The organism is Paraburkholderia sp. EG287B (assembly GCF_040965595.1).
In the GTDB taxonomy this organism is placed as follows: Bacteria; Pseudomonadota; Gammaproteobacteria; order Burkholderiales; family Burkholderiaceae; genus Paraburkholderia.
This window is the reverse complement of record NZ_JBFRCG010000031.1, coordinates 1-55727: the sequence shown is the minus strand read 5'-3', so window position 1 is coordinate 55727 and position 55727 is coordinate 1. Positions and strand designations below refer to the sequence as shown.

Annotated in this window: 52 protein-coding genes and 1 rRNA gene (1 of these 53 running past the window's edge); 29 read left to right on the top strand and 24 right to left on the bottom strand. The window is 65.6% G+C overall.

Annotated features, from left to right (window positions below):
- The 7 genes from metF to AB4Y40_RS38480 all read left to right on the top strand — a co-directional run.
- Nucleotides 1–642, top strand: partial view of a methylenetetrahydrofolate reductase [NAD(P)H] gene (metF, locus tag AB4Y40_RS38510; protein WP_368692312.1) — the 3' portion only. 189 nt of this gene lie to the left of the window's left edge; 642 of the gene's 831 nt are visible here — the last part of the coding sequence; the start codon falls outside the window, past its left edge; the stop codon is at nucleotides 640–642.
- 342 nt (nucleotides 643–984) lie between these two features.
- Entirely contained in the window at nucleotides 985–2619 is a 1635-nt protein-coding gene (locus tag AB4Y40_RS38505) for an ABC transporter substrate-binding protein (protein ID WP_368692311.1), read from the top strand.
- 129 nt (nucleotides 2620–2748) lie between these two features.
- Nucleotides 2749–3762, top strand: a complete 1014-nt coding sequence (locus AB4Y40_RS38500; RefSeq protein WP_368692310.1) for an ABC transporter permease subunit — start codon at nucleotides 2749–2751, stop codon at nucleotides 3760–3762.
- Nucleotides 3763–3816: 54 nt separating this feature from the next.
- Nucleotides 3817–4734 carry an ABC transporter permease subunit gene (locus AB4Y40_RS38495; protein WP_342920443.1) on the top strand — a complete coding sequence of 306 codons (918 nt, stop codon included), beginning with the start codon at nucleotides 3817–3819 and terminating at the stop codon, nucleotides 4732–4734.
- 167 nt (nucleotides 4735–4901) lie between these two features.
- Nucleotides 4902–5900, top strand: a complete 999-nt coding sequence (locus AB4Y40_RS38490; RefSeq protein WP_368692309.1) for an ABC transporter ATP-binding protein — start codon at nucleotides 4902–4904, stop codon at nucleotides 5898–5900.
- A complete protein-coding gene (locus AB4Y40_RS38485) occupies nucleotides 5897–6931 on the top strand; it encodes a peptide ABC transporter ATP-binding protein (RefSeq protein ID WP_368692308.1) in 1035 nt (344 codons plus the stop codon). Before AB4Y40_RS38490 ends, AB4Y40_RS38485 begins: the two co-directional genes overlap by 4 nt.
- A 184-nt stretch (nucleotides 6932–7115) precedes the next feature.
- The gene (locus AB4Y40_RS38480; RefSeq protein ID WP_368692330.1) at nucleotides 7116–8222 is read left to right on the top strand and encodes a TraB/GumN family protein; all 1107 of its coding nucleotides are present in this window, start codon (nucleotides 7116–7118) and stop codon (nucleotides 8220–8222) included.
- Between the two features lie 99 nt (nucleotides 8223–8321).
- Here AB4Y40_RS38480 and AB4Y40_RS38475 read toward each other — a convergent pair whose 3' ends face one another.
- The 5 genes from AB4Y40_RS38475 to pxpB all read right to left on the bottom strand — a co-directional run bounded on the left by AB4Y40_RS38475 (nucleotide 8322) and on the right by pxpB (nucleotide 12786).
- On the bottom strand, nucleotides 8322–9275 hold the full coding sequence (locus tag AB4Y40_RS38475; RefSeq protein WP_368692307.1) for a DUF979 domain-containing protein: 954 nt from the start codon (nucleotides 9273–9275) through the stop codon (nucleotides 8322–8324).
- Nucleotides 9272–10015, bottom strand: a complete 744-nt coding sequence (locus tag AB4Y40_RS38470; RefSeq protein WP_368692306.1) for a DUF969 domain-containing protein — start codon at nucleotides 10013–10015, stop codon at nucleotides 9272–9274. The genes AB4Y40_RS38475 and AB4Y40_RS38470 overlap by 4 nt, the downstream gene beginning before the upstream one ends.
- 240 nt (nucleotides 10016–10255) lie before the next feature.
- Complete coding sequence (gene pxpA, locus AB4Y40_RS38465; RefSeq protein ID WP_368692305.1) at nucleotides 10256–11011, bottom strand: 5-oxoprolinase subunit PxpA; 756 nt, start codon at nucleotides 11009–11011, stop codon at nucleotides 10256–10258.
- 45 nt (nucleotides 11012–11056) lie between these two features.
- On the bottom strand, nucleotides 11057–12130 hold the full coding sequence (locus AB4Y40_RS38460) for a biotin-dependent carboxyltransferase family protein (RefSeq protein WP_368692304.1): 1074 nt from the start codon (nucleotides 12128–12130) through the stop codon (nucleotides 11057–11059).
- On the bottom strand, nucleotides 12127–12786 hold the full coding sequence (gene pxpB, locus AB4Y40_RS38455) for a 5-oxoprolinase subunit PxpB (protein ID WP_069264268.1): 660 nt from the start codon (nucleotides 12784–12786) through the stop codon (nucleotides 12127–12129). Before pxpB ends, AB4Y40_RS38460 begins: the two co-directional genes overlap by 4 nt.
- A 214-nt stretch (nucleotides 12787–13000) precedes the next feature.
- Between pxpB and AB4Y40_RS38450 the strand changes: the two genes are divergently transcribed.
- Nucleotides 13001–13513, top strand: coding sequence for a winged helix DNA-binding protein (locus tag AB4Y40_RS38450; RefSeq protein WP_028212076.1), 513 nt, complete (start codon nucleotides 13001–13003; stop codon nucleotides 13511–13513).
- Nucleotides 13514–13528: 15 nt separating this feature from the next.
- Here AB4Y40_RS38450 and AB4Y40_RS38445 read toward each other — a convergent pair whose 3' ends face one another.
- Entirely contained in the window at nucleotides 13529–14155 is a 627-nt protein-coding gene (locus tag AB4Y40_RS38445) for a 5-formyltetrahydrofolate cyclo-ligase (protein ID WP_368692329.1), read from the bottom strand.
- Between the two features lie 8 nt (nucleotides 14156–14163).
- On the opposite strand from AB4Y40_RS38445, the gene AB4Y40_RS38440 reads away from it, so the two are divergent.
- The 4 genes from AB4Y40_RS38440 (at nucleotide 14164) to AB4Y40_RS38425 (ending at nucleotide 19185) form a co-directional block, all read left to right on the top strand.
- The gene (locus AB4Y40_RS38440) at nucleotides 14164–16137 is read left to right on the top strand and encodes a transglycosylase SLT domain-containing protein (RefSeq protein ID WP_368692303.1); all 1974 of its coding nucleotides are present in this window, start codon (nucleotides 14164–14166) and stop codon (nucleotides 16135–16137) included.
- 148 nt (nucleotides 16138–16285) lie between these two features.
- Entirely contained in the window at nucleotides 16286–17242 is a 957-nt protein-coding gene (locus AB4Y40_RS38435) for a complex I NDUFA9 subunit family protein (protein WP_368692302.1), read from the top strand.
- A gap of 54 nt (nucleotides 17243–17296) precedes the next feature.
- On the top strand, nucleotides 17297–17947 hold the full coding sequence (locus tag AB4Y40_RS38430) for a glutathione S-transferase family protein (RefSeq protein WP_368692301.1): 651 nt from the start codon (nucleotides 17297–17299) through the stop codon (nucleotides 17945–17947).
- A complete protein-coding gene (locus AB4Y40_RS38425) occupies nucleotides 17944–19185 on the top strand; it encodes a multifunctional CCA addition/repair protein (RefSeq protein ID WP_368692300.1) in 1242 nt (413 codons plus the stop codon). Before AB4Y40_RS38430 ends, AB4Y40_RS38425 begins: the two co-directional genes overlap by 4 nt.
- A gap of 18 nt (nucleotides 19186–19203) precedes the next feature.
- On the opposite strand, the gene AB4Y40_RS38420 is transcribed toward AB4Y40_RS38425, so the two are convergent.
- Both AB4Y40_RS38420 and AB4Y40_RS38415 read right to left on the bottom strand, forming a co-directional pair.
- Complete coding sequence (locus AB4Y40_RS38420) at nucleotides 19204–19398, bottom strand: DUF2905 domain-containing protein (protein ID WP_158758829.1); 195 nt, start codon at nucleotides 19396–19398, stop codon at nucleotides 19204–19206.
- A gap of 18 nt (nucleotides 19399–19416) precedes the next feature.
- Nucleotides 19417–20619: a class I SAM-dependent methyltransferase gene (locus tag AB4Y40_RS38415; RefSeq protein ID WP_368682608.1), complete on the bottom strand. Its 1203-nt coding sequence runs from the start codon at nucleotides 20617–20619 to the stop codon at nucleotides 19417–19419.
- A 52-nt stretch (nucleotides 20620–20671) separates the two neighbouring features.
- On the opposite strand from AB4Y40_RS38415, the gene AB4Y40_RS38410 reads away from it, so the two are divergent.
- From AB4Y40_RS38410 to AB4Y40_RS38380, 7 genes are all read left to right on the top strand, one after another.
- Complete coding sequence (locus tag AB4Y40_RS38410; RefSeq protein WP_069264255.1) at nucleotides 20672–21490, top strand: SDR family oxidoreductase; 819 nt, start codon at nucleotides 20672–20674, stop codon at nucleotides 21488–21490.
- 203 nt (nucleotides 21491–21693) lie between these two features.
- Complete coding sequence (locus AB4Y40_RS38405; RefSeq protein WP_028203420.1) at nucleotides 21694–22089, top strand: dihydroneopterin aldolase; 396 nt, start codon at nucleotides 21694–21696, stop codon at nucleotides 22087–22089.
- A gap of 3 nt (nucleotides 22090–22092) precedes the next feature.
- A complete protein-coding gene (gene ttcA / locus AB4Y40_RS38400) occupies nucleotides 22093–23064 on the top strand; it encodes a tRNA 2-thiocytidine(32) synthetase TtcA (protein WP_368692299.1) in 972 nt (323 codons plus the stop codon).
- A 201-nt stretch (nucleotides 23065–23265) separates the two neighbouring features.
- Nucleotides 23266–24627 (top strand): bifunctional UDP-N-acetylglucosamine diphosphorylase/glucosamine-1-phosphate N-acetyltransferase GlmU, encoded by a 1362-nt coding sequence (gene glmU / locus AB4Y40_RS38395; protein ID WP_368692298.1) that lies wholly within the window; start codon nucleotides 23266–23268, stop codon nucleotides 24625–24627.
- A 77-nt stretch (nucleotides 24628–24704) separates the two neighbouring features.
- A complete protein-coding gene (gene glmS / locus AB4Y40_RS38390) occupies nucleotides 24705–26531 on the top strand; it encodes a glutamine--fructose-6-phosphate transaminase (isomerizing) (protein WP_368692297.1) in 1827 nt (608 codons plus the stop codon).
- Between the two features lie 280 nt (nucleotides 26532–26811).
- On the top strand, nucleotides 26812–27579 hold the full coding sequence (locus tag AB4Y40_RS38385) for an NAD-dependent deacetylase (RefSeq protein WP_368692296.1): 768 nt from the start codon (nucleotides 26812–26814) through the stop codon (nucleotides 27577–27579).
- A 118-nt stretch (nucleotides 27580–27697) separates the two neighbouring features.
- Nucleotides 27698–28198 carry a CinA family protein gene (locus AB4Y40_RS38380; RefSeq protein WP_368692295.1) on the top strand — a complete coding sequence of 167 codons (501 nt, stop codon included), beginning with the start codon at nucleotides 27698–27700 and terminating at the stop codon, nucleotides 28196–28198.
- A 443-nt stretch (nucleotides 28199–28641) separates the two neighbouring features.
- Here the strand turns inward: AB4Y40_RS38380 and AB4Y40_RS38375 are convergent, their stop codons facing one another.
- Nucleotides 28642–29607 carry a DMT family transporter gene (locus tag AB4Y40_RS38375; protein WP_368692294.1) on the bottom strand — a complete coding sequence of 322 codons (966 nt, stop codon included), beginning with the start codon at nucleotides 29605–29607 and terminating at the stop codon, nucleotides 28642–28644.
- A 425-nt stretch (nucleotides 29608–30032) separates the two neighbouring features.
- Between AB4Y40_RS38375 and AB4Y40_RS38370 the strand changes: the two genes are divergently transcribed.
- Complete coding sequence (locus AB4Y40_RS38370; RefSeq protein ID WP_028203426.1) at nucleotides 30033–30254, top strand: hypothetical protein; 222 nt, start codon at nucleotides 30033–30035, stop codon at nucleotides 30252–30254.
- 72 nt (nucleotides 30255–30326) lie between these two features.
- Here the strand turns inward: AB4Y40_RS38370 and AB4Y40_RS38365 are convergent, their stop codons facing one another.
- Both AB4Y40_RS38365 and AB4Y40_RS38360 read right to left on the bottom strand, forming a co-directional pair.
- Complete coding sequence (locus AB4Y40_RS38365; RefSeq protein ID WP_368692293.1) at nucleotides 30327–30611, bottom strand: hypothetical protein; 285 nt, start codon at nucleotides 30609–30611, stop codon at nucleotides 30327–30329.
- A 117-nt stretch (nucleotides 30612–30728) separates the two neighbouring features.
- Nucleotides 30729–31547: a Mut7-C RNAse domain-containing protein gene (locus AB4Y40_RS38360; protein WP_368692292.1), complete on the bottom strand. Its 819-nt coding sequence runs from the start codon at nucleotides 31545–31547 to the stop codon at nucleotides 30729–30731.
- A gap of 137 nt (nucleotides 31548–31684) precedes the next feature.
- Here AB4Y40_RS38360 and AB4Y40_RS38355 point away from each other — a divergent pair, with 137 nt between their 5' ends.
- Together AB4Y40_RS38355 and AB4Y40_RS38350 are read left to right on the top strand one after the other, a co-directional pair.
- Nucleotides 31685–32557 (top strand): NAD(P)-dependent oxidoreductase, encoded by an 873-nt coding sequence (locus AB4Y40_RS38355; protein WP_368692291.1) that lies wholly within the window; start codon nucleotides 31685–31687, stop codon nucleotides 32555–32557.
- A gap of 266 nt (nucleotides 32558–32823) precedes the next feature.
- Complete coding sequence (locus tag AB4Y40_RS38350; RefSeq protein WP_368692290.1) at nucleotides 32824–33186, top strand: response regulator; 363 nt, start codon at nucleotides 32824–32826, stop codon at nucleotides 33184–33186.
- A 246-nt stretch (nucleotides 33187–33432) separates the two neighbouring features.
- On the opposite strand, the gene argC is transcribed toward AB4Y40_RS38350, so the two are convergent.
- On the bottom strand, nucleotides 33433–34380 hold the full coding sequence (argC, locus tag AB4Y40_RS38345; RefSeq protein WP_368692289.1) for an N-acetyl-gamma-glutamyl-phosphate reductase: 948 nt from the start codon (nucleotides 34378–34380) through the stop codon (nucleotides 33433–33435).
- Between the two features lie 162 nt (nucleotides 34381–34542).
- Complete coding sequence (locus AB4Y40_RS38340) at nucleotides 34543–35067, bottom strand: YbhB/YbcL family Raf kinase inhibitor-like protein (RefSeq protein WP_368692288.1); 525 nt, start codon at nucleotides 35065–35067, stop codon at nucleotides 34543–34545.
- A 346-nt stretch (nucleotides 35068–35413) separates the two neighbouring features.
- On the opposite strand from AB4Y40_RS38340, the gene AB4Y40_RS38335 reads away from it, so the two are divergent.
- Entirely contained in the window at nucleotides 35414–36121 is a 708-nt protein-coding gene (locus tag AB4Y40_RS38335; protein ID WP_368692328.1) for a response regulator, read from the top strand.
- 123 nt (nucleotides 36122–36244) lie between these two features.
- Here the strand turns inward: AB4Y40_RS38335 and AB4Y40_RS38330 are convergent, their stop codons facing one another.
- Nucleotides 36245–36931, bottom strand: coding sequence for an orotate phosphoribosyltransferase (locus tag AB4Y40_RS38330; protein WP_028203433.1), 687 nt, complete (start codon nucleotides 36929–36931; stop codon nucleotides 36245–36247).
- 378 nt (nucleotides 36932–37309) lie between these two features.
- On the opposite strand from AB4Y40_RS38330, the gene AB4Y40_RS38325 reads away from it, so the two are divergent.
- Together AB4Y40_RS38325 and AB4Y40_RS38320 are read left to right on the top strand one after the other, a co-directional pair.
- Nucleotides 37310–38551, top strand: a complete 1242-nt coding sequence (locus AB4Y40_RS38325; RefSeq protein ID WP_368692287.1) for an MFS transporter — start codon at nucleotides 37310–37312, stop codon at nucleotides 38549–38551.
- 214 nt (nucleotides 38552–38765) lie between these two features.
- Complete coding sequence (locus AB4Y40_RS38320) at nucleotides 38766–41051, top strand: NADP-dependent malic enzyme (RefSeq protein ID WP_368692286.1); 2286 nt, start codon at nucleotides 38766–38768, stop codon at nucleotides 41049–41051.
- Nucleotides 41052–41141: 90 nt separating this feature from the next.
- On the opposite strand, the gene AB4Y40_RS38315 is transcribed toward AB4Y40_RS38320, so the two are convergent.
- Complete coding sequence (locus AB4Y40_RS38315) at nucleotides 41142–44744, bottom strand: indolepyruvate ferredoxin oxidoreductase family protein (protein ID WP_368692285.1); 3603 nt, start codon at nucleotides 44742–44744, stop codon at nucleotides 41142–41144.
- A 405-nt stretch (nucleotides 44745–45149) separates the two neighbouring features.
- Between AB4Y40_RS38315 and AB4Y40_RS38310 the strand changes: the two genes are divergently transcribed.
- On the top strand, nucleotides 45150–45338 hold the full coding sequence (locus AB4Y40_RS38310; protein WP_201699758.1) for a hypothetical protein: 189 nt from the start codon (nucleotides 45150–45152) through the stop codon (nucleotides 45336–45338).
- 144 nt (nucleotides 45339–45482) lie between these two features.
- Here the strand turns inward: AB4Y40_RS38310 and hppD are convergent, their stop codons facing one another.
- Entirely contained in the window at nucleotides 45483–46580 is a 1098-nt protein-coding gene (gene hppD / locus AB4Y40_RS38305; RefSeq protein WP_069264228.1) for a 4-hydroxyphenylpyruvate dioxygenase, read from the bottom strand.
- A gap of 140 nt (nucleotides 46581–46720) precedes the next feature.
- Here hppD and AB4Y40_RS38300 point away from each other — a divergent pair, with 140 nt between their 5' ends.
- Nucleotides 46721–47215, top strand: coding sequence for an Lrp/AsnC family transcriptional regulator (locus AB4Y40_RS38300; RefSeq protein WP_368692284.1), 495 nt, complete (start codon nucleotides 46721–46723; stop codon nucleotides 47213–47215).
- Nucleotides 47216–47297: 82 nt separating this feature from the next.
- On the opposite strand, the gene AB4Y40_RS38295 is transcribed toward AB4Y40_RS38300, so the two are convergent.
- The 8 genes from AB4Y40_RS38295 to paaA form a co-directional block, all read right to left on the bottom strand.
- The gene (locus AB4Y40_RS38295) at nucleotides 47298–47963 is read right to left on the bottom strand and encodes a GNAT family N-acetyltransferase (RefSeq protein ID WP_368692283.1); all 666 of its coding nucleotides are present in this window, start codon (nucleotides 47961–47963) and stop codon (nucleotides 47298–47300) included.
- 264 nt (nucleotides 47964–48227) lie between these two features.
- Complete coding sequence (locus tag AB4Y40_RS38290) at nucleotides 48228–48830, bottom strand: TetR/AcrR family transcriptional regulator (protein WP_342920421.1); 603 nt, start codon at nucleotides 48828–48830, stop codon at nucleotides 48228–48230.
- A gap of 6 nt (nucleotides 48831–48836) precedes the next feature.
- Nucleotides 48837–49661 (bottom strand): DUF1835 domain-containing protein, encoded by an 825-nt coding sequence (locus tag AB4Y40_RS38285; RefSeq protein ID WP_368692282.1) that lies wholly within the window; start codon nucleotides 49659–49661, stop codon nucleotides 48837–48839.
- A 165-nt stretch (nucleotides 49662–49826) separates the two neighbouring features.
- Nucleotides 49827–50915, bottom strand: coding sequence for a 1,2-phenylacetyl-CoA epoxidase subunit PaaE (paaE, locus tag AB4Y40_RS38280; protein ID WP_368692281.1), 1089 nt, complete (start codon nucleotides 50913–50915; stop codon nucleotides 49827–49829).
- Nucleotide 50916: 1 nt separating this feature from the next.
- The gene (paaD, locus tag AB4Y40_RS38275; protein WP_368692280.1) at nucleotides 50917–51450 is read right to left on the bottom strand and encodes a 1,2-phenylacetyl-CoA epoxidase subunit PaaD; all 534 of its coding nucleotides are present in this window, start codon (nucleotides 51448–51450) and stop codon (nucleotides 50917–50919) included.
- Between the two features lie 29 nt (nucleotides 51451–51479).
- On the bottom strand, nucleotides 51480–52286 hold the full coding sequence (gene paaC / locus AB4Y40_RS38270) for a 1,2-phenylacetyl-CoA epoxidase subunit PaaC (RefSeq protein WP_368692279.1): 807 nt from the start codon (nucleotides 52284–52286) through the stop codon (nucleotides 51480–51482).
- A gap of 9 nt (nucleotides 52287–52295) precedes the next feature.
- Nucleotides 52296–52580: a 1,2-phenylacetyl-CoA epoxidase subunit PaaB gene (gene paaB / locus AB4Y40_RS38265; protein ID WP_028203445.1), complete on the bottom strand. Its 285-nt coding sequence runs from the start codon at nucleotides 52578–52580 to the stop codon at nucleotides 52296–52298.
- Nucleotides 52581–52620: 40 nt separating this feature from the next.
- A complete protein-coding gene (gene paaA / locus AB4Y40_RS38260) occupies nucleotides 52621–53619 on the bottom strand; it encodes a 1,2-phenylacetyl-CoA epoxidase subunit PaaA (RefSeq protein WP_368692278.1) in 999 nt (332 codons plus the stop codon).
- 304 nt (nucleotides 53620–53923) lie between these two features.
- On the opposite strand from paaA, the gene AB4Y40_RS38255 reads away from it, so the two are divergent.
- Nucleotides 53924–55144, top strand: a complete 1221-nt coding sequence (locus tag AB4Y40_RS38255) for an SGNH/GDSL hydrolase family protein (RefSeq protein WP_368692277.1) — start codon at nucleotides 53924–53926, stop codon at nucleotides 55142–55144.
- 478 nt (nucleotides 55145–55622) lie between these two features.
- Nucleotides 55623–55727: ribosomal RNA gene (locus AB4Y40_RS38250) — 16S ribosomal RNA — on the top strand; the annotation flags it as partial.

The window sequence follows — 55727 nt, the reverse complement described above, 5'->3', positions numbered from 1 at the left end:
GAGGCGGCGCCGCACCTCTCGTGCATCGGCTCCTCGAAAGAGAGCCTGCGCGCGATTCTCGGCGAGTACCGCTCGCACGGCATCCGCCACATCGTGGCGCTGCGCGGCGACCTGCCCTCGGGCATGGGCGCGGTGGGCGAACTGCGCTACGCGTCGGAACTCGTCGCCTTCATCCGCGAGGAAACCGGCGACGCGTTCCACATCGAAGTGGCCGCGTATCCCGAGTACCACCCGCAGGCGCGTTCGCCGCGCCACGACCTCGAAGCGTTCGCGCAAAAGGTGAAAGCGGGCGCCAATTCGGCGATCACGCAGTACTTCTTCAACGCGGATGCGTATTTCCGCTTCGTCGACGACGCGAAGAAGCTGGGCGTGGATATTCCCATCGTGCCCGGCATCATGCCGATCACGAACTACTCGCAGCTCATGCGCTTTTCGGAGATGTGCGGCGCCGAAGTGCCGCGCTGGGTCGCGAAGCGGCTGGAAAGCTTCGGCGACGACCGCGAGTCGATCCGCGCGTTCGGCCTCGACGTGGTGACCGATCTGTGCCGCCGTCTCGTCGAGGCGGGCGTGCCGGGTATCCACTTCTACACGCTCAACGCGGCGCCGGCCACCAAGGCCATTTGCGAGCGGCTCGGCTTCTAGGGCGCTCACTCTAGCCCCGCCAGGCGGCGACAAACCGCGCGGTTCCCGGACTCCCCGGCCGCGCGGTTTTCTTTTGGATAGTGCGATCCGGATCACGCTGGGTGACCCTGGTCAGGCGCACACGCCCGCCCGCGAGCGCGCGTCAATTCGGCGCGCTATTGTCAGTTTCCGGCGCAACAAAAAGGGGCAAAGCTACGTTGCAGCGCACCATGCGGCAACCAGCGATCCTGTCAACCCGGCGTTTTCCACAGGCGACGGGACTTTTGGCTTGCTTGTGACTGCGGCACCTGCTGTGTAAGATCGCGCTACGCTGGCGCAAGCCGGCACTGAACTGGAGGAAACATGAAAGAAAACAAACTGTTGCGTGCTGCACGATTGACGTCTCTCGTGGCGCTCGCAGCGGCATCGATTGCTGGAGCCCCGCTCGCGCACGCCGCGCAAAGCATTCCGAACAAGACGCTCGTCTACTGCTCGGAAGGCAGCCCCGCTGGCTTCGATCCGGCCCAATACACGACCGGCACCGACTTCACCGCGAACACGTTCACCGTCTACAACCGCCTCGTCGAATTCGAGCGCGGCGGCACCAAGGTCGAACCGGGTCTCGCAGAATCGTGGGACGTTTCGGCGGACGGCAAGACCTACACGTTCCATCTGCGTCATGGCGTGAAGTTCCAGACCACCTCGTTCTTCAAGCCCACGCGCGAATTCAATGCGGACGACGTCGTGTTCTCGTTCGATCGCATGCTCAACCCGAACAATGCGTTCCGCAAGGCGTACCCGGTGTCGTTCCCGTACTTCACCGACATGGGCCTCGACAAGCTGATCGCCAAGGTCGAGAAGGTCGACCCGTACACGGTCAAGTTCACGCTGAACGAGCCGAACGCGCCGTTCATCCAGAACATGGCGATGGAATTCGCCTCGATCCTCTCGGCTGAATACGCGGATCAACTGATGAAGGCCGGCAAGGCCGCCGACATCAACCAGTTCCCGGTCGGCACGGGTCCGTTCATCTTCAAGAGCTACACGAAGGACGCGACGATCCGTTACGACGGCAATCCCGACTACTGGAAGCCGGGCGCCGTGAAGCTCTCCAAGCTGATCTTCTCGATCACGCCGGACGCCAGCGTGCGCGTGCAGAAGATCAAGCGCGACGAATGCCAGGTGATGAGCTACCCGCGTCCCGCCGACATCGCGCCGCTGAAGGCCGAGCCGAACATCGCGATGCCGTCGCAGCCGGGCTTCAACCTGGGCTACCTGTCGTACAACGTCACGCACAAGCCGCTCGACAACGTCGATGTGCGCCACGCGCTCGACATGGCGATCAACAAGAAGGCGATCATCGACTCGGTGTACCAGGGTGCGGGCCAGCTCGCAACCAACCCGATGCCGCCGACGCAGTGGTCCTACGTCAAGAACCTGCCGGCCAATGCGTACGATCCGGAAAAGGCCAAGGCGCTGCTCGCCAAGGCTGGCATGTCGAACGGCTTCGAGATCACGCTGTGGGCCATGCCCGTGCAGCGCGCCTACAACCCGAACGCACGCCTGATGGCCGAAATGATCCAGGCCGACTGGGCCAAGATCGGCGTGAAGGCGAAGATCGTCACGTATGAGTGGGGCGAGTACATCAAGCGCGCGCACGCGGGCGAGGACGACTCGATGCTGATCGGCTGGACGGGCGACAATGGCGATCCGGACAACTGGCTCGGCACGCTGCTCGGCTGCGAAGCGGTGAACGGCAACAACTTCGGCAAGTGGTGCTACAAGCCGTTCGACGACCTGGTCCAGAAGGGCCGCCAGACCTCGGATGTGGCGCAGCGCACGAAGCACTACCAGGAAGCGCAGCAGATCTTCGCGAAGCAACTGCCGTTCTCGCCGATCGCTCACTCGACGGTCTATCAGCCGGTCAGCAAGAAGGTGACCGACATGCGCATCGAACCGCTTGGCTACGCGCGCTTCGACGGCGTGGGCATGCAGTAAGGATAATCGGGTAAGACTTTCCGCTCGGTCCGCCTATCAGCCAGGACCGGCGGAAAATGGTCCGGCGACCGGGGTCACGAGCCCCTGTCGCCGGTTGCGTTTCATTTCAAGCTTTTGGGGGAACACCACATGTTCCGCTTCGTATTGCGCCGCATCGGCATGGTCATACCCACGTTCATCGGGATCACCATCCTTGCGTTCGCACTCATCCACCTGATTCCGGGCGACCCCATCGAAGTGATGATGGGCGAGCGCGGCGTCGATCCGCAAATGCACGCCGAGGCGATGCACCGCCTGGGGCTCGACGAGCCTCTGCCGATGCAGTATGTGCACTACGTCTGGCACGCCGTGCACGGCAATCTCGGCACCTCGATCATCACCAACACGAGCGTGATGGGCGAGTTTCTCGCGCGCTTTCCCGCCACCGTCGAGCTGTCGATCTGCGCGCTCATTTTCGCGCTCGTGATCGGCTTGCCCGCCGGCGTCTTCGCGGCACTGCGGCGCGGCACCGTCGTCGATCACGGCGTCATGGGCACCGCGCTCACCGGCTACTCCATGCCGATCTTCTGGTGGGGGCTCATCCTCATCATGGTGTTCTCGTCGAAGCTCGGCTGGACGCCCGTGTCGGGCCGCATCGCGGTGGAATTCGACATTCCGCACGTGACCGGCTTCATGCTGATCGACTCGCTCCTGCCCGGCACCGACGAAGGCGCGTTCAGGTCGGTGCTGAGCCACCTGATCCTGCCGGCCATCGTGCTCGGCACGATTCCGCTCGCCGTGGTCGCGCGCATGACGCGCTCGTCCATGCTCGAAGTGCTGCGCGAGGACTACATCCGCACCGCGCGCGCCAAGGGGCTTTCGCCCGTGCGCGTGATCGTCGTGCATGCGCTGCGCAACGCGCTCATTCCCGTGGTGACCGTGATCGGCCTGCAGGTCGGCACGCTGCTCGCGGGCGCGGTGCTCACCGAAACGCTGTTCTCCTGGCCCGGCATCGGCAAATGGCTGATCGACGCGATCAGCCGGCGCGACTACCCGGTGGTGCAAGGCGGCATTCTCATGATCGCGACACTCGTGATCGTCGTGAACCTGTTCGTCGATCTGCTGTACGGCGTGCTCAACCCGCGCATTCGACATACGAGGTAAGCGAGCCATGAAAATGCGAACGCCACAACACCACATTCAACACCAGGAGGCATGATGGCTGACATTCAGAACACCGTGCCTCGCGCCGTCACGCCGCCTTCGGGCCGCGCGCTCGTGCTGCGCGAATTCTGGGCGAACTTCTCGCGCAACAAGGGCGCCGTGGGCGCCGGCGTGATCGTGCTCGCGCTGATCGTCATCGCGATCTTCGCGCCGCTGATCGCGCCGCACAGCCCCATCGAGCAATACCGCGACTACGTGAAGATTCCGCCCGCGTGGCTCGACGGCGGCAACTGGAAGTTCATTCTCGGCACCGACGAAGCGGGCCGCGACATCCTCTCGCGTCTGATGTACGGCGCGCGGCTCTCGCTGTGGATCGGCTGCGTCTCGGTGGTGCTCGCGCTGATTCCGGGCATCGTGCTCGGGCTCGTGGCCGCGTTCTTCGAGAAGTGGGCCGATACGCCGATCATGCGTCTCATGGACGTGCTGCTCGCGCTGCCTTCGCTGCTGCTCGCGGTGGCCGTGGTCGCGATCATCGGTCCGGGTCTCACGAACACCATGCTCGCCATCGCGATCGTGGCGCTGCCCGGCTACGTGCGTCTCACGCGCGGTTCGGCTCTGGGCGAACTGCACAAGGAGTACGTGACCGCTTCGCGTGTGGCCGGCGCCGGCACGCTGCGCCTGATGTTCTCGCAGGTGCTGCCCAACTGTACGGCGCCGCTCATCGTGCAGGCGACGCTCGGCTTTAGCTCGGCGATTCTCGACGCCGCCGCGCTCGGCTTCCTCGGCCTCGGCGTGCAGCCGCCGCGTGCGGAGTGGGGCGCGATGCTCGCCTCGGCGCGCGACTACATCGACAGCGCATGGTGGATCGTCACGATGCCGGGTCTGTCCATCCTCATTTCGGTGCTCGCGATCAACCTGCTCGGCGACGGGCTGCGCGACGCGCTCGATCCCAAGCTCAAGCGGATGGCCTGACATGAAGACGACCCCCACACTCCCTTCGGTCGTTGCCCCCCGCGGGGGCGTCAGTCCTCTTGGGGCGGCCCGGCGAGGACTGACATGAAGACGACCCCCACACTCCCTTCGGTCGTTGCCCCCCGAGGGGGCGTCAGTCCTCTTGGGGCGGCCCGGCGAGGACTGACATGAACAACGAACTTTTGACCATCCGTAATCTGGCCGTGAACTTCAACGGCCTGCCCGCCGTTGACCGCGTGAACCTGTCGGTCGCGCCTGGCGAAGTGCTCGGCATCGTCGGCGAATCGGGCTCGGGCAAGAGCGTGACGATGATGGCGCTGATGGGCCTCATCGACGCCCCCGGCAAGGTGACGGCGGATTCGATCACCTTCGATGGCCGCGATCTGCTGGGCGCCACGGGCAAGGAGCGCCGCCGCATCGTCGGCAAGGACATCGCCATGGTGTTCCAGGACGCGCTCACGAGCCTGAACCCGAGCTACACCGTCGGTTATCAGATAAAGGAAGTGCTCAAGCTGCACGAGGGCCTGCGCGGCTCGGCGCTGCACGCGCGCGCCATCGAACTGCTCGACCAGGTCGGCATTCCCGACGCGAAGAACCGCATCGACAACTTCCCGCACCAGATGTCGGGCGGCATGAACCAGCGCGTGATGATCGCGATGGCCGTGGCCTGCAACCCGAAGCTGCTGATCGCCGACGAGCCCACCACGGCGCTCGACGTGACGATCCAGGCGCAGATCATGGAGCTGCTCGTGCGTCTGCAGAAGGAACGCGGCATGGCGCTCGTGCTGATCTCGCACGATCTCGCCGTGGTGTCCGAAGTCGCGCAACGCGTGGCGGTGATGTACGCGGGCGAGATCATCGAAACGAACCGCGTGCCGGACATCTTTTCGCGTCCGCATCATCCGTACACGGAAGCGCTGCTCGCCGCGATTCCCGAGCACAACAAGGGGGCGATGCGGCTTGCCGCGCTGCCCGGCATGGTGCCCGGCCGCGACGACCGGCCGAGCGGCTGTCTGTTCGCGCCGCGCTGCAAGTATGTGGTGGATGACTGCATGAAGGCGCGGCCCGCGCTCGACGCGGTAACCGATGAAAGCGGCTACGCGCAAGTGCGCTGCATCAAGCCGCTGAATGCGGCGGTGACTCAATCCAGTGGAGGCGCGCGATGAACGCAGTCCAGCAACACGCGGCTCATCAGGACCATCAGGACGACAAGGTTCTCATCGCCGACGATCTCAAGAAGCACTACACCGTCAAGCGCGGCATGTTCGGCACGGGCACCGTGAAGGCGCTCAACGGCGTGTCGTTCTCGCTCACGCGCGGGCGCACGCTCGCCGTGGTGGGCGAGTCCGGCTGCGGCAAATCGACGCTCGCGCGCCAGCTCACGATGATCGAGCCGCCCACCGCGGGCAAGCTGACCATCGACGGCGAGGACGTTGCGCACGCCAACGCCGCGAAGATCGCCGCGCTGCGCCGCCGCGTGCAGATGGTGTTCCAGAACCCGTTCGCCTCGCTCAACCCGCGCAAGACCGTGGAGCAGACGCTCGGCGAGCCGCTCGCCATCAACACGCGGCTCACGGCGAGCGAGCGCGCGGACCGCATCGCGCACATGATGCGCATCGTCGGCCTGCGCCCCGAGCACGCCAAGCGTTATCCGCACATGTTCTCGGGCGGCCAGCGCCAGCGCGTGGCGATCGCGCGGGCCATGATTCTCGACCCGCAGATCGTCGTGGCCGACGAGCCGGTTTCCGCGCTCGACGTCTCGATCCAGGCGCAGATTCTCAATCTGTTCATGGACTTGCAGGAGCAGTTCCGCACGAGCTACGTGTTCATCTCGCACAACCTGGCCGTGGTCGAGCACATTGCCGACGACGTGATGGTGATGTATCTGGGCGGCGTGGCGGAACTGGGCGACAAGGACACGGTGATCTCGCGGCCGCGCCATCCGTACACGCGCTCGCTGCTCTCGGCCACGCCCGCGATCTTCGAGGCGGACCGCCGCGTGAAGATCAAGCTCGAGGGCGAATTGCCTTCGCCGCTGAACCCGCCGTCTGGTTGCACGTTCCATCAACGTTGTCCATACGCGGTCGAGCGGTGTCGTAAGGAAGTGCCTGTTCTTCGCGAAGTGGACGGCCGTCAGGTATCCTGCCATCGTGCAGAGGAGGTGGGGGAAGAGGATGGGCGGCCCATGCCGGCCTGAAGCGACGGCGGCGCGTCGTTTTATCGCTACGCGCCGCCAGTTGATGGGCGGCCGTCGTGCCGCCTTCTTCACTGTTTTTTCCACCGTTTTCTCCGCCGTCCTTTCAATCATTCCGGCTGCCGCGCTTGCCGTGGCCGCCGGGCGGGGTACGGCTGTTCGTGTGACATTCGGTGTGGCTTTTGGTGTGGCATTCGCGGTGGCGTTGCGTGCGGCGTTGAAGAAAGCGTCGCGCGCTGCGGCGCGCGTGGCGCTCACGCTGGCGCTCGCGGTCGGCGTGCTCGCCGGCGCCGCGGGCCCGGCGGTCGCTGGCGGCGCCGTCGCCAACACGCCCGGAGTGCACCCGGCCGTGCCCATGCCGCGCGGCGCGAACGGCGGCATTCCCGGCTTTCACGCCGCGCCCGCCGTGCCGAGCTACGCATCGGGCACGACGGCTGGCGGCCCGGTGCGCACCCAGCCTGCGCGCATGCCGTTCTACGTCGCCACGCGCGGCAATCTCACGATCTATCTGCTCGGCACGCTCCATGTGGGTGACCCGGCCGACTATCCGCCCGGCCAGCCGTTTCGCCCGCAGATTCTCGCGGCGCTCGCCGCGTCGCCCATTCTTGCGCTCGAGCTGTCTCCCGACGATCTGCTGGTGTCCCAGGACGACGTCTCGAAATACGGGGTGTGCAGACGGCCCTGTCTGCCGGGCCTGTTGCCCGATCCGCTCTGGCAGAAACTCGAGGCGCGCATGCGCGGCAATCCCGAGGCGCTCGCCGAGATCCGCAAGATGCGGCCGTGGCTCGCCTCGCTGCTGGTGGAAACCTACGACTCGCTGAGCGCCGGCCTGCAGACCGAGTACGGCACCGAGGCGCAGCTGCAGAACGTGTTCCTGCGCTGGAAGGGCCGCCGCATCGTCGGCCTGGAGACGCTCGGCGAGCAGATGCGCGCCTTCACGAACCTGAGCCTCGCGCAGCAGCGCGAGATGCTCGCCCAGGACCTGGCGCAGACGCCGGCGCAAAACGTCTCCGACGTGCAGACGCTGCTGCACCTGTGGCGCGTGGGCGACGCCGATGCGATCGCCGCCTGGGAATCGGCGCGCACCGAAAAGCTCTCGCACGACGCGCGGGTGGCGGCGTCGGTCGACAACCGCATCGTCTACGAGCGCAACCGGCGCTTCGTTTCGCGCATGCAGCAGTATGTGGCGCCCAACAAGCCGCTCTTCGTCGCCGTCGGCGCGCTGCACCTGGGCGGCCCCAAAGGCGTGCTCCAGCTGCTGCGCCAGCGTGGCTTCAATGTCGACCCGGGTTAAGCCGGGTTAAGCCGGGGCCCTTCGCGCTCGGACGCGCGGCCTGAATGCAAAAAAACCGGCTTTCGCCGGCTTTTTTTGCGTCCGCATGCGTAAGTGTCGTCAAAACCCGAACACGTTCAGCAGCACGATATTCGCCGCGAGGATGCCCAGCGCCGTGGGCACCTGCACGCGTATCACCGCGTTCTTGTCGGGCAGCTCGAGCAGGGCCGCGGGCACCATGTTGAAGTTCGCGGCCATCGGCGTCATCAGCGTGCCGCAGTAGCCCGAGAACATGCCGATGGCGGCCATCATCGCCGGATTGACGTGGAACACGCCCACCAGCACCGGAACGCCCACGCCGCCCGTCATCACCGGAAACGCGGCGAAGCCGTTGCCCATGATGATCGTGAAGAGCGCCATGCCCACGCAATACACGACGACGGCGACGAAGCGCACGTCCATGTTGATGTACGACGTCGTGACGTGCGCCACGGCCTTGCCCACGCCCGCGTCCGAGAACACGAGGCCGAGCATGCCGAGCATTTGCGGCAGGACGGCGGCCCACGAGAGTGCGTCGACGAGGCGGCGCGTTTCCTTCATCGACTGGCCGACGCTGTCGCGCGTGATGATGCAGGCAATCACGAGCGCGATCACGCAGCCGATTCCGAAGCCGATCAGCGTGACGTTCTTCGGGTCGATGAGCGCCTTGCCGCCGAAGACGAGATGGCTGGCCGCGAGCGTGAGCACGACCGTGATGACCGGAATGGTGAGCGCGGGCACGAAGAGCTTGTTGCCGAGGCGCTTCGCGCTGGCGAGACGCGTTTCGAGCGCGAGCACCCTGGGCTTCGCGGCCGTCACGCCGCCGAGCCCCGCGATCAGCGCCATGGCGAGCACGAGCACGCCCACGACTTCGGCGGGCAGCAGGTCGCCGACGAGAAAGATCAGCGCGTAGAGCAGCCAGAAGCCGCCTGCCGTGAAGCGGCGCGGATGCTCGCGGTCCATCACGATCATGCCGCCGACGATGAGCAGCACGATGCCGAGCAGCCAGAAGAGCCAGTTGAGGGTGAGCGTCATGCTTCGTCTCCTTGAGCACGGCTTGCAGCCTTGGCGTCGCTCGCGTTGCGCATGGCGCCCAGTTCGCGTTCGAGCTTGCGGTCGAGCAGCCAGAGCCGGAAGCCGTGAATCAGGAACGCGCAGATCGCCGTGGGAATGCCCCAGAACGCCACGTGGATCGGCTCGACCGAAACGCCCGCTTCCTTGAGCAGCGTGACCATCAGCACGATCGCGCCGAACGCGACGAAGATGTCCTCGCCGAAGAAGAGACCCACGTTGTCGGTCGCGGCCGAGTAGGCGCGCAGCTTGTAGCGCACGGCATCGGAGAGCTTGCCGAAGCGGTTTTCGGTGGCGCCTTCGGCCATCGGCGCGATCAGCGGACGCACCATCTGCGGATGGCCGCCGAGGCCCGTCAAGCCGACGGCGGCGGTCAACTCGCGCACGAGCAGATAGACGATCAGCAGACGGCCGGCGGTGGCCGCCTTGATGCTGCCGATCCAGATCTGTGCGCGCTCACGCAGGCCGTGGCGCTCGAGCAGCCCGATCACGGCGAGCGGCAACAGGATGATGAGGGGAATGTTGCGGGTCTTGATGAAGCCGGTGCCGATGGCGGCGAGAATCTTCGCGACCGGGAAGCCCCCGGCGAAACCGGTGACGACGGCCGCTGCGGCGACAATCAGCATCGGATTGAAGCGTAGCAAGAAGCCGGCGATGATGACGGCCACGCCGATCAGCGGCCATAAGTTGACGGTGCTCTGCATATAGATCTCCAAACGTATTGGCTTGTCATTGATTGCCGCGGATAGCGGCGTTGACTTCGTGGCTCTGATGGCCATTCGCACAACTACGAACCTGCTGGATACGACTACGAACCTGCTGGGTACAACTAGGCCTGGCAAGCTTGCGCTGCCGAGGGATTGCCTGGTGATTACCTTCGGTGATACGGCTCGAGCGGCGCGCGGCGCATGCCGCGCGCCTTGCTGCATTCAAATTCGCGTGTGTCAGGCTTGGCCGGCCCCCGCCGCGCGCACGCCAATGCCGGCGTCGTCGAGCGCCGTACGGATGCGCCGCGCGAACGCGAGCGCGTGCGGGCCGTCGCCGTGCAGGCAAATGGTCTGCGCGTTGAGCGCCACCCAGGCGCCGTTCACGGCCTGCACGCGCTGCTCACGGATCATCGCGAGCGTGCGCGCGAGCACGGTGTCTTCGTCGTCGAGCAACGCGCCCGGCTCGCTGCGCGGCACGAGCGAGCCGTCCGCGCGATAGCCGCGGTCGGCGAACACTTCCTCGATCGCGACGAGCCCCGCCTCGCGCGCCGCCGTCACGAGGCCGCTGCCCGCGAGCGCGAACACCGTCACGGACGGATCGAAGTCGTGCACCGCGGAGACGATGGCCTCGGCGATCTGCGGGTCACGCGCGGCCTGGTTGTAGAGCGCGCCGTGCGGCTTCACGTGGGCGATGCGGCCGCCTTCGGCCTGGGCGATCGCAGAAAGCGCGCCGAGCTGATACAGCACGCCCGCGTAGATTTCCTCGGGCGGCAGGTTCATCTCCTTGCGGCCGAAGTTCTCGGGGTCGTTGAAGCTCGGATGCGCGCCGATCGACACGCCTTTCTCCACGGCCCAGCGCACGCATTCGCGCATGGCGTTGGCGCCGCCTGCGTGCCAGCCGCACGCGATGTTGGCGGAGCTCACGAGGTCGAGCAGCGCCTCGTCGGAGCCGCAGCCTTCGCCGAGATCGGCGTTCAGATCGATGGTGGTCATGATGTGTTCCTCTTGCTGCTCGTCTTACCTGGTGGTGCCTGAAAATCACGCGCTCGCGGCCGCGTTCGCGTTCGCGCGGCGGCTCGCAAGGCGTTCGTCGTGCATGGCGATCGCGGTGTCGATCTGCCGCAAATACGCCCGTTCCTCTTCCAGCGCCGCGCGCGCGGCGGCCGGCGTCGCTTCCACGAAACGCACGCCCCCGGTGAGTCGCACCTGGGCGAGCTTCCACCAGTCGGCGCGAATCACGGAGCCGATCTTCGGGTAGCCGCCCGTGGTCTGCCCGTCGGCCATCAGCACGATGGGCTGGCCGCTCGGCGGCACCTGGATCGTGCCGGGCAGCACCGCGTGCGAGAGCAGATCCGCGCCGTTCGCGCGCGCGAGCGGCGTGCCCGTGAGCCGAAAGCCCATGCGGTTGCTGTTGGGCGTGATCTGCCATTCATCGGACCAGAGCGCGCGCTGCGCCTCGGGTGTGAAGCTGTCGTACTCGGGGCCGCGCAGCACGCGCACGGGCACGGCCCAGGCCATGCCGTCCGGATGGCGTCCGCGGCGGTGATGCTGCTCGTCCGCGAGCGCGAAGTTGCACCACACGGGCGCCTTCACGCCGAACGCCGGCGCGCCCGGGTCGAGCGCGGCGCGCTCGCGGCCCGGCGCGAACGAGGCGCCCGTGGCGAGCCGGTCGCCGTCCTTGAGCGCGCGGCCCGCGAGGCCGCCGAAGCCCGCCGTGAGGTCGGTGCTGCGCGAGCCGAGCATGGGCAGCACGTCGACGCCGCCGGCCACGCACACATAGGCGCGCATGCCGCGCTTCGCGCCGTTCAGCACGAGTTCCTCGCCGGCGGCCACGGGCAGGCTCCACCACGACCAGACCGGGCGGCCGCCGAGTGTCGCGCCGAAGTCGGTGCCGGTAATGGCGACGCGCGTGGCGCGCGCGAAGCGCAGCGCGACGGGGCCGAAGGTGATTTCCACGCCGGCGGCGTCGGGCCGGTTGCCGACGAGGCGGTTGCCCACTTCGAGCGCGAGCGTATCGAGCGCGCCGCCGGTGGCGACGCCCAGATGCCGGTAGCCGGGGCGGCCGAGATCCTGGACCGTGGTGAGCAGGCCCGCGCGTAATACTTCGATCATGCGTGGAGCTCCGCGATGGTGAAACGCACGCGGTCGCCCGGCATGAGCAGCGAAGGCGGATTGCGCGAAGGGTCGAACAGCTTCGCGGCGGTGCGGCCGATCAGCTGCCAGCCGCCTGGCGAGGCGGCCGGATAGATGCCCGTCTGCTCCCCGCCGATGCCCACCGACCCGGCCGGGACGGCAAGGCGCGGCTCGCGGCGGCGCGGCGTGTGCAGCGCGGGTTCGAGACCGCCGAGATAGGCGAAGCCGGGCTGAAAGCCGAGGAAGAACACCGTATAGACGCCCGCGGCATGGCGCGCGGCGACGTCGGCGGCGGCGAGCGCGCAGTGCTGCGCGACCGCTTCGAGATCGGGGCCGTCTTCACCGCCGTAGACCACGGGTATCTCGACTTCGCGGCCTGCCGCGCTCGCGTCTTCGGCCTCGCGCCATGCGTCGCGCAGCGCGAGCGCGAGCGCCGCGGCGTCGGCCGAGAGCGGGTCGAAAGTGATCGTCAGGTTGTTCATGCCGGGCACCACTTCGCGCACCGGCGCCCAGCCGCGCGCAAGCGCCGCGACGGCCCAGACGCGGCGCTGGACCTCGAGCGTGGCGGGCGGCGGCGCTTCGCAGACGAGCGCTTCGTCACCGAGAGGAAAAATGCGAGGGTCAGAATTCGGCATGTTGGATCGATCAGGGGACGGTTCGACCGGTCGAAAATTAACGCACGGGGATGCACAGGCGGGGCCGGTGCCGTTCCTTCCTAGCGTACATTGTCGATAAATTATCTACAAATTATCAATAAGCGTTTTCGCCAGGCGCACGGCAGTCGCGCTGCAATTACACTCACGCCACGCCGCTTTGCCTTTTCGAACACCGACTACCGGGTTATCTGCCATGTCGCGCCAGCCGACCAAGATCGTTTCGTCCGAACATCTCGTCTCCGAGTCGAGCGCCGAGCTATCCGAGTTCGAGTACGCGCTCATCATGGCGAGCAATGCGTTCAACCGCTGGATGGTGCGCTGCATGTCGGCGGCGGGCGTGAAGGACATGACGCCGATCGAGGTGTCGCTGCTCCATCACGTCGGCCATCGCGAGCGGCGCAAGAAGCTCGCGGATATCTGCTTCGTGCTCAACATCGAGGACACGCACGTGGCCACGTATGCGTTGAAGAAGCTTGTCTCCAGAGGGTATGTAAAAAGCGAAAAGACCGGCAAGGAAGTCTTCTTTTCGGTCACGCCGGAAGGCCAGGCGCTGTGCCTGCGCTATCGCGACGTGCGCGAGAGTTGCCTCATCGCGACGCTCAAGGAGAGCGGCCTCACGAACCAGCAGATCGGCGACGCCGCGCAACTCATGCGCAATGCGTCGGGGCTCTATGACACGGCCGCGCGCGCGGCGGCCTCGCTCTGAGCGATCAAGGCGCGTTCAGCGCTCACGCGAACGTTGGCAAAGATGCGTGGCGGCTTCGGTCACCACGGCGTCGAGCGGCAGGTCGTGCGCCTCACGCGCGAGCACGCCGTCGTCGATGCGACAGGCTTCATACGCAATGCCAACCGTGACGGGCAACGCAACGCCCGGCCAGGCGGCCAGCGTGCGGTCGTAGTAGCCGCCGCCGTAACCGAGGCGATAGCCGTCGCGATCGAAACCCACGCAGGGTACGAGGAGAAGATCGGGCACGATCACCTCCTGGGATTGCGGCTCGAGGATCCCGTGATGGCCTTCGCGCATCGGTGCGTCGGGCGTCCAGGCGTGAAAGACGAGCGGGGTGTGGCGCTCGGGAATGGCGGGCAGGGCGGCGCGGCGTGACGCATCGGCGGCGAGCCAGGCGGTGATCCAGGCGCGCGCATCGAACTCGCCGCGCAAGGGCCAGTAGAACCCGATCGAACGCGGCGAAAATTGCGCGACGAGCGCATCGAGACGGGCCGCGAGTGCCGCACCGGTTGCCACGTCGGAAGCCGCCTCAATTCGCCGAGGAAGCAGCCTTGCACGCCAGTCCTTTTTGGATTCCGTGTGAGGGTTGCGTGCTATGCTTGGGTTCACCTCGCGCTCCAGAAATAACGATGTCCAAACGCCTTGTCCGAGTATATCGCGTGGTCGGTCTCGCACTGACTGCCGCGGCACTCGTAGCATGCAGCACGGCGGACGCCGTGCGCCCCGTCGCACTGCCCCCAGGCGCAGTCCTTACGAACGACGATCAGACTTTCATCCAGCTTCGCGAAGCCGCGCGCAACAACGATCCGGCGCGCGCCGCACAACTCGCTGCGATGATTCCCGATTACCCGGCGCCGTCGTACCTCGAATACTTCCAGCTCAAGCCGCAGCTGTTCGATTCGCAAGGCCACGCGCGCATCGACGCGCCCGATGCGCCGGTGCTGTCGTTCCTGCAGCGCTACGACGGCCAGGCGATCGCCGACCGCATGCGCAACGACTATCTGACCGTGCTCGGCGCGCGCCACGACTGGGCGAACTTCGACCAGCAATATTCGCGCTTCGTGCTCAACGACGACACGCAGGTGAAGTGCTACGCGCTGGAGTCGCGCGCGGCGCGCGGCGAGAACGTCGCGAACGACGCGCGTGCGCTGCTCACCGAGCCGCGCTATTACGGCGACGGCTGCGTCGACCTCATCACCGCGCTTGCCATCAAAGGCCAGTTCTCGAGCGACGACGTCTGGCAGCAGATCCGCCTTGCCTACGAGCAGAACCAGACCTCGACCGGCGCGAAGCTGCTCGACGGCCTTTCGCAGCGCCCCGACCCGACCGCGTTCAGCCAGGCCGTGAGCACGCCGCCGCTTACGCTCGCGCAAGGCGTCACCGCCGACCCGCAATCGCACCAGCTCGCGCTGCTCGCCGTCACCGTGATGGCGGCCAACGATCCGGCCATGGCAGCAGCCACCTTCGCCACCGTCGCACCGCAGCTCACGTCGCCGGAGCGCGCGACAGGCTGGGGCACGATCGGCTATCAAGGGGCGTTGAAGCGCCTGCCCGCTTCGCTCGGCTGGTACCGGCTCTCGGCCAACGCGCCGCTTTCGAGCCCGGCTTACGAATGGCGTACGCGCGCCGCGCTGCTGGGCGGCGACTGGACCATGGTGCGCTGGTCGATCGAACAGATGCCGGCCGCGCTGCGCGCGCAGCCGTCGTGGGTCTACTGGCACGCACGCGCGCTCAAGCAGGCCGGCGAAACGGGGCAGGCGAACCAGGAGTTCGCGACGATCTCGCAGGGCTATAACTTCTACGGCCAGCTCGCCACCGAAGAACTCGGCCAGAAGATCACCATCCCGCCGAAGACCACGGTCAGCGACGCCGACATCGCCCAAGTTGCGCAAACGCCGGGCTTCGCGCTCGCGCAGCGCTTCTACGCGCTGAACCTGCGGCTCGAAGGCAATCGCGAATGGAACTGGCCGCTGCGCGGCATGAGCGACCGGCAGCTGCTCGCCGTCGCCGAATACGCGAAGCGCATCCAGCTGCTCGACCGCACCGTCAACACGGCCGACCGCACGCAAACGGAGCACGACTTCTCGCTGCGCTATCTCGCGCCGTTCCGCGACGTCGTGGAGCGCGACGCGCAAACCAACGGCCTCGACGTCGAATGGGCCTACGGCCTGATTCGCCAGGAATCGCGTTTCATTCTCAATGCCAAGTCGGGCGTGGGCGCGAGCGGCCTCATGCAGATCATGCCGGCCACGGCGCAGATGGTGGCGAAGAAGATCGGCCTCGGGCCCCTCTCGCGCGACCAGCTCAACGATCTCGACACCAACATCCTGCTCGGGACGAACTATTTGTCGATGATCTACAATCAGTTCGACGGCTCCGCCGTGCTCGCGACCGCGGGCTACAACGCCGGGCCGGGCCGCCCGCGCGCATGGCGCCAGACGTTGCAGGGCGGCGTCGAGGGCGCCATCTTCGCGGAAACCATTCCGTTCCAGGAAACCCGCGATTACGTGAAAAACGTGTTGTCGAACACGGTCTACTATGCGGCGCTGTTCGAGGGCCGTCCGCAATCGCTGAAGGCGCGTCTCGGCTATATCTCGCCGTAAGCGCCGGGCCGTTTGGCCGCGCCGCTTCCCTTCATACGGAATCGCGCGCGGCATGACGGCACGCCGCGTGCTCCGTCTTCTGACTGGCGCGCTGCGGGACGAACCGGACCTCGTACGCGGCGGCGCCGTCTGCCCGAGGAGGTCGAAGATGCGACATCAAGCCATTGCGGTCATCGGCGGTTCGGGATTCATCGGCAGCCATCTCATCAACGCGCTCGTCGAGGCGGGCAAGGACGTGCGCGTCGCCACCCGCCGCCGCTACAACGCCCGCCATCTCACCCTGCTGCCCGTCGACGTGGTCGAGACCGATGTGTCCGATCCGGTCGCGCTCGCGGCGTTCGTCGAAAATGCGGACGCGGTCATCAATCTCGTCGGCACGCTCAACGGCGGGCGCGGCGATCCCTACGGCCCGGGCTTCGCGAAGCTGCACGTCGACTTGCCCACGAAGATCGTCGCTGCCTGCGAGGGCAAGGGCGTGCATCGCCTGATCCACATCAGCGCCCTCGGCGCCGACCCGCGCGGGCCGAGCATGTACCTGCGCTCGAAGGGCGACGGCGAGAAAGCCGTGCACGCGGCCACGGCGCTCGCCACGACCATCTTCCGGCCTTCCGTCGTGTTCGGTCCCGAGGACACCTTCCTCAACCGTTTCGCGCTCCTGCAGCGGCTCTTTCCGATGATCCCGCTCGCCATGCCCGACGCGAAGTTCCAGCCGGTGTTCGTGGGCGACGTGTCGAAGGCGATCGTCAACGTGCTCGATCTCGACGCCGCGAGCGGGCACACTTACGAACTCGGCGGCCCGACGGTCTACACGCTCGAACAACTGCTGCAGTATTGCGGCGAAGTGGTGGGCCGGCACGCGCGCATCGTGCGGCTGCCCGACGCGTTCGGGCGCCTGCAGGCGCTCTCGTTCGAGATGGCGCCGGGCGTGCCGGTGCTCACGCGCGATAATCTCGATTCGATGAAGGTGGACAGCGTGCTGACCGGGCCGCTCGCTCCCGAGCTCAATATCGAGCCTGCGAGCATCGAGACGATCGCGCCGCTCTATCTCTCCGACGCCTCGCTGCGTTCGCGGCTGAACATCTTTCGCGCCAGTGCCGGCCGATAGTCCACAGCGGACGATCAACCGGCGCTCTTTCAACTCACAACGGTCATTGGAACAATGAAGCTCGTAATCGGAGACAAGAACTATTCGTCGTGGTCGATGCGTCCGTGGGTGCTGCTCAAGCACTTCGGCATCGCGTTCGAGGAGGTGCTGATCGAGCTCGACGAGCCGGCCACCAAGTCGTCGATCCTGGCGTTCTCGGCATCGGGCAAGGTGCCGTGCCTCGTTGGCGACGACGGCTTTGCCGTGTGGGATTCGCTCGCGATTGCCGAGACGCTCGCCGAGCGCTTCCCGCAGCACGCGCTGTGGCCGCGCGACGCGAACGCGCGCGCCCGCGCGCGCAGCGTGAGCGCGGAGATGCATGCGGGCTTCGGCGAAGTGCGCAACCACATGCCGATGAACATCCGCAAGGTGAAGCCGGGCGCCGGCGCGACGCCTGGCGCGCTCGCCGACGTCGCGCGCATCGACGCGCTCTGGCGCGAGTGTCTCGCCGCGAGCGGCGGGCCGTTCCTGTTCGGCGAATTCAGCATCGCCGACGCGATGTACGCGCCGGTCGTCATGCGCTTCAACAGCTACCAGCCGAAGCTCTCGCCCGAAGCGGCGGCGTACGCGCAGCGCGTGAGCGCACTGCCCGCGGTGGCCGAGTGGGTCGAGGCGGCGCGCCGCGAAACGCACATCGTCCAGGACGACGAACGCGACGACGAATGAAGATCTATGTCGTAGGCGGCGCGATCCGCGACGAGATGCTCGGGCTGCCCGTGCGCGACCGCGACTATGTCGTGGTGGGCGCGACGCCCGAGCAGATGGCCGCGCAGGGTTATCGTCCGGTGGGCAAGGACTTCCCGGTCTTTCTGCATCCCGAAACGCATGCGGAGTACGCGCTCGCGCGCACCGAGCGCAAGACGGCGGCGGGCTATCACGGCTTCCAGTTCTTCTACGCACCCGACGTGACGCTCGAGGAAGATCTCGCTCGGCGCGATCTCACCATCAACGCGATGGCGCAGGAGATGCAGCCGGGCGGCGTGCTCACGGGGGAAGTCGTCGATCCGTTCGGCGGCGCGCGCGATCTCGAAGCGCGCGTGTTTCGCCACGTGAGCGACGCGTTTCTCGAAGACCCCGTACGCATTCTGCGTATCGCGCGCTTTGCCGCGCGTTTCGCCGATTTCACCGTCGCGCCCGAAACGCTCGAACTCATGCGCGAGATGGTTGCTTCGGGCGAAGTCGATTCACTCGTGCCCGAGCGCGTGTGGCAGGAAATCTCCCGCGGTCTCATGGAAGCGAAGCCGTCGCGCATGTTCGAGGTGCTGCGCGATTGCGGCGCGCTCGCGCGCGTGCTGCCCGAGGTCGACGTGCTGTGGGGCGTACCGCAGCGCGCGGACTATCACCCGGAAGTCGATACGGGCGTGCACGTGATGATGGTGATCGACCATGCGGCCGCGCAGGGCTACACGCTGCCGGTGCGCTTCGCGGCGCTCATGCACGATCTCGGCAAGGGCACGACGCCGGAGGACGTGCTGCCGCGTCACATCGGCCACGAAGGGCGCAGCGTCGATCTGCTCAAGCCGCTGTGCGACCGTCTGCGCGTGCCCAACGACTGCCGCGAGCTGGCGGTGCTGGTCGCGCGCGAGCACGGCAACGTCCATCGCGTGATGGAGATGGGCGCGGCGGCGCTCGTGCGCATGCTCGAACGCTGCGACGCGCTGCGCAAACCCGCGCGTTTCGCCGAGGCGTTGCAGGCCTGCGAGGCCGATTTGCGCGGGCGGCTGAACTGGGAGAACGCGCCGTATCCGCAGGCGGAGCGCCTGCGTGTGGCGCTCGTGGCCGCGCGCGGCGTGGATGCGGGGGCGATTGCGCGCTCGATCGAACGCGGCGGCGCCGAGAAGATCAAGGAAGCGGTGCACGAGGCGCGCGTGGCGGCGGTGGAAGCCGCGCTCGCTACGGCTTGACCGGTCGAGCGCGCTCGCTCAGAGCACGCGCACGAGAAACGAAAGCGCCATCGAAAGCACGAGCGTCGACATGAACGGCAGCGGATATTCGCGGCCGAAAATGCGCAGCGTGATGTCGCCCGGCAGCCGCCCGATGCCGAGCTTTCTGAGCCAGGGCTGGGCGCTCGAGAGAATCGCCACGGCGATGAAGGTGGTGAGAAACCAGCGGATCATGGTCGCGTGGCGTGAGCCTCAGAGTGTATGGCTGCGGTCGCCGCGCGCAAACGCCGCGATGGTCTCGTCGATGCCGCGCGAAAACGCGATCACCTTGAACAGCTCGCCCATCTCGCTTTCCGATACGAGTTTCTGCACCGCGTTCGCGGCCGGCAGAAAGCGCTGCGCGTCGTGCGGATCGATCTCGCTCAGCACGTCGGTAATGCCCGCGTTCATCAGAAAGCGCGCCTGTGTCGTATAGCCGAGCAGGTCCGCGCCCGCTTCGACGCCCGCTTCGGCAATGCCCGTGAATTCCACGTGCGCGGTGATGTCCTGCAAACCGGGATAGAGGAACGGGTCGCCATGCGCGCGGTGCCGGTAGTGGCACATCAGTGTGCCTTGCGCGCGCTGCGCATGGTAGTACTCGTGGCGCGGAAAGCCATAGTCGATGAAGAAAGCCGCGCCGCGCTGGAGCATCGCGCAAACCGTGCGCGTGAAGGCGAGTGCGGCTTCGTGCGTTTCGGTCACGTAGTCTTCGCTGCCTTCCACGCCTGCGAGCGCGCTCTCGGGCCAGTTGGCATCGCGCCCGGAGTTCGCCGGCTGATCGGAAAAGACGAAGGCGCCTTCTGCGTTTGCGCTCACGCCGCGCTCGTGCCAGACGGCGTCCTTGCGCGAGAAGAGGCGCACCGGCATGGCGTCGAGCACCTCGTTGCCGATCACCACGCCTTCGAACTGCGCGGGCAGCGCATCGAGCCACGTTACGCGACTCAGCAGTGCCGGCGCGAGCTGCACGATGGTCTTGCGCTGGCGCTCGCGCAACTCGCCCGACAGATCGACGATGGCGTAGGAGTCGAACGCCACGCCTGCTGCGTCGAGTGCGAGCATCAGACCCGCCGCGAGGCGGCCCGTGCCCGCACCGAATTCCATCAGGCGGTGCGTGCCGCTGGCGGCGAGCGCTTCGCCCACGGCGCGCGCGAGCGTCGCGGCAAAGAGCGGCGAAAGCTCGGGCGCGGTCACGAAGTCGCTGCCGTCGTCGGCAAAGAGGCCGAATTTGCGTGCGCCGCCGCCGTAGTAGCCGAGTCCCGGCGCATAGAGTGCGCGCTCCATGTAGCGGTCGAACGGGAGCCACCCGCCCGCCGCGGCGATCTCGGCGCGCAACGTGGCCGCGAGCGCCTCGGACTGCGCGAGCGCGATCGGCTCGGGAACAGGTAAACTATCGGGTTCGTGAGCTTTCGGATTCATCCCGGCATTGTAAATGAGCGCAACTCCCGGCATCCGCCCGGCTGACGCCGACATGAGTGCATCCGACAACGGATCGCGCCCCGATTTTGGCGTAGCGGCGCCCGTCGTGCTGGTCACGGGCGGAGCACGCCGTATTGGCCGCGAGTTCTCGCTCGGCTTTGCGCAGCGCGGCTGGGACGTCGCGGTTCATTACGGCGAGTCGCGCGAGGCCGCCGACGAAGTCGTCGCGCAGATCGCGGCGCTGGGCCGCCGGGCTGTGGCGCTGCACGCCGACCTCGGCGACGAAGCCCAGGTGGCGCGGCTCGTGCCGGATTGTGTCGCGGCGCTCGGTCGTCCGGCGTGCGTGCTCAACAATGCCTCGCGCTTCGACGAGGACACCGCGCAGGATGTGGGCTACGCGAAGCTGCTGCAGCTGATGGCGATCAACGTGGGCGCGCCGCTCGTGCTCTCGCGCATGCTGTACGAGGCAACGCCCGAAGCGGCGGCGGACGACGAGACGCTGCGCCCGTGTGTGATCAACGTGCTCGACCAGAAGCTGTACAACATGAATCCCGACTATCTGTCGTACACGCTGACGAAGGCCGCGCTGCAGAACGCCACCGTCGCGCTTGCCCAGGCGCTCGCGCCGAAGGTGAGGGTGGTCGGGCTCGCGCCCGGCCTGACGCTGCAGTCGGGCGACCAGACGCCGGCGAGCTTCGCCGCCGCGCACCAGGTTACGCCGCTCAAGCGCGCGTCGCGGCCCGCCGATCTCGTGGAAGCCGCGCTGTATCTGGCGCGGGCAACCGGCGTGACCGGCACGACGCTCGTCGTGGACGGCGGCCAGCATCTCCTGCCGCTGCCCCGCGACGTGATGTTTTTGACGGGCGGCTGACGCCCGAACGTGGATTGCATCTAGTTTTGCAACTAAATGCATAGCCCGCTGCGCGCAGAACGGCGAGCCAGCGGTGCTGACGAAGACAAAGGAATGCAAGCCGCCGCGCACGAGCGGTTTTGCAGACCGGCTGAACGACCCGCCGGGCGCGCCGCGCCGGCATACGTGCGAGAGAACGCACGCTTTTATCGACTGGAACCCGTATGTCCACCGTTTTGCTTCACCCCCGGCTCGCCGATTGCCGCCGGCTCTTCCTGCGCGACTACGAAGTGCACATCAACATCGGCGTGCATGACTTCGAGAAGCGCGGCGAGCAGCGCGTCGTCATCAATGTCGACCTGTTCGTGCCGCTTGCTTCGACCACGCCGCAAGAGGACAAGCTGCGCGAAGTCGTGGACTACGACTTCATGCGCTCGACCGTTGCCGAACGCGTGGGCAAGGGCCATATCCATCTGCAGGAGACGCTCTGCGACGATCTCGCCGCGGCGCTGCTTTCGCACGAACTCGTGCGGGCGGTGCGCGTCTCGACCGAAAAGCCCGACGTTTATCCGGACTGCGACGCGGTGGGCGTCGAGGTCTTTCGCATCAAAGAGGACTGATTCATGAACGCCCCCGAAACGCTACCCGTTGGCGAGGACGCCGCGACCGAAGAAACGGGCCGCCAGGCGCTCACGCGCCGCGAGCAGAAGGAAGCCTACGAGAACAACAAGCTGTTCAAGCGCATCGTGCGTCAGGTCGGCCAGGCGATCGGCGACTACAACATGATCGAGAACGGCGACAAGGTCATGGTCTGCCTGTCGGGCGGCAAGGACAGCTACGCGATGCTCGACGTGCTGTTGCGCCTGCGCGAGCGCGCGCCGATCGACTTCGAGATCGTGGCCGTGAACCTCGACCAGAAGCAGCCAGGCTTTCCGGAGCACGTGCTGCCGGAATATCTCGACAAGGTAGGCGTGCCGTACCACATCGAGAACCAGGACACGTACAGCATCGTCAAGCGTCTCGTGCCTGAAGGCAAGACGACCTGCTCGCTGTGTTCGCGCCTGCGCCGCGGCATTCTGTACCGCGTGGCGGGCGAACTGGGGGCGACCAAGATCGCGCTCGGCCATCATCGCGACGACATTCTGCAGACGCTGCTGCTGAACCTGTTCTACGGCGGCAAGCTCAAGGGCATGCCGCCCAAGCTGCAGTCCGACGACGGCAAGAATGTCGTGATCCGGCCGCTTGCCTACGTGAAAGAAACCGATCTCGAGAAGTACGCGGTGCTGCGCGAATTCCCGATCATTCCGTGCAACCTGTGCGGCAGCCAGCCGAACCTGAAGCGCGCGGAGATGAAGGCGCTGATCCGCGAGTGGGACAAGCGCTTCCCGGGCCGCGTGGAGAACATGTTCAACGCGCTCGGCAACGTTGTGCCGTCGCACCTCATGGACGCGAACCTGTTCAACTTCGCGGACCTGCGCGCGACGGGCGTGGCCGATCCGGCGGGCGACATCGCGTTCGACGAAGAGCCGTGTTCGACCGACCCGGCGCCTGCGGAAGGCGCGGCCATCAAGTTCACGCCGTTCGACGATCTTTGAACCGTCCTTTAAGTCGTCCCCGCGGTTCGACTCAAACGCTCCGACCCCGCATCGGAGCGTTTTTTACTTCTGCCTGTCGATCCGAAGAAAAGCAGTTGTAAAACAATGTTTTTCGGGGCACGAGAGCCCGGCCGGCCGGCGTGTCGGGGATATCCCGCATGCTAAAATCGGCCGCTTCATCCTCATTCAGTCACCGATGCAATGAACATCGTGATCCTCGCGGCAGGCATGGGCAAACGCATGCACTCCGCGCTGCCGAAAGTGCTCCATCCGCTCGCCGGCAAGCCGCTCCTCTCGCACGTCATCGATACTGCCCGCACGCTCTCGCCCACGCGCCTCGTCGTCGTGGTCGGCCATGGCGGCGAAGCCGTGCGCGAAGCCGTCGGCGCGCCCGACGTCCAGTTCGCGCTGCAGGCGCAGCAGCTCGGCACGGGCCACGCGCTCGCGCAGGCGCTGCCGCTGCTCGATGCCAACGTGCCCACGCTCGTGCTCTACGGCGACGTGCCGCTCACGCGCGCGTCGACGCTCAAGCGTCTCGTCGACACCGCTGGCGAGAACGGCTACGGCATCCTCACCGTCACGCTCGACGACCCGACCGGTTACGGCCGCATCGTGCGCGACGCGGCGGGCAAGGTCGAGCGCATCGTCGAGCAGAAGGACGCGAACGAAGCGCAGCGCAAGATCGCCGAGATCAACACGGGCATCGTCGTGACGCCGACCGCGCCGCTCGCGGGCTGGCTCGCCGCGCTGAAGAACGACAACGCGCAGGGCGAGTACTACCTCACCGACGTGGTGGAAGCTGCGATCGCCGCCGGTCATCCGGCCGTGACCGCGCAGCCCGACGACGAATGGGAAACGCTCGGCGTGAACAGCAAGCAGCAGCTCGCCGAACTCGAGCGCGTGCATCAGCGCGCGGTGGCCGAAGCGCTGCTCGTGGCGGGCGTGACGCTCGCGGACCCGGCGCGCATCGACGTGCGCGGCTCGCTTAAGTGCGGGCGCGACGTGTTCATCGACGTGAACTGCGTGTTCGAAGGCGAGGTGACGCTGGCGGACAACGTGGGCGTGGGCCCGAACTGCGTGATTCGCAGCGCGTCGATCGGCGCGGGCACGCGTGTGGACGCCTACACGCATATCGAAAACGCGGCGGTCGGCGCGAACGCGGTGCTCGGGCCTTACGCGCGTCTGCGTCCCGGCGCGAAGCTCGCCGATGAAGTTCACGTGGGCAACTTCGTCGAGGTTAAGAACGCGAACATCGGCGTGGGCTCGAAGGCGAATCACCTGAGCTACGTGGGCGACGCAGACATCGGCGCGGGCGTGAACATCGGTGCGGGCACCATCACCTGCAATTACGATGGCGCGAACAAGCACCGCACGATCATCGAGGACAACGTGTTCGTGGGTTCGGATACGCAGCTCGTCGCGCCCGTGCGCGTGGGCCGCGGCGTAACGATCGCGGCGGGCACGACGGTGTGGAAGGACGTGCCGGAAGCCACGCTCGTGCTCAACGAAAAAACGCAGATCGCGAAAACCGGCTACGTTCGCCCGGTGAAGAAAAAGAACTGAACGGTTGAATTGCGGGCGCCGCCTATTGCGCGACAAGCGCGCGGCGCCCACGCCTCTCATTGCAAAGGATCGAATCCATGTGCGGCATCGTCGGCGCGGTTGCGCAACGTAACATCGTTCCCGTCCTGATCGAAGGACTGCGGCGGCTCGAATATCGCGGCTACGACTCGTGCGGCGTGGCCGTCGTGACGGCCGACGGCCCGCAGCGCGTGCGCAGCGTCGCGCGCGTGGCCGAGCTCGACGAGCAGGTGCGCGAGGCGCACTTCGAAGGCGTGACCGGGATCGCGCATACGCGCTGGGCCACGCACGGCGCGCCCACGGTGAACAATGCGCACCCGATCTTCTCGCGCGACACGCTCGCGATCGTGCACAACGGCATCATCGAGAACTACGAGTCGCTGCGTGAAATGCTGCGCGCGAAGGGCTACGAATTCGTTTCGCAGACCGACACCGAAGTCATCGCGCATCTGATCCACAGCCTGTATCAAGGCGACCTGTTCGCCGCCGTGCGCGCGGCCGTGCAGCAGCTCGCGGGCGCGTATGCGATCGGCGTGGTGCACAAGAGCCAGCCGCATACGGTGGTCGGCGCGCGCGCCGGTTCGCCGCTCGTGGTGGGCTACGGCAAGGGTGAGAATTTCATCGCGTCGGACGGGCTCGCCATTGCGGGCAGCGCCGAGCACATCAGCTATCTGGAAGAAGGCGATGTGTGCGAGATCACGCTGGAAGGCGTGCGCATCGCCGATCGCGCGGGCAACATCGTGACGCGCGAAGTGCGCGACGTGCAGGCCTATGGCGCCTATGGCGGCGCGGTCGATCTCGGCCCGTATCGCCACTACATGCAGAAGGAAATCTTCGAGCAGCCGCGCGCGATCTCCGACACGATTCCGGCCACCGACGCCTTCACGCCCGAACTCTTCGGCGAGAACGCGGGCGAGGTGTTCAAGGGCATCGACAGCATCCTGATTCTCGCGTGCGGCACGAGCTACTACGCGGGCCTCACGGCGAAGTACTGGCTCGAGTCGGTGGCGAAGATCCGCACCGATGTCGAGATCGCGAGCGAATACCGCTATCGCGAGTCGGTGCCGAATCCGCGCGCGCTCGTCGTGACGATCTCGCAGTCTGGCGAAACCGCCGACACGCTCGCCGCGCTCAAGCACGCGCAGTCGCTCGGCATGGCGCACACGCTCGCGGTGTGCAACGTGGCGACGAGCGCGATGGTGCGCCTCACCGCACTCAAGTTCCTCACGCATGCAGGGCGCGAGATCGGCGTGGCGTCGACGAAGGCGTTCACGACGCAGCTCGTCGGCCTCTTCATTCTCGCCGTCACCCTCGGCAAGCTGCGCGGCCATGTGAACGCCGAACAGGAAACCGCGTACCTGAAACTGCTGCGCCACCTGCCGGCCGCGCTCAACGGCGTGCTCGCACTGGAGCCGCAGATCATCGCGTGGTCCGAAGAGTTCGCGCGCAAGGAAAATGCGTTGTTCCTCGGGCGCGGGCTGCATTATCCGATCGCGCTCGAAGGCGCGCTCAAGCTCAAGGAAATCTCGTACATCCACGCCGAGGCGTATCCGGCCGGCGAGCTCAAGCACGGACCGCTCGCGCTCGTGACCGAGGCGATGCCCGTGGTGACGGTGGCGCCCAACGACGCGCTGCTCGAGAAGCTCAAGTCGAACATGCAGGAAGTGCGCGCGCGCGGCGGCCAGCTGTACGTGTTCGCCGATGCCGATACGCACATCACGAGCGAAGACGGCATCCACGTGATCCGCATGCCGGAACACTACGGGCTGCTGTCGCCGATCCTGCACGTCGTGCCGCTGCAACTGCTCGCGTATCACACGGCGTGCGTGCGCGGCACCGATGTGGACAAGCCGCGTAACCTCGCGAAATCGGTGACGGTGGAGTGAGGGTGTTCGCGCGCTGAACGCGCCGGTCGAAAAAGGGGATGCCATCGCGGCATCCCTTTTTTATTGGGCCAATCTATTGGGTCGATCGCAGCAGGAGGTGCTCAGAGGCCGCTCAGGCGGCTGCCGCGGCTCAGTGCGTGGGCTGGGGTGACCAGACGCGCTGCGGCGCCTCTGGGGGCGCGTAACGCGCTCGTCTGGACTGCGCCTGTCCGCCATGGCGAACCTCTGCCGAAACGCCGCTGGACGGTCATAATGTCGCCGTTCGATCAAGGAGACGAAAGTGGCAAACGTGGCGCAATCCCGGCAACCGGGGCAGTCCGGCAGACTCCCCCGCCTGTTCGTGTTTTCCGGTGCGGGGCTGTCTGCGGAAAGCGGCATTTCGACGTTCCGCACCGGCGACGGCATCTGGTCCCACGCGAGCATTGACGAGGTCTGCAATTACCTCACGTGGCGCCGCAACCGGCCCGCGGTGTTCCGTTTCTACAATCAGCGCATCGCCGAATGCGGCGACGCGCGCCCGAACGCCGCCCACGAACGGCTCGCGAAATGGCAGGACGCATGGGGCACGGAGCGCGTGCATCTCGTCACGCAGAACATCGACGACATGCTGGAGCAGGCCGGCGCGCGCCAGGTGACGCATCTGCACGGCGACATGATTTCGCTGCTGTGCACCGACTGCGACTATCGGTTTCCCGTGTCCGGCCGCGCGCTCGATCCGCAGGCGGCCTGTCCGTCGTGTGGGCAGGTGGAGGGCGTGAAGCCCGGCGTGGTGTTCTTCAACGAGGCCGCGCCCGAGTACGAGACGCTCTGGCGCATTCAGGGCGACATGACGCCCGACGATCTCTTCATCGCTGTGGGCACCGCGTTCGAGGTGATCCCGCCCGAGCGGCTTCTGCCGCCTGCGCGTTGCGGGCACTACGCGCGCAATTTCCTCGTCGATCCGGCACCACGGCGCACGGAATGCTTCGGCGTCGTCGAGGCCAAGCCCGCGACCATCGGTTTGCTCGATCTCGAGCCGACGATCGAGCGGATGATGACGGGCGACTAGCCCCCACGCTGTTCCTCACGCGATGCATTGAGCAAGGGCGTGCCTCCTCGGGAGGCACGCCCTTTTTTATTGCGCCTGCGTGCGACACTGGCTTTTTCCTGATCCATTCGTTGCCGTCATGAATATTGCGAAGCAGATCGTCGGTTATCTGAAGCCGCGCTCGCTCGTGCTCGTGAGCGTCGAAACCGGCACGGCCGGTGCGATCGGCGCGATGCTGGCCGACCAGCGCGGAGCGTCGGGTTGTCTCGATCTCGGTTGCGTGGCGCATTCGCAAGCGGCGCTTGCGGCGCTGCCTGGCGTGAGTGCGCAGACGATCGAGCACAACGGACTCGTTAGCGAAGCCTTGGCGCGTGAAGTCGCCGAAGGCGCGCTTGCGCGCAGCGCGGGACGCGCGAGCGTGGCGCTGGCGAGCATCGGCTGGTTCGCCGACGAAGACGACGAGCCAGGTGCAATCGTGACGCATTGCCTGGCGTGGGCATGCATCGAACGCGGCCGCGTGCATAGCGGGGGCGAGACGGTGTGCTTCTCCGGCAGGAGAAGCGAGATCCGCAGATCGATCGCGCGACGCGCGTTGCTCGGCTTGCCGCGATTCGTCGATGGTGTTCTTACGCGCGATTAAAACCGGAGTGGAATGACTTTGCCCGAATGCGCAGCACGCGAGCGCAGCGAGCGTCGCGTATATCCCCATAGTCTTTTCAGTATTTATATTTATAAGTAGTAGCAGTTAACAAGTCCTGGCATTAACTGTGGACAACACGAAAATTGCCTGTCGGCTCATACCGATGCAAAACGGATAGCCATGCGGACAAAGCTTGTACGCGTGGCGAGCGGCTGGGATAACTTTTCAGGCCGCAACACCAGGTGCGTGGTTATCAAGAAGTGGTCCACAGGTCGTTCGCCAGGTCGTCCCCAGGTTGTCCAGAGGTGGGTGTGGATAACCTGGTTCGGCGCGGCGCAATCCAGCGTTATCCACACGAAAAAAAATGGCGTCGCTCGAAAGCGACGCCATTTGTCGAAACGGTGCGGAGCGCGATATCAACGCCGGGAAATCATGGCGCGTTTTTACGCCGTTTCGGCAGGTTGCGCAGCGGCGCGCTGCTTCGCGAGCATGCGCGCTTGCCAGGCCGGCAGCAGTTGGCAGGCGAGCAGGCCGGCGAGCATGAGCGCGCAGCCCACGAGTGCGCGCGGCGTGAGCGTTTCGCCGAGTGCGGCCCAGCCCGCGAGCGCGGCGAACACGCCTTCCATGCTGAAGATCACGGCGGCGTGCGCGGGCGCGGCGTCGCGCTGCGCGACGACCTGCAGCGTATAACCGATGCCCACCGAGAGCGCGCCGCCATACAGGATGGTGGGCGCGGCGCGCACGATGTCGGCCGCGCGCAGCGGTTCGCACGCGAGCCCGATCGCGAGGCACACCACGCCGCAGGCGACGAACTGCGCGATCGAAAGCGCGAGCGGATCGTGGCGTGGCGCGTAGTGGCCCACGAGCATGACCTGGATCGAGATCACGAGCGCGCAGCCGAGCTGATACCAGTCGCCGTACATCACCGAGAAGTGCTCGTTGATGCTGAGGAAGTAGAGCCCAACCGCAGCGAGCGCGGCGCCGAGCCATGTGCCGATGCCCGTGCGATGGCGCAGCAGCACGCCGAGCATCGGCACGATCACGACATAGAGCGAACTGATGAAGCCGGCATTGGCGATCTTTGTGTAGCTGAGCCCGATCTGCTGAAGCGAGATGGCAACGGCCAGCACGAGGCCGAGCACGGTCCCCGAGCGCAGCAGCGCGCCGTTGAACAGCGCCGGGGCCGCCGCCTTGCCGCTGTCTGCGGCGCCGCGCCGGCCGGTGTGGCGGCGTGCGAGCAGAAAGACCGAAACGACGCCGGCGCCGAGCAGGAAGCGCAGGCCGGTGAACAGGAACGGGCCGATGGCGTCGAGGCTCAGGCGCTGGGCGACGAACGCCGAGCCCCAGATGAGGGCGGCGGTCAGCATCAGCAGATTGGCGCGCAGGTGGCGGCGGGAGGCGGATTGCAAGCGGAGATCTCTTTTCGCGGGGAACGGGCGCGACAGCGTTTTCGACGGTTGGCGCGCGCGGCGCGCGGTGTCCCGCCTGGTGTCCTGTTGCGCAAGGGGCGCGGTGCCCCGTTTTTCGCGATTGCATCTGACTCGGGAGGTAATCTGGCCCGAATTCGTTCGGGGCAGGCCGATTCAGCGTATTACGTGAAAAAACAACGAACTTCCGGAAAACGGACGCGTAAATGCCGATCGTATCCGAATTGAAAGGGAATTGTCTCCCGGAAAATACACCCGGCCATTAGCGGATGACAAACGCCCTACGCTGCGTAATACTGCTTCGCGCGAAACGCCCGCCCAGATCGGCAAGCGGATCGTTTCGCGGTTTCACGCTGTTCTAATTCACAACGTGCCGGTCATTATTTGTCAGGTTTGGGGAACAACAGATGAAAAAGATTCTCGCCTCGCTCATCGCAGCATCGTTCGCACTGGTCACGGCTTCGGCATTCGCACAAGACGCTTCGGCTCCCGCAGCAACCGCACCGGCAGCCAGCGCGCCCGCAAAGGCCAAGAAGCAGCACAAGCAACTCAAGCACCACGGCAAGCGTGCCGCTGTGTCGGAAGGCGCATCGGCCGCCGGTACGGCAGACAAGGGCCAGGCAAACTAAAGCGCCCTTCAGTCGTAAAAAAGCCAGAGCATCTGCTCTGGCTTTTTTTGCGCGTTCGCTGCGGATGAGCGCTCAGGAAGCGTCGCGTGCGAGGCCGGCTTCCAGCAATTCCGTGAGCAGACCGCTCACGCCGCCCGGGTGACCCTCGGCGCGCGCCTTCAGCTTCTCGACGAGATCGGCGTTGAGCTTGCACGCGAAGGGCACGAGCCCTTGCGCCTGGTCCAGCTTGCGCTGTTCGCGACGGTCCAGCGCCGGTTGCGCCGAACCTTTGCCGAAACGGTCGGGCCCGTTCTTGTGCGTCGCTTGCATCAGTTTCAGCGCCTTGTTCTTCTCAAGGTCGGTTTTCTTCATGGCCATATGTCGTGCTCCGGTGTTGGGCGGTGGCGCGCATTGTACGCAAACCCCCGCGTGCGTCCATCGCGGCGACTGGCCTCCTGGACGTCTTTCAGCCGCATCGAGTACCCGTGAATACCACTACGCGCCGTCGCCGCGGTCCGGCCCCTCATGGCCGTTGTGGCGCTCGTGTCCGTTATGTGCCGCGTGCGCTTCGTCCGTGGGGCGCGTGAGGCCGTCGATCAGCGTGCGCATGCGCTGCCAGTGCGAGCCTTCCCAGAACACCCGCTGGCAGACGTCGCAGGTCACGAAGCGCGTCTGCCGGTCGTAGACGCCGGCGGGCACGCGCTCGCGCACCGCGGCGCGCTCGATCGGCCGCAGCGGCGCGTTGCACATGAGGCAGAGCCGGAACGGCCGCGCGCTCGACGCGAGGTCGAGCCGCTCGAAAATCTCGTGGACCTGGGCGCGCGGCTTGAGCGCGCGCACGTAGCAGCCGTGCGTGATGCTGCGCCGCTTGAGCAGCTCGCGGTCGCGCGTGAGGACGATGCGGTGTTCGGCGGAGGCGAGCGCCTCGATCTCGTCGTCGGGGAAGTGGTTGTCGTAGAGCGTATCGAAACCGGCCAGCCGCAGCAGTTGTGCGAGGCCGCCCAGATGCGCGTCGGCGACGAAGCGCAGTTCGCGCAGCGGTGCGTCGCGCACGCGCAGCAGCGGCCGGATGTCGAGCGCCTCGAACTTCGGGTAGACGGCCACGCGGTCACCGTCTGCGAGCGGATGGTCGAAACCCACCGATTCGCCATTCACGAGGATCAGCTCGACCTCCGTATGCGGCACGCCGAGCGCTTCGATCATGTGTTTCGCCGTGGCGTTGCGCGCGCAGGCGCAACTGAACGCACGCCGGCGCAGCGGCCGCGCAAGAAAGTCGTTCAGCTCCTCGTAAAAGCGGAAGGTGGCGGTGACCATGCAAAGCAGTATCGCACCGGCTGCCTGGGCGCGCGCGCGTTCGCGCGGCGTGAGAGCCCGCCTGCAGCGTGGCCCGCCTTGTGCTGTACTGCACCTTTGCCGCGGGTTTCCCCTCGTTTTTCATGGAAGGAGCAGCGATGGACATCGGATTTATCGGTCTTGGCGAAATGGGCGGCGCGATGGTCGGCAATCTGCTGAAGGCGGGCCACTCGGTGCGCGTGTGGAACCGCACGGCCGCGAAGGCGCAGGCGCTGGCCGACGCGGGCGCGCGCATCGTCGGAACGCCGGGCGAGGCATTTGCCGGCGACGCCGCGTTCTCGATGCTCGCCGACGACGCCGCGCTGCGCGAGGTCATCGACGCGACGCTGCTCGATCACGCGCCACAGGGCCTCGTGCACGTGAACATGGCGACCATTTCCGTCGCGCTGGCCGAAGCGCTTGCGCAGGCCCATGCCGGGCGTGGCCTGCACTACGTGGCGGCGCCGGTGCTCGGGCGCCCGGACGCCGCGCAGGCGGCGAAGCTCACGATCATGGCGGCAGGGGCGGCCGAGGCGATCGACCGCGTGCAGCCGCTGTTCGACGTGATCGGCCAGAAAACGTGGCGCGTCGGCGCCGTGCCGCAGCAGGCGAACGTGATGAAACTTGCCGCGAACTTCATGCTGGCTGCGGCCGTCGAGTCGCTCGGCGAGGCCGCGGCGCTGCTCGACGGCTACGGCGTCGCGATGCGCGACTTCCTCGACGTCGTGACGGGCGGCCCGCTTCCGGGCCCGGTGTATGCAGGCTACGGCGGCATGATCGCGCAGCGGCGCTACGAACCCGCGCTCTTCAAGGCGCGCCTCGGCCTGAAGGACGTGCGGCTCGCGCTGGCCGCGGCCGACGCCGCCGCGACGCCGATGCCGCTCGCGAGCGTGCTGCGCGACAGCCTGCTCGAAGCCGTCGCCCACGGCGACGGCGACTCCGATTTCGCCGTGCTTGGCAAGGTGGCCGCGCGGCGCGCGGGCCGCGCCTGACGAGTCTGCGTGAAATGAAGGGGCGCAATGAGGCGCGGCGAACGTTCGGGGGCGTTTTGCGATCAAAATCTTCAGACGACCGCGCGGTGACGCACAAAGACCCGGCGTGCGGCTGAGCACAATGTGACGCATCTCGATGGATGGCGGCCGGGTTGGCGGCGCCGCCCGCGATGTGGGGACGGGGAACCGATGACGACGACAGGGCACGCACCGGATCCAACGGGAGATCCGGCTGTGAGGCCATTTTCAGGGTAGGAGAACGGCGGATGGAGACGCGCATCCTGATCGCCGATAACGACGAGAAGTCGCTGGACGGGCTCAGCACCTTGCTGACCGATCTCGGCTACGGCGTATCTGTGGCCCGCACGCTCGACGAGGCACGCGATCTTGCCGCGCGCGGGGCGCCCGACGTGGCGATCGTGGCGCTTTCGCTCGCGCAGGACGAGCCCGGAGCGATCGTGCGGGAATTGCGCGCGGTCGGCGGCGAGCGCGTGCCGCTCCTGATCGCGCTCGCAGGCTGGGGGGAATCGCGCCACCGCGACGAGGCGCTTGCGGCGGGCTTCGACGTGCATCTCGTGCGGCCTGTGGGGCTCGATCAGCTGGTGTTCATCCTGTCGATGACAGGGTAATGACGAACGTGTTGTTGCTGCGCAACATTCAGGGTGCGCACTACTTTACATGTTGCATTGCATCACGCTAGTCGATATACTGCTTCTTGTCTCCTCCATGTCTCCTCTGATATGGATTCAGCCCGCCAAACATTGGCGGGCTTTTTTTCGTCTGCAGGTTTTGCATTGGCGCAAGGCGAGGACGAAGGGCGTAAAAAAACCGGCTCAGCGAGCCGGTTTTTTGTTTGCGCGGCGAGTCTCGCTGCCTCAGGCATGCAGGCCGGTATTCTCAGCCGCGCCAATCGCGAGATTCATGCACTGGATCGCCGCGCCCGAGGCGCCCTTGCCCAGGTTGTCGAGGCGCGCGACGGTGACGAACTGCTCGTCGTTGCCGAACACGAACAGATCGACACGGTTCGTGTCGTTGTTCGCCTGAACGTCGAACATGCCGGCGTCGAGGTTTTCATCGGCGTTGAACGGCGCCACGCGCACGAACGCCTCGCCCGCGTAGTACTCGGCGAAGAGCGCCTGCAGGTCCTGCGGCTTGGCGCCGCGCGTGAGCTGCTTCGGCGAAAAATAGGTCGTGACCGCGAGGCCCTTGTAGAACGGCCCGACGATCGGCGTGAACACCGGCGCCGACTTCAGGCCGCCGTGCACCGCCATTTCCGGCAAATGCTTGTGCGTGAGGCCGAGCGCGTACGGGCGCGGGCTCGCGAGCTTCGCGTTGCCGCCCGCTTCGTACTCCGCAATCATCTTCTTGCCGCCGCCGCTGTAGCCCGTGAGCGAGTAGCTGTGCGCGGCGAAATCCGGCGCAACGAGGCCCGCTTCGACGAGCGGACGCATGGCAAGAATGAACGCCGATGCGTGACAGCCGGGCACGGCGATGCGCTTCGACTGGCGCACCTTGTCGCGTTGGGCTTTGGTCAGCTCGGGCAGGCCGTAGGCCCAGTCGGCCTGGGTGCGGAAGGCCGTGCTCGCGTCGATCAGCACGGTGCGATCGTTTTCGACGAGCGAGGCCGACTCGCGCGAGGCCACGTCGGGCAGGCACAGGAACGTCACGTCCGAAGTGTTGATGAGACGGCGGCGTTCTTCGACGTCCTTGCGCTTCGCATCGTCGATACGCAGGATCTCGACGTCGGTGCGCGGCGACAGGTATTCAAAAATCTTCAGGCCGGTCGTGCCTTCCTGTCCGTCGACAAAAACTTTCGTGCTCATCTCAGTCTCTCTGAACGCAGGGGATTGGGGGGCGCCATCACCCAAGGCGGTGCTGGAACGGTATTTTAAGACGTCATGCGGACGCGCGTGTGAACGCGTCCGGAAAAAAATCGGGGCTTACCCGTAAGCGCTCAGACACTCGCCGTGCGCAACCGCTCCCGCTCAGCGGCCGTACGTCACGGTGATCTGCGCGCTTCCAAGCGTCGAGCCGCTGATCTCGCGATCGAACAGCGCTGCCGGGCGGCCTTGTGCGAGCGGGAGCGTCTCGACGTTCAGCGCGTACACGGTGACGACGTAGCGATGGGGATTGCCCGGCGGCGGGCACGGGCCTCCATAGCCGTCGATGTTGAAGTCGTTGCGCGCCTCGATCGCGCCGAGCTTGCGCAGCGCGCCCGTGGCGCTGGCGTTCTCCGGCAGGCTCGTCACGCGTGCTGGAATATTCGCGACGGCCCAGTGCCACCAGCCACGTCCCGGCGCGTCGCGATCGAAGATCGTAATGGCAAAACTGCGCGTAGCGGCAGGAGCATTGCGCCAGGTCAAACTGGGTGACTGGTTCGGTCCATTGCAGCCCGCATCGTTGAAGACCTGGCGCGGGCCGATTTTTCCGCCGTCACTGAAATCGGCGCTCGATACCGCGAATTTTTCGCCTGCGCAGGCCAGGCTGGTTGTCGCCACAACACTGGCCATCGCCAAGGCCGCGCATAGGGATGCACGGCGGGATGCACGGCGCATGCAAGCTGGCTCAAAGTCATAGGGAGTACGCATCAGCGAGTTCTCCTGCATGTTTGTGAAATTCGGGACACGTTGTCCTGAAGGAAAGTTTGGAATTGTTCCCTGGTCCGAATTTGATCCAATATAGCGGTATAAGCGAGCGAGCTTTCGCCTGCGCGCGTAGCAAGCCGTGCAGGAGGATTCCGCTATAGTTGTAGATTCTCCTGCTCGGGCAACTGGCGCGTCGGAGGCCGGAAACAAGAAGCAATATGTGAACTGGCCGCGCGGGAGAAATAAGCAGGTTTGCCTACACGGAGGGCTAATGCAGCAACCAATCAGGGTCGTAGTCGCCGACGATCATCCGGTGATCTTGTTTGGTGCGGAACATGCACTGCTCAACTTTCCCGGCATCCAGGTCGTTGGCCGCGCCCGCCAGTCCACCGAACTCGTCAAGGCGTTGCAAACCGGTCCCTGCGACGTGCTGGTGACCGACCTTGCCATGCCGGGCGGCCAGTACGGCGACGGATTGCCGCTCATCGGCTACCTGCGGCGCAACTTCCCGAACGTTCCCATCGTCGTCCTCACGATGCTCGAAAATCCCGCGCTGCTCAAACGCCTCGGCGAACTCGGCGTGTTCGCGGTGGTGCACAAATCCGACGACCTGAGCCACATCGGCCTCGCGGTGCAGCATGTGAGCCGCAATCTCGAATATATGAGCCCACAGGTGAAGACTGCGCTCGATCAATTGCGCATCAATAGCGGCGGGAAAACCGATGAAGTCATTCTCTCAAAGCGAGAACTCGAAGTCGTGCGGCTCTTTGTTTCGGGCATGACGATTAAAGAAATATCCGAGAAGCTGAACCGCAGTATTAAGACAATTAGTACTCAGAAGAACACGGCGATGCGCAAGCTCGGACTCGATCGAGACTCCGAACTGTTCCAGTACGCGCAGAGCAATGGCTTGCTCAATCTTTCCTCGTATACGCCCGATGTGCCCGAAGCGGGCGGCGAGGCAGAAACGGCGCGTTGATCCTGCCGCGCTGCACACGAGCCGCACCCGCTTTACACCGCTACGCCAGCCAGAAAAAAAGGCCATCTGCCCAGAGGCAGATGGCCTTTTTGACATGCGCTCGCGCGCGTGCGGCTAGTGCGCTTACTGCGGTGCCGACGTTGCGCCGCCGTGCGCAGCCGACCACTCGGCCGGTGCGTGCAGGAATTTCTCGACTTCGTCGAGCGTCTTCGTTTCGAAGTAGCCCGATTCCTTGGCGACGCGCAGCACGTCCCACCACGTGGCGAGCGCGTGCAGGTCGACGTCGATGTCCTTCAGGACCGAGACGCTTTCCTTGAAGATGTTGTAGTGGAACAGCACGAAGCAGTGGTTCACCTGCGCGCCGGCCGTGCGCAGCGCGTTGATGAAGTTGATCTTGCTGCGGCTGTCGGTGGTCAGGTCTTCGACGAGCAGCACGCGCTGGCCTTCGGTGAGCAGACCCTCGATCTGCGCGTTGCGGCCGAAACCCTTCGGCTTCTTGCGCACGTACTGCATGGGCACCATCAGGCGGTCGGAGAGCCATGCCGCGAACGGGATGCCCGCGGTTTCGCCGCCGGCCACGGCGTCGATCTGCTCGTAGCCGACGTCGCGCAGGATCGTGGCTTCGGCCATTTCCATCAGGCCGCGGCGCACGCGCGGATACGAGATCAGCTTGCGGCAGTCGATGTAGACCGGGCTCGCCCAGCCGGAAGTGAAGATGAAGGGCTTTTCGGCGTTGAAGTGCACGGCCTTCACTTCGAGCAGCATTTTCGCGGTTGCGTCCGAGATCGTCTGGCGATCGTAGCCTGTCATGGGCGAATCCTTGGATATGAGTGCGGGAGGAGGGTGGGCGCGTGGCCCGGTGGCGCTGGCACGGCGGGCGCGAAGCGTGGCTTCGGCGCCTGCGGTGCGCGGCCCGAAAGGCGTGGATCGTCTGACCTTGCTCACTGCATGGGTCAAGGCGACTCGCCCGGTCCGGACGGCTTCTCTTGCGCGCGTAGGCCGGTATTTTACCCGACTTGACGATCGCCGACGAGTCGCACGGGCAAGCGCCGGCAGCGATGTGGGGCGCGAACGCCGGCGGCGCTGCGCTACGCGCGGTCGGCGTCGCGGTTGTGACGGCCCGGCCCCGCCTTTACACTCACGCCGGTTTGCGCTCCCCATGCGCGCACGTTTCCCAGGATTGCCCCTATGACCGCCGTTTCTACCAACCCGGCCGCCGCCACGCGCGGCCACGCCATGCGTGCGCTAGTCGCCTCGGTGCTCGGCTACGCCATGGACGGCTTCGATCTGCTGATGCTCGGCTTCATGCTGCCCGCGATCAGCGCCGATCTGCATCTGTCCGGTGCGCAGGCGGGCGCGCTCGTCACCTGGACGCTCGTCGGCGCGGTGGCGGGCGGTATCGGGTTCGGGCTGTTGAGCGATCGCTACGGCCGCGTGCGCGTGCTCACGTGGACCATTCTGCTGTTCGCCGTCTTCACCGGCATGTGCGCGCTGGCGCGCGGCTACGGCGACCTGCTCGTCTATCGCACGATCGCGGGCATCGGGCTGGGCGGCGAGTTCGGCATCGGCATGACGCTCGTTGCCGAGGCGTGGCCCGCGCAGCTGCGCGCGCGGGCGTCGTCGTATGTCGGGCTCGGCTGGCAGCTCGGCGTGCTGGCCGCGGCGCTGCTCACGCCGCTGCTGCTCCCGCCGATCGGCTGGCGCGGCATGTTCGCCATCGGGCTGCTGCCGGCGGTCGTCTCGTTCGTGGTGCGGCGGCGCGTGGAGGAGCCCGAGCTTTTCGTCGCGCATGCGCGGCGCATGGCCGCTGCCGCCAGGGCCGAGCGCCCCCGCGCGCTGCGCATGCTCGTGGCCGATGCGCGTACCGCGCGCGCGAGCCTCGGCGTGGCCGTGCTCTGCTCGGTGCAGAACTTCGGCTATTACGGGCTGATGATCTGGTTGCCCGCGTATCTTTCGAAGTCCTTCGGCTATTCGCTCACGAAGTCGGGGGTGTGGACTGCCGCGACGGTTGCCGGCATGGCGCTCGGCATCTGGCTGTTCGGCATCGCGGCCGACCGGTTCGGCCGCCGGCCCGCGTTTCTGTTCTATCAGGCGGGCGCCGTAGTCATGGTGTTCGTCTATGCGCAGCTTTCCTCGCCGTTCGCGCTGTTGATCGGCGGCGCGGCAATGGGCGTGTTCGTCAACGGCATGATCGGCGGCTACGGCGCGCTCATCTCCGAGCTGTATCCCACCGCGGCACGCGCCACCGCGCAGAACGTGCTGTTCAACATCGGCCGCGCCGTGGGCGGCTTCGGGCCGCTCGCCGTGGGGGCGCTGGCCGCGCGCTATTCCTTCACGGCGGCGCTCGGCATGCTCGCCGCCATCTACGTGCTCGACATCCTCGCGACCCTCTTCCTGATTCCCGAACGCCGCGGCGCGGCGCTCGAATAAGCAACGCGCATCGGTCAGACGAAAGCGCCGCCGCACGAACCCACACTATCGGCTGCGCGAATTCCCGGTATCAGTCTTTGACCCACGTGGACGCGAACGGCGCCAGGTGTACACTAATCGGCCCTGCTGGAACGCTCGTGCCGTGCGAACCGGCGGGCCTACGACCATAAAAGATTCTCTCTCTCACGTCTCTCACGTCCAGGCAGGCCTGAAAATGGATGAACAACTGAAGCAAAGCGCGCTCGCGTATCACCAGAATCCGAGGCCCGGCAAGATCTCGGTCACACCGACCAAACCGCTCTCGAACCAGCTCGATCTTTCGCTCGCTTATTCGCCCGGCGTTGCGGCTGCATGCATGGCGATTCACGAAGAACCGCTCGATGCACAGAAGTACACCTCGCGCGCCAACCTCGTCGGCGTCGTGACGAACGGCACGGCCGTGCTCGGCCTCGGCAATATCGGCCCGCTCGCGGCCAAGCCGGTGATGGAAGGCAAGGGCTGCCTTTTCAAGAAGTTCGCCGGCATCGACGTGTTCGACATCGAACTCGACGAAACCGACCCGGACAAGCTCGTCGAAGCCATCGCAATGCTCGAGCCCACGCTCGGCGGCATCAACCTCGAAGACATCAAGGCGCCCGAGTGCTTCTACATTGAGAAGAAGCTGCGCGAGCGCATGAAGATTCCGGTCTTCCACGACGATCAGCACGGCACGGCCATCATCGCTTCAGCGGCGATTCTCAACGGCCTGAAAGTGGTCGAGAAGAAACTCGATGAAGTGAAACTCGTGTGCTCGGGTGCGGGCGCAGCGGCGATCGCGTGTCTGGACCTGCTCGTGAAGCTCGGTCTGAAGAAAGAGAACATCCTCGTCACCGACTCGAAGGGTGTGATCTACGAAGGCCGCGGCAATCTCGATCCGTCGAAGGCGCGTTACGCCGCCAACACCGAAGCGCGCACGCTCGGCGACGCGATCAAGGCCGCCGACGTATTCCTCGGCTGCTCGAGCGCCGGCGTGCTCAAGGCCGAGATGGTCAAGGAGATGGGCGACAAGCCGCTGATCCTCGCACTCGCGAACCCGGAGCCGGAAATCCGCCCGGAAGAAGCGAAGAAGGTGCGCCCGGACGCGATCATCGCCACGGGCCGTTCGGACTATCCGAACCAGGTCAACAACGTGCTGTGCTTCCCGTTCATCTTCCGCGGCGCGCTGGACGTGGGCGCGACGACCATCACGGAAGAGATGAAGCTCGCGTGCGTGCGCGCGATCGCGGAGCTGGCCGAGGAAACCGATCAGGGCGACGAAGTGGCGAAGGCCTATGAAGGCCACACGCTCGAATTCGGCCCGGAGTACCTGATTCCGAAGCCTTTCGACCCGCGCCTCATCATCAAGATCGCGCCGGCCGTGGCGCAGGCCGCGATGGACTCGGGCGTGGCCACGCGTCCGATCCAGGACATGGATGCCTACCGCGAGCAGCTCGGCGCGACGGTCTACCGCTCGGGCATGGTGATGCGTCCGGTGTTCGCGGCGGCGAAGGCCAACTGCGCGCGCATCGTGTTCGCCGAAGGCGAAGACGAGCGCGTGCTGCGCGCCGCGCAGTTCGTGCTCAACGAGAAGATCGCCAGGCCGATCATCGTGGGCCGCCCATCGGTCGTGGAAATGCGCCTGAAGAAGATGGGCTCGAAGCTGCGTCCGGGCACCGACTTCGAGATCGTCGATCCCGAAGACGATCCGCGCTTCCAGAAGAGCTGGCAGGCGTACCACGAACTGGGCGCGCGTCAGGGCATCACGCCCGACGTGGCGAAGGCTTCGGTGCGCAAGTTCAACACGCTGATCGGCGCGATCCTCGTGCACCTCGGCGACGCCGACGGCATGATCTGCGGCCTGCTCAACAGCTTCGACTACCACCTCAAGTTCGTCGATCAGGTGTTCGGCAAGGCGAAGGAAGCCGAGAACTACGCCGCGATGAACCTGCTGATGCTGCCGGGCCGCAACATCTTCATCAGCGACACCTACGTGAACGAAGTGCCGAGCGCCGAGCAGCTCGCCGACATGACGATCCTCGCCGCGCGCGAAATCGAGAAGTTCGGCATTACGCCGAAGGTCGCGCTGCTGTCGTCGTCGAACTTCGGCAGCGTGCGTTCGTCGACGTCGCAGCGCATGCAGGCCGCGCGCGAGCTGATCGCCGTGCGCGATCCGCAGCTCGAAGTGGACGGCGAAATGCACGGCGACGCGGCGCTCTCCGAGCTGATCCGCAAGCAGTCGTTCCCGGGCACGACGCTCACGGGCGAAGCGAACCTGCTGATCATGCCGAACGTGGAGGCGGCCAACATCGCCTACAACCTGCTGAAGGTGATCGGCGGCGAAGGCGTGACGGTCGGCCCGTTCCTGCTCGGCGCGTCGAAGCCGGTGCACATCCTCACGCCGGCGGCCACCGTGCGACGCATCATCAACATGACGGCGGTGGCTTCGGCCAACGCGAACGTGGCGAAGGCGGCGGCGAAGTAAATCGCGTCGGCGTGAATCGCCTGATGTGAAAAGGGCGCTCCGTGTTGCACGGAGCGCCCTTTGCTTTTACCGCCTCGAATCAGGCGAGCGTCAAGCCGCGTGCCGCGCCGCACCGTTTTCCGGCGAGCGCCACTTCGCGAGCAACGTGGCCCACTTCGCGCGCGCGGCCTTGAGGTTGTTCTCCTTGATATGGCCGTAACCGCGAATCGCGTCGGGCAGGTTCGCGAGTTCCAGCGCGAGCGGCAGATTCGCTTCGCTCAAACCGCCGATCACCTCGCGCATCAGCGTTTCATACTCGCCGATCAATGCGCGTTCGTGACGGCGTTCCTCGGTGCGGCCGAACGGGTCGAGCGCCGTGCCGCGCAGGAACCTGAACTTCGCGAGCATGCGCATGGCCGTGAGCATGCGCGGGCCATACTGCTTCTTCACGAGCTGGCCTTTGTCGTCATGCTTCGCGAACGAGGGCGGCGCGAGATGGAAGTTCACCGTCCAGTCGCCTTCGAAGCTCGCCTTGATCTTCTCGATGAACGCCGGGTCCGCGTAGAGGCGCGCGACCTCGTACTCGTCCTTGTACGCCATCAGCTTGTGCAGATTCTTGGCCACCGCTTCGGTGAGCGGAGACTGGCCGTCCACATGCTCGAGCTTCGCTTCGGCCTGGCGCACGCTTTCGACGAACGCGCGATAACGCCGCGCGTATGCCGCGCTCTGATACGCGGCGAGATACTGCGCGCGCTTTTCGATCAGCGTGTCGAGCGCCCTGGGCGTGTGCAGCGAGACGATCTTCGCGCCGGCCGCGTCGGCGTTCTGCTCGGCCATCGGCTTCTTCACGAGCTGATCCACGGCGGCGCGATCGTGCGCCACGCGGCGGCCCCATTCGAATGCCGCAAGATTCTTCTCGACCTGCACCGCGTTCAACTCGATCGCGCGCGCGAGCGACTCGTGCGTGAGCGGCAACCAGCCCTTTTGCCACGCGTAGCCGAGCACGAACGGGTTCGTGTAGATCGCGTCGCCGAGCAGCGCGAGCGCGTAGCGGTTCGCATCGACGGTCGCGACGTGGTCCGTGCCCGCTGCGGCGCGCACATCGGCTTCGGTGTTGGAGCCCGGGAACTGCCACTGCGGATTCTTGATGAACTCGGCAGTCGGCGTGGGCGCGCTGTTGAGCACCACGTGCGTCATGCCCTCCTGCATGCGCGAGATGCAGTCGTCGCCGGCCGTCACGATGGCGTCGCAGCCGATCACGAGGTTCGCCTCGCCCATGGCGATGCGCGTGGCGTGGATGTCGCCGGGGCGGTTGGCGATCTGTACGTGGCTCATCACCGCGCCGCCCTTTTGCGCGAGGCCGGTCACGTCGAGCACGGTCACGCCCTTGGATTCGAGGTGCGCGGCCATGCCGAGCAGCGCGCCGATCGTCACCACGCCGGTGCCGCCCACGCCCGTCACGAGCACACCGTAGGGGCGGTCGATGGCGGGCACGTCGGGCGTCGGGACGGTCGGCATCGCTTCGTTCGCGACGCTGCTCGTCTTCGGCTTGCGTAGCTGGCCGCCTTCCACCGTCACGAAACTCGGGCAGAAGCCCTTCAGGCACGAGAAGTCCTTGTTGCAGGTGGACTGGTTGATCTGACGCTTCGTGCCGTACTCCGTATCGAGCGGCTCGACGCTCAGGCAGTTCGACTGCACCGAGCAATCGCCGCAGCCTTCGCACACGGCCTCGTTGATGACGACGCGCTTCGCCGGGTCGGGATAGGTGCCGCGCTTGCGGCGGCGGCGCTTTTCGGTGGCGCAGGTCTGGTCGTAGATCAGGATCGTCGTGCCGGGAACCTCGCGCAGTTCGCGCTGGATCGCATCGAGCTGGTCGCGGTGGTGGATCGTCACGCCCGGCGCGAGCTTAGTGGCGGGTTCACCTTCGTACTTTTCGGGTTCGTCGGTGACGATCACGATCTTCGCCGCGCCTTCGGCGGCGACCTGATGCGTGATCTGCGGCACGGTGAGCGTGCCGTCGACCGGCTGGCCGCCCGTCATCGCGACCGCATCGTTATAGAGAATCTTGTAGGTGATGTTCGCCTTCGAGGCGATCGCCGCGCGGATGGCGAGCAGGCCCGAGTGGAAATAGGTGCCGTCGCCGAGGTTGGCGAACACGTGCTTGTCGTTCGTGAACGGCGCCTGGCCGACCCACGCCACGCCTTCGCCGCCCATCTGGCTGAAGGTGCTCGTGCTGCGGTCCATCCAGACGGTCATGTAGTGGCAGCCGATGCCGGCCATCGCGCGCGAGCCCTCGGGCACGTTCGTCGACGTGTTGTGCGGGCAGCCCGAGCAGAACCACGGCTTGCGCTCCGCCTGCACGCGCGGCTTCGCGAGCGCCTTTTCCTTGGCCTCGATCACGCTCATGCGCGCGGCGATACGCGCGCGCACGTCCGAGGGCAATTCGAACTTGTCGAGCCGCGTGGAAATGGCTCGCGCAATGATCGCGGGCGACAGCTCGTAGTGCGCGGGCAGCAGCCAGTTGCCCATCGGCACCGACCACTCGCCGCCCGCGCCGTCCTTTTCGTCGAACTTGCCGTACACGCGCGGACGCTGTGCGTCGGGCCAGTTGTACAGCTCTTCCTTGATCGCGTATTCGAGAATCTGGCGCTTTTCCTCGACCACGAGAATCTCTTCGAGGCCGCGTGCAAACGCGTGCGCGCCCTGCGCTTCGAGCGGCCACACGCAGCCGACCTTGTAGAGCCGGACACCGATGCGCGAGCAGGTTTCGTCGTCGAGGCCGAGGTCGGTGAGCGCCTGGCGCACGTCCAGATACGCCTTGCCGCCCGTGATGATGCCAAAGCGCGCATGCGGCGAATCGATCTCGATGCGGTCGAGCTTGTTGGCGCGCACGTAGGCGAGCCCCGCGTACCACTTATAGTCGAGCAGACGCGCTTCCTGCACGAGCGGCGGATCGGGCCAGCGAATGTTCAGGCCGCCCTCGGGCATCGCGAAGTCTTCGGGGAGGATGATGTTCGTGCGATGCGGGTCGAGTTCGACCGATGCCGACGATTCCACCACATCGGTCACGCATTTCATCGCGACCCAGAGGCCCGAGTAGCGGCTCATCGCCCAGCCGTGCAGGCCGAAGTCGAGATATTCCTGCACGTTCGAGGGGAACAGCACGGGCAGGCCGCAGGCCTTGAAGACGTGCTCCGACTGGTGCGCGAGCGTGGACGACTTGGCCGCATGGTCGTCGCCGGCAAGCACGAGCACGCCGCCGTGCGGCGACGAGCCGGCGGAATTGCCGTGCTTGAACACGTCGCCGCTGCGGTCGACGCCCGGTCCCTTGCCGTACCACATCGAAAACACGCCGTCGTATTTCGCGGACGGGTACAGGTTCACCTGCTGCGAGCCCCACACGGCGGTCGCGGCGAGGTCTTCGTTCACGCCTGGCTGAAAAACGATCTGATGTGCGGCGAGATGCTGCTTCGCCTTCCAGAGGGACTGATCGAGGCCACCGAGCGGCGAGCCACGATAGCCGGAGATGAACCCCGCGGTATTGAGACCGGCGGCCTTGTCGCGCTCCTGCTGCAGCATCGGCAGGCGGACCAGCGCCTGGATGCCGCTCATGTACGCGCGGCCGCGTTCGAGGGTGTATTTATCGTCGAGCGTGACGGAAGCGAGTGCGGCTTCGAGCGAAGCGCGCTGACCTGCGTCTAGCGGGGCATTCATTATGTGTCTTCCTCCATCCAACCAATCCGTTGTGGGATCGCCAGAACTGCAGGGCCTCGGCATCTTGTGAATGCTCTGGCCGGGGTCGCCATATTGGCTTCTTTCTTTCGATAGTAGCACTCGGATAAACCCGCCGCTTCGAGGCTCCGAGCGCCGCGCCGCACTGCGTTGCAGGTTTCGGGCCTGTGGCGCCGTGTCGCGCAAACGGCCTGAAACCCCCGTGTAATAACGGATGTATCGAATTCCTCAGAGGAGTAACAACGTGTAAAACTTGCACTACCTGGGAACCGGACTTGAATATCCTGTCTAACTCCCTCATCTGTGCGAACCGCGCAGCTTCCCTGGCTGTTAACAGTTATTAAAAGGGGCACTACTGCAACAGGCAGTCTAAAAAAGGAGTCCAGCATGAATAATCGACATATCCAGACCTTCCTGACGGTCTCGGCTGCGTTCTTTGCCATGAGCGCGCCACTGCATTCGAACGCCAGCACGAAGAGCGGCGAGAGTGCGACGACTCGATGCGCCCAGTACACGCTGAGCATGAAGGCTGATACGAACGCCATGCCGGCCACGAAGGCCGAACGCAAATCCTGATGCCGCGCTGATCCGCGCAGCATTCCATTCACCGAATCCGGCGCCGGGGTGTGCGGCGGCGGATTCAAAAGTCAAAAAGGGCGAAGATCGTGCGATCTTCGCCCTTTTTGTTTGTCATTGGCCGAATTTATCGGCGCGAGTGCGTCATGCCTTGTCCTGCACCACGCCGCGGCGGATCTGGTCGAGTTCGATCGATTCGAACAGCGCCTTGAAGTTGCCCTCGCCGAAGCCCTGGTTGCCCTTGCGCTGGATGATCTCGAAGAAGATCGGGCCGATCTGGTTCTCCGTGAAGATCTGCAGCAGCAGGTCTTCGGGCATGCCGTCGATCAGGATCTTGCGCTTCTTGAGTTCTTCGAGCGGCTCGGTGTGGCCCGGAATGCGGCGGTTCACGAGCTCGTAGTATGTGTCGATCGTGTCGAGCAGCGCGATTTCGCTGGCGCGCAGGCCATCCACGGTGCGGTATATGTCGTTCGTGCCGAGCGCGATGTGCTGGATGCCTTCGCCGTGATAGGCGTCGAGGTATTCCTGGATCTGGCCTGCCGTCTCGCCGCCTTCCTCGTTGATCGGGATGCGGATCTTGCCGCAGGGCGAGGTCATCGCCTTCGACTTCACGCCGGTGACCTTGCCTTCGATGTCGAAGTAGCGGATTTCGCGGAAGTTGAAGAGGCGCTCGTAGAACTCGGCCCATTCGTTCATGCGGCCGCGATGGACGTTGTGCGTGAGGTGGTCGATATAGGTGAGACCGTGACCCACCGGGTTCTGTTCGGCGCCCGCGATCGGCTCGAAGTCGACGTCGTAGATGCTGATGTCGCCAATGCTGCCCGGCGCCGCGCCGTTCTTGCCGCGCCAGCGGTCGACGAAATAGATCAGCGAGTCGCCAATGCCCTTGATGGCAGGAATGTTCAGCTCCATCGGGCCGGTCTTGTTGTCGAAGCCCCACGCGCCGAGTTCGAGCGCGTGCTTGTAGGCCTTGGCGGCGTCCTGCACGCGGAAGGCGATCGCGCAGATCGACGGGCCGTGCAGGCGCGCAAAGCGCTGGGCGAACGAATCGGGTTCGCCGTTGACGATGAAGTTGATGTCGCCCTGGCGATACAGCGTCACGTCCTTGTGGCGATGCCGCGCGATGGCCGTGAAGCCCATGCGTTCGAACAGTTTGCCGAGCGCCTTGGGGTCCGGTGCGGTGTATTCGATGAATTCGAAGCCGTCGGTGCCGACGGGGTTCTCCCAGTTGGGGACCTGCATGGTTGTCTCCTGACTGATGTAGATCAGATTTCGTGTTGCACAGTGTAGTCCGCCGTATTGGGAGAAAACTTGCGAGTTGGGTCGCGTTACCGTCGATTTGCGCTATAAACTGCCTTGAATGAATGTTTGAAAGGCAGAAAATGGCAAGCATCGAATTGGACGCAATCGACAGGCGCATCCTGGCGATCCTTCAGGAGAATGGCCGGCTCTCGAACCAGGAGATCGCCGAGCGCGTGAATCTCTCGCCGAGCCCGTGTTTGCGACGCATCCGGCGGCTGGAGGAAAGCGGCGTGATTCGCAGCTACGTGGCGCTGCTCGATGCGCAGAAACTGGGGCTCGACCTGCTCGCCTATGTGAACGTGCGGCTGGAAAAGCGTGGGCCGACCGCGGCCGGGCGCGAAGGGGTGACGCATGCCGAGCTGTTTCGTGTGGCGGTGCAGACCTGGCCTGAGGTGGTGGCCTGCCACGCGATGACGGGTGACATGGACTTCCTGCTGCGTGTGCAGGTGGAGGACATGGCGCACTTCTCGCGCTTCGTACAGGACCAGTTGCTGCACCATCCTTCGGTGATCGACGTGAAATCCAGCTTTTCGCTCGACACGTTCAAGGAAACGACGGCTTTGCCGATCCGCTGACTGCGCGGCGCCGTAACGCAGACGCAAAAAAAGCGGCCGAAGCCGCTTTTTCAATGCATCAGTCTGTCCCGAAGGGCAGGAGTCACGCCGCGACAGCCTGCGGCAGGATCGTTTCCATCAGCTTGCTGGCCTGGCGCGCCTGACGCTTGAGCGCGTAGTCGAACACGGCGGCTTGTTCCTGGAGCATTTCGGCGATGATGCTGCTCTGGTCGGCCGGCTCGAGCGAGAGATAGGCGTCGGCTTCGCCGTAGGCGTACTCGATCTTCATGCCCGACTTCTTCGCGATGTGCATCATCGTCGAGTTGCGCGACAGGCAGTGCATGTAGAGCGTGGTGACGTGCGTGTTGCGGCTGCGGATGGCAGCGCGCTCGAACAGCTTCGAGCCAATGCCCTGGCCGCGCGCGCTTTCCTGCACGGACACGCCGAACTCGGCCGTGCGGCCGTTGCCGTCCGCCGGGAGGTAGGCCAGATGACCGACGCCCACGAGTTGCAGTTGATGGTCGAACACGCCGAACACGGTGTCGCGCGTGAAGTCCATCGAGCGCACGTACTTTTCGATCACGTGGTCCGGCGCGGCCTGGCCGAAGCGCAGCAGACGGTCATCGCTGTCGAGCGAGAGGAAGTGCGCGAGCAGGCGTTCGCGGTCTGCCGAGGTAAGTACTCGCACCATGACGGGCGCATGTCCGGACGTCAGCGGACGAGCGGATGAAATGATCGGCACGTTGGCTTGGGTCGAAAGCGGGTTCATGGTGGGTTCTCCTTAAAATGCATGCCGCATGATGCAGCGCAAAACGCATTCTAGCGGAAACCCTGGGTGCGCTCTAGGGAAAACCCGGAGTGCAAATTTGAGTGTTGCGCCTAATTAATAAAAATATAAGCGCAACCGATTGATTATTAACGTTTATTCGTAGCGGGTCGTTTGACGGGTCAACTGTTGCCCTGACGCATCATGTCGCACTGCAGCAATCTGGCCCGAAAATTTCTACCGTCCGGAGCACCGTCCGGGCGTCCTTCAGGCGCCCTTCAGACCATGATCGACCATGGCGATCACCTGCTCGGCGAAGTCGCGATAGCCCATGCGCCCGCCGGGCTTGAGCCAAGTAAACGTCCAGTTGATCATGCCGAACACCATCATCGTCAGCGCGGTCTGGTTTTCGTTCGTGACCTGGCCCGGATACGCGCGCGCGAGTTGGCGCGTGAAGGCGGCGACCACGTCGCGCTGGCGATTCAGGATGATCTCGCGTTGGGCGTCGACGAGGTATTTGACGTCGTTCAGGAGCGCCACGTGGCGGCTGTGCGAGGTTTCGTATTCGGCGAGAAACGCGCGAATCAGCTCGGCGAAGCTCTCGCGCTCGTCGTGACCGCGCCGCTGGCTCGCGCCTTCCACCTCCGCGATGATCAGCATGAGCCGCTTGGTGTAGCGATCGAGCAGGTCGAAGAGGATCGCTTCCTTGCTCTCGTAATAGTGATAGAGCCGCGCCTTCGAGGTGCCGCTGGCGGCCGCGAGGTCCGACATCGAGGTGCTCGGGTAGCTCGTTTGCGCGAATTTGGCGGCGGCGAGCTCGAGGATCTGGTCGCGTTGGGTTTCGTGGTCGGGCGCTCGGGTGCGTGCCATGGGAGTTCAGCGGGGGAGGGAAAGGTGCGCGGCGGTTTGCGGCAGCGGCGGACGCGCGGCGCGCGCGGCAGCGGCGAGCGGGGCACAGGCGGCGCACATGTCGTCGCGCAGACGCAGTTCTTCGGCCGCGCACAGCTCGCGCAGGCGCCACAGCACGACGGGCTCGCCAACCGTGAAGCCGGCGCCGCCCCGCGTGAGTGCTGCGCCGAGCACGTCGCTGGCGAGCCAGGATGCGCCCGCCGGGCGGTCTTCATGGGCGTCGAGCACGTCGAGGATCATGGCGTCGAGGTCGCTCCACGTGCCGCTGGTGAAGGTGTTGTCGCGCCAGCGGCGCGTCTCGCCGTTGGCGAACTTGGCTTCCTGCCACTCCAGCGCGAGACGCGTGATGCGCAGCACCGAGATCGGCGCGGCGTCGGGCAAGCGCGCCTCGATGCGGGCTGCGGCGTCCGGGCCCGAAATTTCGTCGGCAGTCAGGCGCACTTCGTTCAGGCGCTGCGGGACGTCGCGCAAGCGGTAGCAGACACGCCGCAGCGCGAGCTGGTGGGCGGCGTCGTGCGTGTGCCAGATCACTACGTGGGCGTCGTCGGCTTCGAGCGTACCCAACGCCGCGCAGTCGTCGTGGGCGAGGGTTGGCGGCGCATCGCTCAGGCGCTCCCAGAAGGCGGCGCGTTGCGCCACGCCTGGGTCGCCCGCCACGTCGATGTCGCGCAACGGGCCTACCGTCAGATCATCGCGCAGGGCGATCACGCGGTCAGGACGGCCTGCCGCTTCGAGAGCCTGACGTAGTGCCGTCACGGCCGGCTCGCCGTAAATGAGGTGAATCGTGGTCATCGACAACTCGTTGCGTTCACGCTGAACGCCCTGTAAGCCCGAAAGCACGCAAATAACAAAAGGAGCCGCCCGCGGGTGTCGCAGCGCTGCGCTGCAACACCCGCGGGCGGCCCCTAGTGTAAGCGGATCGCCTGCGGGCCGAAAGCGTGCTGTTGCTCTAACGCCTTAACGTTCGTCGAAACTCACGACCACCCGCTCGCTCACCGGATGGCACTGGCAGGTGAGCACGAAGCCGTCCTTCACTTCCTGCTCCTCGAGCGTGTAGTTCTTGTCCATCTTCACCTCGCCTTCGAGCACCTTGGCGCGGCAAGTGCAGCACACGCCGCCCTTGCACGCGTAAGGCAGCGCCAGACCCGCCTTCAGGCCGACGTCGAGCAGGCTCACGCCCTCGTACGGCAGGCGCATCTTGCGCTTCTTGCCGTCGATGACGATTTCGAGGTCGGCGGCCGGCGTGTTTTCGGTGATCTCGACGTTCGGCACACCCGCCTGCGGCAGCGGCGAGCCGAAGCGCTCCACGTGCACCTTCTGCGGCGGCACGCCCGCGTCCTTGAACGCGGCTTCGGCGGCGTCCATCATCGGGCCGGGGCCGCAGATGAAGGCTTCGTCGATCTCGTCGGCGGGCAGCAGCGTTTCGAGGAACGCCGCGCACTTGGCCTGATCGAGCACGCCGTTGAAGAGCTCGACGTCCTGCAGGTCGTCCGAAAGCACGTGGTAGAGGCGGAAGCGGCTCATGAAGCGGTTCTTCAGGTCTTCCAGCTCTTCGGCGAACATGATCGCGTCGACGCTGCGGTTGCCGTACACGAGCGTGAACGCGCTGCGCGGCTCCGTTTCGAGCGTCGTCTTGATGATCGCGAGCACGGGCGTGATGCCCGAGCCGCCCGAGAATGCCACGTAATGCTTGCCGTGCTCGGCGTTCAGGTGCGTGAAGAAGCGGCCATCGGGCGTCATCACGTCGATCTCGTGGCCGGGCGCGAGCTGCTCGAACGCGAAGTTCGAGAAACGCCCGCCGCGCACGCGCTTGATGCCGATGCGCAGCTCGCCGTCGCGGTCGTAGTCGGTCACGCCCACGCAGATCGAGTACGAACGGCGCGTTTCCTCACCGTCGATGTGCGTCTTGAGCGTGACGAACTGCCCCTGGGTGAAGCGAAATGCCTCGCGCAGCTCGGGCGGGACTTCGAAAGCGACAGAGACCGCGTCCGCGGTTTCGGGCCGCACTTCGCGGATGCGCAGCGAATGGAATTGCGGAGTGGCCATATCAGTACGGTTTGAAGTAGTCGAAGGGTTCGCGGCAGTCGATGCAGCGGTAGAGCGCCTTGCAAGCGGTCGAGCCGAACTGCGCGAGGCGTTCGGTGTGCTGCGAGCCGCAGTGCGGGCAGGCGGGCGCGGGCAACGGCTTCGGTTTCGCGATGAAGGTGATCGGCTGTTCGGCCGATTGAGGCGCGGAGCCGCAGTTGCCCGTGGGCGGCGCGATGCCATAGGCGCGCAGCTTCTCGCGCGCTTCGTCGGTGATCCAGTCGGTGGTCCACGCGGGCGTCAGGGTCGTCGCGATGCGGTAGGGCGTGAGTGCGGCGGCGTCGAGCGCGTGCGCGACGTCCTCCGCGATCTGCGACATCGCCGGGCAGCCGGAGTAGGTGGGCGTGATGACCACTTCGATCTGGCCGTCGTCGGCGCGGCGCACGTCGCGCAGAATGCCCAGTTCGCGGATCGACACGACCGGAATCTCCGGATCGGGCACCGATTCCAGCACTTCCCAGGCGCGTTCGAGCGCGTGATCTGCCGTTGCTTGCATCGTGACTTCCTCTGTTCCTGCGGGGATGCTTACCAGCGCGCGTCCGGGTGCTGGCGCGCGAGGCTCTGCATCTCGGCGAGCACGAAACCCATGTGCTCCGAGTGCTCGCCGTGCTTGCCGGTCGTGATGTGGAACACCTGCTCTGGCAGCGTAAGCGTGGCTTCTTCGAGCGCGGCTTCCACGTCGGCGCGCCACGCGGCTTCGAACTGCGCCGTTAGAGGTGCGATGCCGGCTTCGGCCACGGCCGTTTCCACGGCGTCGGTGCTGAAGAACTCGCGCGTGTACGGCATCAGCCAGTCGAGTGCTGCCTGGGCGCGGCGGTGCGATTCATCGGTGCCGTCGCCGAAACGGATCAGCCACTCGCGCGCATGGTGCACGTGGTAGCGCGTTTCCTTGATCGAGCGCTCGGCGATCGCGGCCAGTTGCGGGTCGGCGGAGCGCAGCAGCGCGGTCCACAGATGCTCCATCAGCGTGGCGTAGAGGAAGTTGCGCACGATCGTTACGGCGTAGTCGTTGGCCGAATGCGTCGTGCCGGCGAGCGGGCCGAAGTGCGGCAGCTCCGCGAGCGTGTAGTTCGCAAATTCGCGCTCGGCGCGGAAGTAGGCGTAGTCGTCCTCGGTGCGCTCGCGGCCGGTGAGCGCCTTTTCGAGCGTGGCGGCATGCGTGTAGAGCAGGCGCGCCTGACCGATCAGGTCCAGGCTCATGTTGGCGAGCGCGATGTCTTCTTCGAGGATCGGGCCGTGGCCGCACCATTCCGAATTGCGCTGACCGAGGATCAGCGCCGTATCGGCGAGGCGCAGCACGTACGCGAGTTGTTCAGGCGTGGGCGTCGTCATGTTGCGCTCTTACATGTGGTTGACTTCGTCGGGCAGCGTGTAGAACGTCGGGTGGCGATAGATCTTGTCGCCGGCCGGCTCGAAGAGCTCGGCCTTTTCGTTCGGATCCGATGCCGTGATTGCCGACGACGGCACCACCCAGATGCTCACGCCTTCCTGGCGGCGCGTGTAGACGTCGCGCGCCATGCGCAGCGCCATCGAGGCGTCAGAGGCGTGCAGGCTGCCACAGTGCTTGTGGTCGAGGCCCTGCTTGCTGCGCACGAACACTTCCCAGATCGGCCATTCCTTGTTCATCGTGGATCTCCTTCCTTCCTGATTCATGTATGAGGTGTGCTCAAGCGGCGTGCTTTTCGGCGCGCTGACGCTGCTTTTCGGCATGGGCGAGGGCGGCTTCGCGCACCCACGCGCCTTCGTTGTGCGCTTTCACGCGCGTACCGAGACGCTCGCGGTTGCACGGGCCGTCGCCGTTCACGACGCGCCAGAATTCTTCCCAGTCGATCGTGCCGTAGTCGTAGTGGCCGCGCGCTTCGTTCCATTTCAGATCGGCGTCAGGCAGCGTCACGCCCAGCACCTTGGCCTGCTCGACCGTGGCATCGACGAACTTCTGGCGCAGATCGTCGTTCGAGATGCGCTTGATGCCCCATTTGGCCGACTGGTTGCTGTGGACCGAATCGGCGTCGCTCGGGCCGAACATCATCAGCACCGGCCACCACCAGCGGTTCACGGCCTGTTGGACGAGTTCGCGCTGCGCGTCGGTGCCGCTCATCATGGCGAGCAGGGCGTCGAAGCCCTGACGCTGGTGGAACGACTCTTCCTTGCAGATGCGGATCATGGCGCGCGCGTACGGACCGTACGTGCAGCGGCACAGCGGAATCTGGTTCATGATCGCCGCGCCGTCCACGAGCCAGCCGATCACGCCGACATCGGCCCACGTGGGCGTCGGGTAATTGAAGATGCTCGAATACTTGGCGTTGCCGGCGTGCAGGGCGTCGACGAGCTGGTCGCGCGAAACGCCGAGCGTTTCCGCCGCGCTATAGAGATAGAGGCCATGGCCCGCTTCGTCCTGCACCTTGGCGAGCAGGATCGCCTTGCGCTTGAGGCTCGGCGCGCGCGAGATCCAGTTGCCCTCCGGCAGCATGCCGACGATTTCCGAGTGCGCATGCTGCGAGATCTGGCGCACGAGCGTCTTGCGATAGGCTTCGGGCATCCAGTCCTGCGGCTCGATCTTGCCGTCGGCGGCCATGATGGCGTCGAACTGCGCCTGCTCCGGCGAGGTTGCGTCCGCGTCGAGCGGAGCAACGTTGCCGGGGATGTCGAGGGATTGCGTGTACATGGAGACGCTCTCGTCGAAGTTGGGTATGTCGCGCAGTATAAACCAACCGACCGGTCGGTAAATGAATTTTTTGAGGTAGGGCAAAGAAATGTGGACCCACAGCTGAGTTTTAGCGGGGCGGCAGCGGGATTGCCTGGGATTTGTGCGTGGGGCGGCGTGTGCGCGGGCTTTTGCTTGGTTTAGTTTGCTCGACTGTCAGGCGGATGGAAGGCTGTGCATCGGGCCATGGGGCACAATGCGCCTTTGCCTGCACACTCGTTCACGGATGAAGATTTCCTTTGGTCCCCTCGCGGCTGCGGCCGCAATGTTCATTTCACTTGGCGCCGGGTCTCCGGCGTTCGCCGATCAATCCTCGGGCCCCTGGGTTACGAGCTGGGCGACGGCGCTGCAGTCGATTCCCGAGCGCGACGCGCTCCCGGCGCTGTACCGCGCGCCCGAGGTCGCCGGGCGCACCGTTCGGCAAATCGTGTATCCGACGCTGGGCGGCACGGTCGCGCGGGTGCATGTGAGCAACCTCTATGGGCGCACGCCGCTTGTGATCGAGGCAATGGCGATTGCGCCTTCTGCGGGCGGTGCGGTGGCGAGCGAGGCGGGTACGGCGCATGTGACCTTCGGCGGGCGAGCGGCGGTGTCGGTGCCGCCCGGTGCCGCGCTCGACAGCGACCCGGTGCAGATCGATCTGAAGGCGCACGCGCCCTACGCCATCAGTTCCTATATGGGACCTGAGCAAAAGATGGTCGCGTGGCATCGCGTGGCGAGCCAGGTGAATTACGTTTCGCGTCCAGGCAATCACGTCGCGGATCCGTCGATTGGCGCGTTCACCGAGCGCTTTACGCAGTACGCGTGGGTGACGGGGCTGGCGGTCGAGGCGCCGGGGGCGTCGACGGTCGCGGCGATCGGCGACTCCATTACTGACGGCATGCGTTCCTCGCTCAATCAGAACCGTCGCTGGCCGGACGCGTTGGCGCGCCGCATCGCGCAGTCGCAGCGCACGGATCTCGCCGTGATCGATCTCGGGATCAGCGGCAACCGGCTGCTGAGCGATTCGCCTTGCTACGGCGAGGCGCTTGAGCGCCGCTTTGGCCGCGACGTGCTCGGACACCCGGGCGTGAAAACCGTGGTGCTGCTCATCGGCATCAACGACATCAACTTCCAGGCGATGCCGGCGCGATCGGCCCTCGACTGCGACTTTCCTCATACGCACGTGGACGCGAACGACCTGATCGCGGGCTACCGCCGCGTGATCGCGCAGGCGCACGGGCGCGGCGTACGCATCTTCGGCGCGACGCTCACGCCGGCATCGCTGCCGCCGGAGCGCGAGGCGATCCGCACGGCGGTGAACCAGTGGATCCGGACGAGCGGGGCGTTCGACGGCGTGGTCGACTTCGACGCGGCGCTGCGGGATCCGGCGGACCCCGTGCGACTGCGTTATGGCTATGACAGCGGCGACCACATCCATCCAAGCGACGCGGGCTACGCGGCGATGGCGAATGCGGTGCCGCTGGAGGTCCTTACCCGGAAGTGAGGAATATTTTCGCCTCCCCCTTGCACAGTGCCGGCGGGGGCGCTAAGATTCGCCCCCTTCGCAGTTCGATGTCTCAGACGTCAGGGCAGCGAAGGCCGCCGCGGAAACCGGCGGACGCAGGAGTCGGCAGCTTTTTCAAGCGGTGAGCGAAAAAAAGGGGTTGACGAAGCGAAAAGGATTCTTCATAATCTCGCTTCTCTGCTGCTGACGCAGCAACGCAGAAAACGCCGGGTAGTTCGATGGTTTAACGGCGCTTTCGCGATCGATCTTTAAAAATTTACAGCCGATAAGTGTGGGCGCTTGATGCGGTGGCGACCTGATGCCGTTCTTCGGAGCGGAATCCAGGAGCAGCAAAAGTATCAAGAGTCTCACACTAAAGTAAGTCAGGTTTTTGAAGCAATTCAAATTCCTGTCAGCTTTGAGTGAGCGACCGGTTCAAGCAGGCAACTGCAGCGAACCGAAAACAGTAACAGGTATTGAACTGAAGAGTTTGATCCTGGCTCAGATTGAACGCTGGCGGCATGCCTTACACATGCAAGTCGAACGGCAGCGCGGGAGCAATCCTGGCGGCGAGTGGCGAACG

Excerpts from the sequence above, each read along its gene's own strand:
- AB4Y40_RS38505 (WP_368692311.1), top strand. The coding sequence starts at position 985 with ATGAAAGAAAACAAACTGTTGCGTGCTGCACGATTGACGTCTCTCGTG.
- AB4Y40_RS38500 (WP_368692310.1), top strand. The coding sequence starts at position 2,749 with ATGTTCCGCTTCGTATTGCGCCGCATCGGCATGGTCATACCCACGTTC.
- AB4Y40_RS38495 (WP_342920443.1), top strand. The coding sequence starts at position 3,817 with ATGGCTGACATTCAGAACACCGTGCCTCGCGCCGTCACGCCGCCTTCG.
- AB4Y40_RS38490 (WP_368692309.1), top strand. The coding sequence starts at position 4,902 with ATGAACAACGAACTTTTGACCATCCGTAATCTGGCCGTGAACTTCAAC.
- AB4Y40_RS38485 (WP_368692308.1), top strand. The coding sequence starts at position 5,897 with ATGAACGCAGTCCAGCAACACGCGGCTCATCAGGACCATCAGGACGAC.
- AB4Y40_RS38475 (WP_368692307.1), bottom strand. The coding sequence starts at position 9,275 with ATGACGCTCACCCTCAACTGGCTCTTCTGGCTGCTCGGCATCGTGCTG.
- AB4Y40_RS38470 (WP_368692306.1), bottom strand. The coding sequence starts at position 10,015 with ATGCAGAGCACCGTCAACTTATGGCCGCTGATCGGCGTGGCCGTCATC.
- pxpA (WP_368692305.1), bottom strand. The coding sequence starts at position 11,011 with ATGACCACCATCGATCTGAACGCCGATCTCGGCGAAGGCTGCGGCTCC.
- AB4Y40_RS38460 (WP_368692304.1), bottom strand. The coding sequence starts at position 12,130 with ATGATCGAAGTATTACGCGCGGGCCTGCTCACCACGGTCCAGGATCTC.
- pxpB (WP_069264268.1), bottom strand. The coding sequence starts at position 12,786 with ATGCCGAATTCTGACCCTCGCATTTTTCCTCTCGGTGACGAAGCGCTC.
- AB4Y40_RS38450 (WP_028212076.1), top strand. The coding sequence starts at position 13,001 with ATGTCGCGCCAGCCGACCAAGATCGTTTCGTCCGAACATCTCGTCTCC.
- AB4Y40_RS38440 (WP_368692303.1), top strand. The coding sequence starts at position 14,164 with ATGTCCAAACGCCTTGTCCGAGTATATCGCGTGGTCGGTCTCGCACTG.
- AB4Y40_RS38435 (WP_368692302.1), top strand. The coding sequence starts at position 16,286 with ATGCGACATCAAGCCATTGCGGTCATCGGCGGTTCGGGATTCATCGGC.
- AB4Y40_RS38430 (WP_368692301.1), top strand. The coding sequence starts at position 17,297 with ATGAAGCTCGTAATCGGAGACAAGAACTATTCGTCGTGGTCGATGCGT.
- AB4Y40_RS38425 (WP_368692300.1), top strand. The coding sequence starts at position 17,944 with ATGAAGATCTATGTCGTAGGCGGCGCGATCCGCGACGAGATGCTCGGG.
- AB4Y40_RS38420 (WP_158758829.1), bottom strand. The coding sequence starts at position 19,398 with ATGATCCGCTGGTTTCTCACCACCTTCATCGCCGTGGCGATTCTCTCG.
- AB4Y40_RS38415 (WP_368682608.1), bottom strand. The coding sequence starts at position 20,619 with ATGAATCCGAAAGCTCACGAACCCGATAGTTTACCTGTTCCCGAGCCG.
- AB4Y40_RS38410 (WP_069264255.1), top strand. The coding sequence starts at position 20,672 with ATGAGTGCATCCGACAACGGATCGCGCCCCGATTTTGGCGTAGCGGCG.
- AB4Y40_RS38405 (WP_028203420.1), top strand. The coding sequence starts at position 21,694 with ATGTCCACCGTTTTGCTTCACCCCCGGCTCGCCGATTGCCGCCGGCTC.
- ttcA (WP_368692299.1), top strand. The coding sequence starts at position 22,093 with ATGAACGCCCCCGAAACGCTACCCGTTGGCGAGGACGCCGCGACCGAA.
- glmU (WP_368692298.1), top strand. The coding sequence starts at position 23,266 with ATGAACATCGTGATCCTCGCGGCAGGCATGGGCAAACGCATGCACTCC.
- glmS (WP_368692297.1), top strand. The coding sequence starts at position 24,705 with ATGTGCGGCATCGTCGGCGCGGTTGCGCAACGTAACATCGTTCCCGTC.
- AB4Y40_RS38380 (WP_368692295.1), top strand. The coding sequence starts at position 27,698 with ATGAATATTGCGAAGCAGATCGTCGGTTATCTGAAGCCGCGCTCGCTC.
- AB4Y40_RS38370 (WP_028203426.1), top strand. The coding sequence starts at position 30,033 with ATGAAAAAGATTCTCGCCTCGCTCATCGCAGCATCGTTCGCACTGGTC.
- AB4Y40_RS38365 (WP_368692293.1), bottom strand. The coding sequence starts at position 30,611 with ATGGCCATGAAGAAAACCGACCTTGAGAAGAACAAGGCGCTGAAACTG.
- AB4Y40_RS38360 (WP_368692292.1), bottom strand. The coding sequence starts at position 31,547 with ATGGTCACCGCCACCTTCCGCTTTTACGAGGAGCTGAACGACTTTCTT.
- AB4Y40_RS38355 (WP_368692291.1), top strand. The coding sequence starts at position 31,685 with ATGGACATCGGATTTATCGGTCTTGGCGAAATGGGCGGCGCGATGGTC.
- AB4Y40_RS38350 (WP_368692290.1), top strand. The coding sequence starts at position 32,824 with ATGGAGACGCGCATCCTGATCGCCGATAACGACGAGAAGTCGCTGGAC.
- argC (WP_368692289.1), bottom strand. The coding sequence starts at position 34,380 with ATGAGCACGAAAGTTTTTGTCGACGGACAGGAAGGCACGACCGGCCTG.
- AB4Y40_RS38340 (WP_368692288.1), bottom strand. The coding sequence starts at position 35,067 with ATGGCCAGTGTTGTGGCGACAACCAGCCTGGCCTGCGCAGGCGAAAAA.
- AB4Y40_RS38335 (WP_368692328.1), top strand. The coding sequence starts at position 35,414 with ATGCAGCAACCAATCAGGGTCGTAGTCGCCGACGATCATCCGGTGATC.
- AB4Y40_RS38330 (WP_028203433.1), bottom strand. The coding sequence starts at position 36,931 with ATGACAGGCTACGATCGCCAGACGATCTCGGACGCAACCGCGAAAATG.
- AB4Y40_RS38325 (WP_368692287.1), top strand. The coding sequence starts at position 37,310 with ATGACCGCCGTTTCTACCAACCCGGCCGCCGCCACGCGCGGCCACGCC.
- AB4Y40_RS38320 (WP_368692286.1), top strand. The coding sequence starts at position 38,766 with ATGGATGAACAACTGAAGCAAAGCGCGCTCGCGTATCACCAGAATCCG.
- AB4Y40_RS38315 (WP_368692285.1), bottom strand. The coding sequence starts at position 44,744 with ATGAATGCCCCGCTAGACGCAGGTCAGCGCGCTTCGCTCGAAGCCGCA.
- AB4Y40_RS38310 (WP_201699758.1), top strand. The coding sequence starts at position 45,150 with ATGAATAATCGACATATCCAGACCTTCCTGACGGTCTCGGCTGCGTTC.
- hppD (WP_069264228.1), bottom strand. The coding sequence starts at position 46,580 with ATGCAGGTCCCCAACTGGGAGAACCCCGTCGGCACCGACGGCTTCGAA.
- AB4Y40_RS38300 (WP_368692284.1), top strand. The coding sequence starts at position 46,721 with ATGGCAAGCATCGAATTGGACGCAATCGACAGGCGCATCCTGGCGATC.
- AB4Y40_RS38295 (WP_368692283.1), bottom strand. The coding sequence starts at position 47,963 with ATGAACCCGCTTTCGACCCAAGCCAACGTGCCGATCATTTCATCCGCT.
- AB4Y40_RS38290 (WP_342920421.1), bottom strand. The coding sequence starts at position 48,830 with ATGGCACGCACCCGAGCGCCCGACCACGAAACCCAACGCGACCAGATC.
- AB4Y40_RS38285 (WP_368692282.1), bottom strand. The coding sequence starts at position 49,661 with ATGACCACGATTCACCTCATTTACGGCGAGCCGGCCGTGACGGCACTA.
- paaE (WP_368692281.1), bottom strand. The coding sequence starts at position 50,915 with ATGGCCACTCCGCAATTCCATTCGCTGCGCATCCGCGAAGTGCGGCCC.
- paaD (WP_368692280.1), bottom strand. The coding sequence starts at position 51,450 with ATGCAAGCAACGGCAGATCACGCGCTCGAACGCGCCTGGGAAGTGCTG.
- paaC (WP_368692279.1), bottom strand. The coding sequence starts at position 52,286 with ATGACGACGCCCACGCCTGAACAACTCGCGTACGTGCTGCGCCTCGCC.
- paaB (WP_028203445.1), bottom strand. The coding sequence starts at position 52,580 with ATGAACAAGGAATGGCCGATCTGGGAAGTGTTCGTGCGCAGCAAGCAG.
- paaA (WP_368692278.1), bottom strand. The coding sequence starts at position 53,619 with ATGTACACGCAATCCCTCGACATCCCCGGCAACGTTGCTCCGCTCGAC.
- AB4Y40_RS38255 (WP_368692277.1), top strand. The coding sequence starts at position 53,924 with ATGTTCATTTCACTTGGCGCCGGGTCTCCGGCGTTCGCCGATCAATCC.